Below are 41,136 nucleotides of genomic sequence, written 5' to 3'. Positions count from 1 at the left end.
CTTTTCGCAAGTAGGTTTTTAACAACACGGGTTACTCCAAGCTATGGGGATAAGGTTTTTCGCTACAAATTTTGGCTGTGGTGTTCTGCAAAAATTACGAGGTATCATATGAACTTATATGCATACATCCGCCAAACTTCGCATCAATAGTACTGTGGTGTTTATTAATTTGAAACTTAAGATTTACTTCGATAATCTGGGGCAAGATGCAAGACTTGCCCCCCGTTTCATACAAAAAACCAGCGCTAGGCTGGGTTCATTTCCCCTTGGGTGGAGTTCACCAAGGGGTTGAGAAAAATTAAATGTTTTAACCCTAAAGTCAAACGTAAAATTCAAACTCTATTGCTGGGTAAGCCAGTAACTTTTATGCTTTTCAAAGTAGCGTCTTACTGATTCGTTAAAACCGAACGCCTCAGGTGGCAATCCTATTGCTGATACATTTAACAAACCACCTGCTATAAAACCATCCTCATCAAAAGAAATTCGCTCAAAAAATTTAAATTCTATAAAAATATTTTGGGGAATCACCTGCTGTCCTTTACAAATGATCATAAGCATCAACAGCACATTATCATCAATAGCTAAATCAACATCAGAATAATAAAACAGACTAAAATCACTCCCTGTAGAAGAATGCTGCTTTAAATTAAAAAGTGAATTCAGAGTATAATATAATGAAGAAACAAGCCCCCTAAAAACATCTTTATTATCTAAAACCAACTCAATCAGACCATCAGCACTATCGGATTTAACGATGTAATAACAAGACGAATTATCAGCCCCCACGTGTCCAAATGTAAAATATGAAGATGCGCCTCCAAGGCTCAAATCTTGATTGCTGAAATACCCATCTTTTTTCTTAAAAAGGCTTAAAAAATTATTATAACCAACATAAAAACCCTTTGGGTCTTCTTTCTTAAAATCTTTAAAAACTTCACGCCCTTCGTAAAATCTTCCACTCAAGTCACCGGAGTAATAAAAACTCAATTTGAAGTTTGAGTTTTTTAATTGCGTAATATCGCCATGAAGCCTTTTAAGTGCTTTGCTAAACAATTGTTCAAAATTTTGTTCTTTTAACAGGAAAAATTGCGACTCCATTACTTCACTGGATTTTTGATTTGCTTCTGAGGATTTCGCCAGCTCATGTCGGGTTAGCTTTAACTCTTCCCTAGTCATTCCCAACTCTTCAGATTGAATCCGAATTGTATAAAGCAGCGCCATAAACGAAGCGAAAGCCAGCACAGGATTGAGCAGGCCACCAAAGAAATCTCCCATCTGCCCCCATTGTCCAGGATCATCTGAAAAACCATTAGCACTGAATTTTGAAATGTACGCTACGATTGGAACGATTAAAGTGGCGATCAAAACTGCACCGATAACATGATGATTGCGTTTGATGCAGCGCTTGGTGGGCACTCTCCATTTTCTTCGACGTAGCTTTCCAAACAAAAAAATCAGACATGCAGAGATTATCCCCCAAGCCAAAAGCATGAACGCTACTACTTTCCAATTGTCCACTCACAACTCCTCTGCAAACTCAAAAGCTTTCATATCAATAGGTAGTTCTGATATCGGTAAGCCATACCCAAGCATTGACTTTTCGAGCAACTGCAGGCTTGCAAAAAAGTGATATCTCTCGACTAACTCTCTAAATTCATCTTCAGCATAGTTGGAGCACCAAACAACGATCAGTCTGAGCATGTCTGTAGTCAAAGAATTCAGAACTTGCTCAACATAAAAATGAGGGCTCAACGATAAGTCAGCCTCAGTATGTTTTATAAAACTTAAAGCTGACCTCACCGAGTTAGCCATCAGATAAAAGCCTGAAGTTTCCTTATTTTGCAAGGCAAGCCTAGCATCTTTCCATCGATTGCTACCACTGAAGGACTTAGCCTTAATTTTGAAATCGCGGCCAGTCTCTGTAGGATTAAGTATTTGATTTTTCAGTTCACTAATATTCACTTCGACTTTAACAGTTGAATGCCTGAGGTTTTCTATTAGCTTAAAAAACGTAGCCTCAAATTGCTGAACTTTTAAATTCTGTAGTTGACCATTCAGTGCTTCACTAGATTTTTCCTGAGCTTCTCTTGATGCGGTAAGCTCCTTCCTTGTCTCAATCAGCTCTTCGGTTGAGATAGTTAGTTGCCTGGACTGAATATTGATAGTGTAAAGCAGAGCCATAAACGAACAAAAAGCTAGAAATGGGTTTAATACACCACCGAAGAAATCACCGAATTGTCCCCAATGTTCGATTGTGTCTGACACAGAATGGGTCCTAAAGTTTTGGGTAAATATGAGGGCAACCGAACAGCACGTTAAAACAACGAATAACATCAAAACTATTCCATACCCCCTCGATTCGTCGCTGACTTTTTTGTATCTCTTTAAAGCTAAAAAGATGGCGCCCGCTATTAATGGCACTATTAAAGCGATTGAAAAGGATGTGAATGCAAATTCCTTGAGAGAGTACTCTGAAAACATAGACATAAAACCTCAATTATCTTCCAAATACCCCACAGCCTGAGCAAACTCAGCCTCAGTAACAGCGGAACCTTCAGAAAGCAGATACTGTGTAATTTGCTTCAAAGCATGCAGCTTCTCTGCGTAATGAAACTCGAATTCAACAGCGGGCTTGGCCTTTGGTGTTTCGAATGTGCACAGCGGCCTCTTCCAGTTCTCTGGCTTTTTGCATGCAGAGTAACCTAGCACCGATGCTGAATCGTGGAACTGAGAGGAGTACGTGAATGGATGGGTCCATAGCGGCTTTCTCGTCCTTGAGTTAGTGCTTAGGATGGACCTGATTCAGTGAAAACTCAAGATGTTTGAGGTTGTTTTGTTGGCTTCAGGTGCTATATAGCCACAGATATTGATCAAGGCGTATTGTTTGATTTAGACGGCAAAGCATTAGGTTTTCGAGCATCCTCTTAAAAAGCTTCATTTTTCTGCATAACATTTTGACCGAACAGACAAAATAGATTTTTTACTGAAAAACTATTGCTTCCCATCATAGATATTTAAAAGCCTATTTCGCACGTTAGCGAACACTAACATGCTGATTTTTTAGCCCGCCAGCAGGGGTTGCAATTGCAAATGATCCACTCTATCTTGGTGATTAGTCGCTGATTAACACTATATGTAGTGAAAGTTAGGGATGGGGCCCACCAAGGTCAGTGTCGGTCGGCAAACTTAGCTGACCAGGTGGATTAAAGAAAACATTTCAATGCGAGGTGAACATGCGAAAGCAAAGTTCAAACCTGCTTGAGCTAATGAGGAGAAACTGGATCTTAGACATGATTGTCAAAGAGGGTTTACTTCTCGCTATTCGCTCAGGTATCAGATGGCTTTTTCTCGACTAAGACAAGCCAACTCATATAACGCTACAGTTATAAATTACTACTCCCTTGCATGTTGTGCAAGGGAGTAGCTTAATAAAGTTATTAAGATTGTATTCGAGGGCTCACCGATTTAACTTGTAAGCCCCGCCAAAACCAGCCACTGCACCGCCAATAAAGAGAGCGCTGCTAATAAATTCAAGAAACTTGTTTACCGCCCCTTGAACACCATTCACATTCCGAATGTATCAGTGAATTCATGTAACTATCAAAACCGAATATGGCCAATAGAAAAATAATCGCAGATCTTTACAGTCAGATCTTGCACCGTGCCCGACAAGCTTTCCTGATTTAGTTTCTATGAGTTTAAGGATAAACTCAAATTAGAAAAGTCACAGTAAAAACAAGCAATTAAGGAAGATGACATAAACCTAAAGATCAAACCAACAAAAAACCGGACTAAAAAGTCCGGTTTTCAAAGATAACGCAAAAACCAAAAACCTAAGCGTTAAACGTTAAACAAGAAATGCATTACGTCGCCGTCTTTACAGACGTAGGTTTTACCTTCAACGCGCAGTTTGCCTGCTTCTTTGGCGCCGGCTTCACCTTTGCAGGCGATAAAGTCGTCGTATGACACCACTTGAGCACGGATAAAACCACGCTCGAAGTCGGTGTGGATCACGCCTGCTGCTTGTGGTGCTGTGGCGCCAACTGGAATAGTCCAGGCGCGAACTTCTTTTACACCAGCAGTGAAGTAAGTGTGCAGATTTAACAGCGAGTAACCACCACGAATGACGCGGTTTAAGCCTGGCTCTTCTAAGCCCATAGACTCTAAGAATTCAGCTTTTTCTTCGTCTTCCAGCTCAGCAATTTCAGATTCAATAGCAGCACAGATAGACACCACAATAGCGCCTTCTTTGGCGGCTATGGCTTTTACTACGTCTAAGTGTGGGTTATTTTCAAAACCATCTTCCAGTACGTTAGCGATGTACATAGTAGGTTTGATGGTCAGGAAGTTCATGTACGACACCAGGGCTTTTTCGTCGTCGCTTAAGTCCAGCTGACGTAAAGTTAAGCCTGATTCTAAGTGTTTTTTCACTTTTTCCAGCACTTCCATTTCAGCTTTAGCGTCTTTATCACCAGCTTTGGCTTTTTTGCTGACACGGAATATCGCTTTGTCGGCGCTGTCCATATCTGATAAGACCAATTCCATATTGATGGTATCTATATCGTCAGCCGGATCAATTTTGCCTGCAACGTGGATGATGTTTTCATCATCAAAACAACGTACTACGTGGCCGATGGCGTCGGTTTCACGGATATTGGCCAGGAATTTATTACCTAAACCTTCACCTTTAGAAGCGCCTTTCACCAGGCCTGCAATATCAACGAATTCCATAGTCGTTGGCAGTATACGTTGTGGTTTTACAATGTCGGCCAGTTGCTGTAAACGCAAATCAGGCACAGGCACCACACCGGTATTTGGTTCGATAGTACAAAACGGGAAGTTAGCCGCTTCAATACCAGCTTTTGTCAGTGCGTTGAACAGAGTAGATTTACCTACGTTTGGTAAACCAACGATGCCACATTTAAAACCCATGGGTGTATCCTTTGTGCTTAGACGGCAAAGCCGTGCTGTTTGCGAACCGGACGCGCTTAAACTTTTGCTTAAGCAGCGCTGAAACTATGTAACCTGTGCTGCGCTTTAATTAAGCCATCGCTTAACCAGAGCTCAAAACAACGCATCGATTCATCCAGAGCTTCGTCGATCAGCTTCTGTTCGGATTGCGGTGCTTTGCCCAGCACATAACCTGTGACTAAGTCTTTGTGGCCAGGATGACCAATGCCCAGTCGCAGGCGATAAAAATTGGCATTGTTGCCGAGTTTACTGGTGATGTCTTTTAAACCATTGTGACCGGCATGGCCGCCACCCAGTTTAAATTTAGCTACGCCGGGCGCTATCGCCATTTCGTCGTGAGCCACCAGAATGTTTTCGGGTAAAAGTTTATAGAACTGCGCCATAGCTGCAACGGATTTGCCACTTAAATTCATATACGTAGTGGGAATCAGCAGTTTATATTCCTGACCTTGAGTGACAAATTTACCAGTCAGGCCAAAAAATTTACTATCAGGACGAAGAGAAACGTTATAGCGGCGGGCAAGTTGTTCTACAAACCATTGACCTGCGTTGTGGCGGGTCTGGCTGTATTCTGGGCCTGGATTACCCAGGCCCACAATTAACTGAATTGCTTCAGTCATTACTCAGCTGTGTCTTCGTCTGCTTTGCCAGCAGGCTTGTTCACAGATACAACGGCTTGGTCATGACCAGCGCCTTTGGCTAACTCAGTGATAGTTACGCCAGCAGGAACTTTCAGATCTGACAAGTGCAGAGTTACGCCTACTTCAACGTCTGCTAAATCCACTTCAATGAATTCTGGCAGGTTCTGTGGTAACACAGTGATAGCCAGTTCGTTGATATGGTGAGCAACTACGCCGCCTTTCTTAGTTGCAGCAGCTTCGTTGATGAAGTGTACTGGAACTACAGTGTGTAACTCGTGGCCAGCTTCTACGCGTTGGAAGTCAACGTGCATAACTTTTGGCTTGAACGGGTGACGTTGCATAGCTTTAACGATAGTTTTCACTTCTTCACCGCCAACAACGATAGTCAGGATGTGAGTGTAGAAACCTTCGTTAGCCTGAGCTTGTAACAATTTAGAGTGATCTAAAGTGATAGACAGAGCTTCTTGATGACCACCGTAAATGATAGCTGGTACTTTGTCTGCGTGACGTAGGCGGCGGCTCGCACCTTTCCCTAAATCAGAACGGACTTCTGCATTTAACGTGTAAATGGCGTTTGACATGGTATTCTCCAAAAATTAATAGACCCTGAGTTCCGCGACCTGACCCCAGGAAGAAGCTTTTTCTGTGGGTGAAGTGAACTTCAGCCGACGCAAAAAAGCGCGCTATGGTATCACTGGAGCCTTAAGGCTGCAAATGAAAGCTACAAAAAGACAAGTATAAAAAAAGGCACCGCAGAGGTGCCTTCCTTCATCTTCCACTCGGTATTAATCAAACATTGAAGAGATAGATTCTTCGTTGCTAATACGACGAATACATTCGGCCAGCATATCGCTTAAAGTCAGCTGTTTTACTTTGCTGACTGCGCGCATTTCTGCACTCAGCGGAATAGTGTCGGTGATGATCAGCTCGTCGATCACTGAGTTTCTGATGTTCTCTGCAGCATTGCCTGAGAAAATTGGGTGAGTAGCGTAAGCAAAGACACGTTTGGCGCCTTGTTCTTTTAAGGCTTCAGCGGCTTTGCATAAGGTGCCGCCTGTATCAATCATGTCGTCGACAATAATACAGTCGCGATCTTTGACATCACCAATGATATGCATGACCTGTGACACGTTAGCCTTAGGACGACGTTTATCGATAATGGCCAAGTCAGCATCGTTCAACAGTTTGGCGATAGCGCGGGCACGTACTACACCACCGATATCCGGAGATACCACCACTGGTGCAACAAATTCACGCTTGCGCATATCGTCCAGCAATACCGGGCTACCAAATACGTTATCAACCGGAACGTCGAAGAAACCCTGAATTTGCTCAGCGTGTAAGTCAACCGTTAAAACACGGTCTACGCCTACGCTGGATAAAAAGTCAGCCACTACTTTAGCTGTGATAGGCACACGGGCAGAGCGCACGCGTCTGTCCTGGCGGGCATAACCAAAGTAAGGGATAACAGCAGTAATACGACCGGCAGAGGCGCGGCGCAAGGCGTCTACCATCACAATGAGTTCCATCAGGTTGTCATTGGTTGGCGCACAGGTAGATTGGATAATAAAAACGTCAGATCCCCTGACGTTTTCATTGATTTGAACACAGACTTCACCGTCGCTAAAACGGCCGACTTCGGCATCGCCCAGCTTGATATATAAACGGCTGGCTATCTTCTTGGCGAGTTCTGGTATGGCGTTACCAGCGAAAATCTTCATGTCGGGCACGGTAGGATCCTCAGGGCAGTTTGTGAGTCCGGTTAATAATGCAGCAGGCTTTTTGTGTCGCCTGCTGTGCGTCATACGGCTTGTTCCAATTCAGTCAGGACAGCAGACTGATTGACCCCTTTAGCAACAAAACCACGCCATTGTGGCGGTAGTTTTGCAAGGGTTTGACGGGCACTTAATTCATCCTGGAACTCGGCAAACACACTGGCACCGGTACCTGTCATTCGGGACGGCGCGTATTCTATCAACCAGTTCAGTACCATTGCAACCTCGGGGTAGAGCCGTTTCACCAGAGTTTCGCAGTCATTTTGCCACTCTGAGTCTAGTAGATCTTTGACTGACATGACGGGCGTATTGCGGATTAAATCAGGGTTGCCGAACACTTCAGCCGTGCTGACATGCACATCTGGCGTCACAATCAGGTAATATTTTTCCGGCAAACTAACGGGTTGTAATTTTTCTCCAACCCCCTCTGCAAAGGCTGTTTTTCCGAATACAAAGACAGGAACGTCAGCCCCTAACTTTAAGCCCAGTTCACAAAGCTGTGCGTTTGATAGCTTTAATTGCCATAACTGGTTCAAAGCCAGCAGTGTGGTCGCTGCATCGGACGAGCCGCCGCCTAAGCCGCCACCCATGGGCACTTGTTTATCCAGATAAATACGCACGCCTGCGTTTTCTGTGGCAAAGGGCTGTAATAACTTAGCCGCCCGAACCACCAGATTGCTGTCGTTTTCTATGCTTTTATCTGAACAACTAAAGTTAATTTCACCGTCCCTGGTGAGTGTGAAACTAAGCTGGTCGCCACAATCAAGCATTTGAAACAAGGTTTGTAGATTGTGATAACCATCGGCCCTGCGGCCTGTGATATGTAAAAATAAATTCAGTTTGGCTGGCGCTGAAAAGGTTAAAGTTGCCATTTACGCACCACTAGCTTAATACTGCTGCCATCGGCCTGAGCTTTTAGTCGGATCTCTTTAGGTAAGGCTAAGGCATCGGGGAAAAACGCCACATAACTGACTTGCCAGTCACGCTCTTGGCTATCTTTCAGCGTAAAACTGGTTAAACGACCTTGCGCATCCCATTGATGATTAAAACTTTCTGCGCTTGCCACACCTTTGAGCCACAACGGCATTTCTTCAATAGGTAAACTCCAGCCGGATAAATAATCCAGCAAGGCACTGGCTGACTGAGCTTTATGAGTTTCACCATCGGCTTTTACGGTAGCACCGCGGGCGTCTGTTTCCAACTCAAAAATGCTGATGCCAACAAAATTGGTCATATTGGCCTGAAAATAAGGCCCTTGTTGCTGCCAGTTTAAACTGCCGCTGACGCTCTCTTGAGGTGCTTTTACACCTAAGGCACCGGTTAGAGTAAACTCCTGCAATTGCTCTAATTGCACTTGCCGTTGTTGGGCTGATAGGGGAATAACTGGCTTTAGCTGGCTGCTGTTGCTGGCACAACCTGTCAAAATCAGACTGAAAACTACAAAACAACCAGTTTTTATCGCTGCAAACACACTAATTCCTTCTCTACGCTTTTTTTAGTTTGGGCTTTTTCGTACAATTCGCCCTCTTTTGACTAACGCCGGTTTTTTAGAAACGGGCCAAACAGGTGAATGACCATTTTTGCTTTAGGTATTAATCATAAAACTGCACCTGTCTCTTTACGTGAGCAGGTCGCTTTTGCGCCTGAACAAATTTTGGACGCTTTACGGGATCTGACCACTCAGACCCAGGTGTCCGACGCTGTGATTTTGTCCACCTGTAACAGAACTGAGCTGTATTTTAGCGGCAGCGCCGAGCAATCGAAACAAGTAATTGACTGGCTGAGCAAATTTCATCAGCTGGACCTGGCCGAATTGCAGCATCATTTATACCTGCATCAGGATCAGCAGGCCAGCAGTCATTTAATGCGGGTAGCTTGCGGCCTGGATTCCTTAGTGCTGGGCGAGCCGCAAATTCTCGGCCAAGTGAAACAGGCTTATAGTCATTCACGTCAGGCCGGTACTATTAATCCGGCTTTTGAACGTTTGTTTCAAAAGACATTTTCAGTGGCTAAGCAGGTTCGCACTGAAACGGATATTGGTGCCAGTGCCGTATCTGTGGCTTTTGCTGCGGTAAGCCTTGCACGGCAAATATTTGGCCAGCTCGGCAAAGTCAAAGTGCTGCTGATTGGTGCCGGTGAAACGATAGAGCTGGTGGCGAAACATTTACTGGAGCAGGGCGCGGAAAAAATTACTGTCGCGAATCGCTCTTATGACAAAGCCGCAGCTTTAGCCAGTCAGTTTAACGGTGAAGCAGTCAGCCTGGCCCAAGTGCCACAAGCTTTGGCTAATGCTGATGTCGTTATTAGTTCAACTGCCAGTACCTTGCCTATTGTCGGTAAAGGTATGGTGGAACAGGCGCTGAAAAAACGCCGCCATAAGCCTATGTTTTTTGTCGATTTAGCTGTGCCACGTGATATTGAAGAGCAAGTGGCAGAGCTGGAAGACGCCTATTTGTATACAGTGGATGACTTGCAATCCATAGTGCTGCAAAACCTGCAGAACCGTCAGGAAGCGGCGGCTGAAGCCGAGCAAATGATTTTGCAGGGCGTCAGCGAGTTCAGTCAGTGGCTGAGTTTGCATGGCCAGTTGGACGTAGTGCGCGATTACCGCGACAAAGGCGAAGCCATACGTGACGAATTGCTGGCCAAAGCGGGCAAACAAATTGCAGCAGGGCAGGACCCTGAAAAAGTATTAGCTGAACTTGCGACTAAACTCAGCAACAGGTTGATGCATGCACCAACCAAGGCGCTGAGGCAGTTACTGCAGGATGAGCAACCTCAACAACAATCTTTGATCAACACTTTGTTAGATCTGTAATCAGGTAAATAGAAACAACATGAAAGAATCGGTGTACCGCAAACTCGAAGCTCTGGTCGAACGTTATGAAGAAGTTCAGGCGTTATTAAGTGACGCTGGCGTAATTTCTGACCAAAGTCGTTTTCGCGAGTTGTCTAAAGAGTACAGCCAACTGGAAGAACTGAGCCATGCCTTTGGTTTGTATCGTCAGGCGCAGGATGATTTAGCCAGCGCAGAAGATATGATGAAAGACTCAGATCCGGATATGCGTGATATGGCGCAGGACGAATACAAAGCGGCCAAAGAGCGGATTGAACAGCTGGATCAGGACTTACAAATTCTGTTGTTACCTAAAGACCCCAACGACAGCAACAGCTGCTTTCTTGAAATTCGTGCCGGTGCTGGTGGTGATGAAGCCGCAATTTTTGCCGGTGACGTGTTCCGTATGTACAGCCGTTTTTGCGAACGCAAACGCTGGAAAGTAGAAATTGTCAGCTGCAACGACGGCGAACACGGTGGTTATAAAGAAGTGATCGCCAGCATTCAGGGCGAAGGCGCTTACGGTATTTTGAAATTTGAATCCGGTGGTCACCGCGTACAACGTGTACCAGCCACTGAATCTCAAGGCAGGGTGCATACCTCAGCTTGTACTGTGGCTATTATGCCGGAAGTACCAGAAAGCGAAGCTATCGAAATTAACCCTGCTGATTTAAAAGTAGACACCTACCGTGCCTCTGGTGCCGGTGGTCAGCACGTCAACAGAACTGACTCTGCCATTCGTATCACTCACTTACCGACTGGTATAGTGGTGGAATGTCAGGACGAACGTTCGCAGCATAAAAACCGCGCCCGCGCTATGAGCGTGCTGCAGTCGCGTATTCAGGCCGCTGAAGATGAAAAACGCCGTTTAGTCGAAGAATCACACCGTCGTTCTTTAGTAGGTAGTGGTGATCGTTCAGAACGTATCCGTACTTACAACTTCCCGCAAGGCCGCTTAACGGATCACCGTATTAACCTGACCATCTACCGTTTATTAGATGTGATGGAAGGGGATTTAGACTTGGTGATTGGCCCATTAAGCCATGAACACCAGGCCGACTTGTTAGCTGCTTTGGCTGATGAAAACCGCTAATACTGCTATTGGTAATACGCCAACGTTGACGCAGTGGCTGCAACAAGCCACTGCGTTACTCAGCCCTTTGCTTGAAACTGGCCCTGTGCCTGCGGATGCAAAACAGGAAGCACGGCGTATTCTGCTGGAAGTGCTGGATGTCAACGCCACCACTTTGATGTTGTATCCAGAGCGTGAGCTTACTCAGGCTCAGTTGCTGTTAGTAGAACCTGTGCTGACACGCCGTCTGACCGGCGAGCCTTTGGCGCATATTCTGGGCTACTGGTATTTCTGGGATTTTAAACTCGCTGTAGCCCCTTGCACCTTAATACCAAGACCAGATACCGAACTGTTAGTGGAACAGTCTTTGGCTTTGCCGTTGCCTGCTAACGCCAAAGTGCTGGATTTAGGCACTGGCACAGGAGCTATAGCTTTAGCTTTAGCTAAAGAAAAGCCAAACTGGACTGTGACTGGGGTTGATTTGCAACCCGATGCAGTGGCTTTGGCAAAGCAAAATGTTGAACTGCTGGCGTTAGCTAATTGCCAAATCAAACAAAGCAGCTGGTTTGACGCGTTAGAAGGGCAGCAGTTTGATTTAATCGTCAGCAACCCACCTTATATAGACGCAGAAGATCCACATTTAGTCTTAGGTGATGTACGTTTTGAGCCCGACTCGGCTTTAGTAGCCCCAGAGCAAGGTCTGGCCGATATCCGCCATATCTGTACACAAGCTCCACAATTTTTATCCCCATCAGGTTGGTTATGGCTGGAACACGGCTATCAGCAAAGCGACGCTGTACAGCAGATTTTAACCAACGCAGGTTTTACCTCTGTGCAGTCGGTAAAAGACTACGGCGACCAGTGGCGTATTAGCGGCGGACAACTTCCCAGTTAAGTTTGGTTTTTCCTTTCTTTGAATTACTTCTCTTAAAACCCACTGTGAGGGCGCGGTTTACCCGTGCCCGCTTCTCGTCAAAGGACCCATCCAGCATCGTAAATTTAGTGGTTGCTGAACAATAAAAGCTAAGCTAATTTAGGGACTTAACTAAGTAGGTTTGATAAGTAAAAGATTAATAGTGCTGTCCACTCTACAAGTGTTAGAGACTGGTTTTTGCCTATTTTTTCATCAGTTTGTAGGTGCAGAAGGCTCAGGGATGTATGAACAAGAAATAGAAATTCGGTCAGGTGATTTCGTATTAGCTGGTACATTGACTGTCCCGGATACACACGGGAAATACCCTGCAGTTCTGATGGTTCATGGCAGCGGCCCATTGGATCGCAACCAGAATATGAAAGGCCAACGACTTGATATCTTTAATGTGATAGCTCATGTCTTAGCTGAAAATGGTATCGCCAGTCTGAGGTATGACAAACGTGGATGTGGTGACAGCTCAGGTGATTATATGAAGGCTGGCCACTCGGATTTAGTCACAGATGCTGCACATAGTCTGGAGGCTTTGATTGGATCTGAGTGGATTGCAAAAGACAGTTTATATGTTCTAGGACATAGTGAAGGTTGTATTATCGCTCCTCAAATTAGTCTACACAGTCCTGCACTAGCCGGGCTCATTCTTTTGTGCCCTTTTATAGAAAAACTGGATTCTGTTCTTTTCAGGCAAGCCGCTCAGATTGAAAAAGAGGTTGATTCACTCAGAGGTTTCAGCAGATTTTTTTACAAAGCATTGTTCTGGATTTTTGGTCGCCCCTCAAGTACGCAGCAAAAGCTATTATATAAAGTCAAAGCGACTGATTCGGCTGCTGTACGTGTAGGACTATCGAAGTTTCCTGCAAAATGGTTGCGGGAGATGTTAGCACTGGACTTGAACTCTATTTTTGCCTCTACACACACTCCTATGCTGTTAATTGCCGGTGAAAAAGATCTACAGTGTGATCCTGAAGACATATTTCGGATTGAGAAAACCGCACAAAGCCGTTGTGAAACGTTAGTGGTAGAGGGGATGACACACTTGCTTAGAGTCGATGACAATCCTCCCACGCTGACTGGATATGCCAGCCTGATTGATCAGCCTATAGAGCGAGCTGTGATTGAGAAAATAATTCAGTGGATCAATCAGTGACCCTATTAATTGTTATCCAAAATAAGGGCTTCGAGCCTATACTTGTTCCATAAGTTACAGATTGGAAGTTTTATGAGAACTGTGTCTTTTGCAGAAGCAGAATATAGTTTAAACGCGTTGTTAGATTCTGTGATGAATGATGCTGATACAGTGCTGATCTCTCGTCGAGATGCAGAAGATGCCGTTGTGATGTCCCTCAATTATTACAACAGCCTGATGGAAACAGTGCATTTACTCCGTTCTCCAGCAAATGCTCAGCATTTGAATCGATCAATTTCGCAATTCAAAGCAGGTCACGGCAACCAGAATACTTGATTGACATAAAATTGGATGAAATTAGAAATCAGTTGTAAAGGGATCCAGCTCAAGCTGAGGACGATAAAATGCCAGTTATCAGTCGTTTCTATGGAATACTGATCGCCATGTATTTTAATGATCACAATCCACCCCATTTCCATGCTAAATATTCGGGCTATGAGGCGCTATTCTCATTTGATGGAACCTTGAAAGCGCACGGCTGACTCGAGACTATTATCTGATTATTGCTTTAACATCTGGAATTTGCAGTACAACCAGCAGTCACAGAGTGCCCCATAATCAAGCTACATAACATGATAGTATCTGCTAACCCACAACTAACCACTCAACAACCCCAGCCCCTCAACCCCAAAATATTTATATTTTCAACGACTTTGCTTTGACCCTTCCCTGTTTAGCGCATATAAATAAACACACAGTAGTAAAGCGGGCGGCAAGCTAAGGAGTGTTACATGGCGAATGATTTTTTATTTGCTGAGGAACCCGAGGAAGTAGTGCAGATTTCTCGTGGTAGTTGGAAAGTTCTGATAGTGGACGATGAGCCTGAAGTTCATGCCGTTACTAAGCTGGCATTAAGTGACTTTTCCTTTCAGGGCAAACATCTCGAATTTATCAGCGCTTATTCAGGCCGGGAAGCCCGTGAGATGCTGGCGAAGCATACTGATGCTGCCATTGTGCTTTTGGATGTGGTGATGGAAACCGATGATGCCGGATTACTGGTGGCACGTTATATCCGCGAAGAGCTGCATAACCATTATGTGCGTATTATTTTACGTACCGGCCAGCCTGGGCAGGCGCCAGAGCGTCAGGTGATAGTCAATTACGATATCAACGACTACAAATCCAAAACTGAGCTGACGGCACAAAAACTCTTTACTGTGGTGATGTCGAGCCTGCGTTCCTATCGAGATATTCTGGCTATTGATCACAGTCGCCAGGGCCTTGAGAAAATTATTACCGCCTCTGCTGATTTGTTTTCTGCCCATTCGATGGAGCAGTTTATTGATGGTGTATTGCAGCAACTGACCTCTATTCTGGGCTGTAACGACAATGCCTTACTGGTGACTTCCTCTTTGGTGGCGGGCAATATCAATGAAGATGCTGATCCGGAGCGTTTAGTGGTATTTGCCGGTTTAGGCCAGTTTGAAAAACAGGAGGGAAAACAGATCAGTGATGTGCTGGAGCCTGCCTTGCTGGATGCTTTTCATCAGGCCTTAAATAGCCGCAGCATTGTATACCGGGACAATTATCTGGTGGCCTATTGCACCAGTAAATTTACCTCTGGTTCTTTGCTTTATGTGTCTGGTTTGCCGAACCAGATGACAGACACGCAAAAACGTTTAATAGAGCTGTTTTCACAAAATGTGCAAATTGCTTATGAAAACGTACAGCTGCAAAGCGAAATTGAAGATACGCAGCGAGAAATAGTGTATCGCCTAAGTGAAGCGGTAGAACACCGCTCTATCGAAACTGGTAATCACGTTAAACGAGTGGCATTTATCTGCTACGACTTGGCCAAAGCTTATGGCTTACCGGAAGAAGAAGCTGAAAAGCTGATGTTTGCGTCTCCTTTGCATGATGTCGGCAAAGTCGGTATACCTGATGGCATTTTAAATAAGCCTATGAAGCTGCATGGTCAGGAATGGGAAGTGATGAAAACCCATGCCAGTATAGGCTATGAAATTTTAAAGAACTCAAAACGTACCATTATTCAGGCCGGTGCTGTGATAGCGCAGGATCACCATGAGAAATGGGATGGCTCTGGTTATCCCAGTGGCAAAAAAGGCGAAGAAATTCATATTTACGGCCGTATTGCTGCTTTAGCTGATGTTTATGATGCATTGCGCCACAGACGCTGTTATAAATCGGCCTGGACCTTAGAGCAGGTGCTTGAGAAGATCCGCAGCGAGTCGGGCAAACATTTTGAACCTAAACTGGTCGAAATTTTTAAAACCCGGGTCGACAAACTCGAAGCAATACTGCAAAAATACCCCGACGACGAGTAAGTCGCAGTTATAGCTTATTCCAGGCCACCTGCGGGTGGCCTTATTATTCCGCAGACGTTAAATGATTTTTAAGGACTATTTTTATGTATATGGCACTAAAACATTCTCATATGTTGTTTATCGCGCTCAGCGTTACTTTTTTAGCAGTGCGGTTTTTACTGAGTTTAAAATCCCCGGCTTTGTTGCAGAACAAGTTCTTAAAAATTGCGCCTCATGTGGTGGACACCTTGTTACTGCTGACGGCTATTGGCCTGATGCTGACTATTCAGCAATACCCATTTCAGACGCCATGGCTGACCGATAAACTTTTTGGTTTATTTGCTTATATTGGCTTAGCTGTGATGGCATTAAAAGGCCGTACTCTGCTGATGCGCTGGGTAGGTTTTTTAGGTGCTTTAAGCTGGCTGGCGCTGGTGGGCAAAGTAGCTATTACTAAAACCCCTTTATTGTTTGGTTAAGGGGCTATTTGGCTAAAACAGCCGTATTTTTAAGTATGCTTTTTGTGATGTTGTTTTTTGTCGTAGTGGATAGTAGATGAAGTCTGAGTTAAAGCAGCAGGGCCTGGCCCTGCTTGAGTTATTGTTAGCAATTGAACAGCAGTGGACTGATGCAGAGCAAATTCAGCAAGCAAAAGAGTGCTGGCTGGCAATGGCACCTGCTAAAGCTGAAACAAAGCTGACAATGAATGCGTTAGCCCACCATGTGGACAGCTTTTACCGGGATGCTTTTTTTACCCCTCCAGTTAAACCTTTGCTGATTGAAGAGATGCATCAGCCCACATTGCTTAGTTATGCCATTAATCAGCGTGAAGCCGACCCGCTGGTGCTGATAGTGTTGTTGTTATGCTGGTTGCAACAAGCTGGCTTTCAGAGCGATATAGTGCGCTACAAAGGTGAATATTTAGTGCAGGTGCGCTTATCCAAAGCTGAAAAGGTGTGGGTTGATCCATATACCGGGGCCTGGCAATGTTTGTTAAGCCCTGAAAATGGTCTGGCGTTGAGTATTACTCAGGAGTTGGCGACGCAATCTGTCGACTTTCCGACCTTTTGTGCCGGGTTGTGGCAACTGCAAAAGCAGTTGTTGTTGGCTTTAGGTAAACGTGAGCAAGCGATGGCCGTGGTGCAACATTTGCTGGAGCAAAAGCCGGGAGACCCCTATTTACATCGCGAACGGGGTTTATTATCTGAACTGTTAGATCACTGGTCTTTGGCGATCAGCGATTATCAGTATTTTGTTGATCAAAAACCGGATGACCCATCCAATGATCATATGAAACAACAAATCCGCCAGCTGTCGTCCTACCCACAATGGCTGCATTAAGAGTATCATTGCCACAGTATCCAGTATTTTGTCTGAGGAATTGAAAGTGACAAACCAACATACTATTCAGGTTGGCGCTATTGAAGTTGCCAATAACAAACCTTTTGTGCTTTTTGGTGGCATGAACGTTTTAGAGTCGCGTGATTTAGCCATGCAAGTGGCGGAATACTACGTCAAAGTCACAGAAAAGCTGGGCATTCCTTATGTCTTTAAAGCCTCTTTTGACAAAGCCAACCGCTCTTCTGTGCATTCGTACCGTGGTCCTGGCATGGAAGAAGGTTTAAAGATTTTTGAAGAGATTAAAAAAACCTTTAACGTGCCATTGATCACCGACGTGCACGAGCCTTATCAGGCCGCGATAGTGGCTGAAGTGGTGGATGTGATTCAGTTGCCGGCCTTTTTAGCCCGTCAAACCGATTTAGTCATTGCTATGGCGCAAACCGGTGCTGTGATTAACGTGAAAAAACCACAGTTTTTAGCTCCTCATGAAATGCGTCATATCATCACCAAATTTCAGGAAGCGGGTAACGATAAAATTATCCTTTGCGAACGTGGCTCCAGCTTTGGTTATAACAACCTGGTGGTCGACATGTTGGGCATGGACGATATGAAGCAATACGCGCCGGTGATTTTTGATGCAACCCATGCGTTGCAGCGTCCAGGTGGCCGTGCTGATTCAGCCGATGGCCGTCGTGCTCAGGCTGCTCAATTAGCCCGTTCTGGTATGGCCTTGGGTTTAGCTGGCTTATTTATTGAAGCGCATCCAAATCCAAATGAAGCTAAATGTGACGGCCCTTGTGCTCTGCCATTGAATAAACTGGAAGCGTACCTGCAGCAAATGAAAGAGTTGGATCAGTTAGTCAAATCTTTTGCGCCTTTGGATACTTCAGCAAATTAAAAAACCACTGTAGGGGCGGGTCTTGTACCCGTCCGCTTAAATGCCAATTAAATTTCGTTACTATGAGTAAGAAGGGGATGAAAAACGCGCTCTTTGCTCAAGTATTAAGCTAACGATTCAAGCAGCTAAAAAATAAGTTGACTTGGATCGCCGAAATCCGTTTAATACCCCCCGTTGCCCAGATAGCTCAGTCGGTAGAGCAGCGGATTGAAAATCCGCGTGTCGGTGGTTCGATTCCGCCTCTGGGCACCATAAATTTTTGTGATGTGATTCCTTTCAAATCCTGTCACCCAGTTTAGGTTGCCGCTTTAGCTCAGTTGGTAGAGCAACTGACTTGTAATCAGTAGGTCATCCGTTCGACTCGGATAAGCGGCACCATTCACGTTTTGCCCAGATAGCTCAGTCGGTAGAGCAGCGGATTGAAAATCCGCGTGTCGGTGGTTCGATTCCGCCTCTGGGCACCATAAAAAAACAAAAAGCCCGTCCTTGTGACGGGCTTTTTGTTTTCTGTTATTCAAATGCTTGATCTTGGTTACAAACGGACTGTTGTTCGATTTATTTTACTCAGCCGTGATCTCCTGTTGGATTTGACGCAACAACACAACCCCAAACCACAACTGCCAAACCAATTGAGACAAGCCAAAGGCTTCTTTCAGGTAAGGCAGGGTATGAAAAACGGTTAGTATCGCAAAACTGCCTGTGAGCAGACCAAGCCAATGTAGTTTTGCCTTTTGTGGTTGTTGCTGCAGTCCGGCCAGGCTGAACAGCAGGATCCACAGACCACCCACCAATTCAATACCGCCGCCCAGAGCATGGGTCATCATCCCCATAACAGAAAAGAGGGTTACGGCGAGATCTGGATCTGTATTGACCAAATTGATCACTCGCTCCAAACCTGTCAGGGCTATCATGCCAGACACCATCATTAAGACCACCCAAACCTTGCCAAACAACCCTGAAACTTGCACTAAGGCAGACCGCGGCTGAGGCAACTGCTGAGGGATAGCAATCACCATCACGGCCAGTAAAAAACCAAACAGCAAATAACCTATGACATAACCTGTAGCTACCAAAAACTGATGCTGATCTATGTATTGAATTCTCAGTAAAGGTTCTGTTTGTTCAGGTTGAGATAAAGCAGCAAAAAAGATCAGTGCTACTGTGAAGTAACACAAAGCCATGCCTATGGAGGCTAAACCTCCGCAGCGTTGTAAAGTGAAAAAGGATGCTGAATTGGACGCGCCTTGGTAAAAGGACATGGTGACTCCTGAAAAAAAACGAATTAATGTGGGGTAAGGGTTCGTATAAAATCTTATGCAAAGCCGAAGCTTATGTCGTCCGCGACTATAAGCGCGGACAGTTTTTTATGCCGCAGTTAGCTGTTATTACTTAGACTAATCGGGTTCTTCATCGCAAACGACAAGGTAGGGAAGTCTGTTGATGCTTGAGTTGATTTTTGCCGCTATGGCCTTGGGTATTGTGCTGCTGGTTGTGCCTTACTTTTGCTTGCAACTGCAGCAGAGTCAGCACTTGATGCCGCTGAGCATAGTGCTTTTGTCATTGGCCTTTATTGCCACTGGGCCTGTGGTTTTTACCCTGTGGCCTTCATTGGTTTTTACATACATCGCACTGATGCCGTTGGCTTTTTTTACTTTGAATCCTGCCTTGTGGTTCTACATCAAAGCTTTAACCGCAGAACAGCCCTGGCGCTTCAAAGGTGCAGATGGCTGGCATGTTTTACCTTTGGTTTTTGCCGGGGTAATGGCGGTGCTGATCCAGAGTTTGTCTTATGAGCAGCGGCAGTTGTTATTTTTTTCTGAGGTGTCAGATGTGGCTGGTTACACTTTGCTGGTTGCTATCGTATTTTTAGCTGCTGTGTTGCTATGGTTGGGGCAAAGTTGTTTTTACCTGTGGCTGATACTCAGCAGGGTCAGAAGTTACAGACGAAAGCTGCGTCAGGTCTTTGCCGAAGACAGTGGTAAACGGCTGGCATGGCTGGAAATGCTGGTGCTGTTGCTACTGTTCAGTTGGAGTTATGCAGTGCTGAACCTGATGCTGGCTGAGCGCTTGAATTCTGTATTGTTGTCGGATGCAGTGGTGCTGTTTTGCTTGTTACTGGTAGTGTGGTTAGTTACCTGGTGTGGTGTAACGCAGCAACCGGGCTTTAATGAAACCTATAAACTGCAGACTGTTTCCACTGAAGCGGAAGAGTTAAAGCCTGATCAAACTGAAACCACAGATGCAGCTCAAGGCCTCACAAAATACCAACGCTCAGCCTTGGGCGAGCAACAGTCTGCACGTATTGCTGCCAAGCTTCAGCAAACTATGCAGTCTGAGTTGTTATATCTGGATGAAACACTGACTTTGTATAAGCTGGCCGAACATCTTGCGGTGCCTGCGCACTATTTATCCCAAACGTTAAATCAAAGCCTGCAGATGTCATTTTTTGAGTATGTGAATCAGGCTCGTGTAGAAGCTGCCAAACAAAAGCTCAAACAAAGCGATGATTCAGTGTTAAGCATCGCTATGTCTGTAGGTTTTAATGCCCGCTCGTCTTTTTATACCGCCTTTAAAGCCAACACTGGCCAAAGCCCGGCGCAGTTCAGAGCCGCCCATCGGCAGGATAAACAGCTGTTATAAGCCCGTTAGCTTTGTCTAAATCCCCAGGACTGAAAATGCTCTGGCTGAATGTCGCTAAAACATTTTAAGCGGCTTTCGGCCTGATCGTATTCAGTCCTGTGCCAGTGGTGTTCGGCCGGTAGGGCTACTACTTTCATACCTGCTGCTTTGGCTGCGGTTAAGCCTGTGACTGAGTCTTCAAACACCAGACAATGTTCTGAAGCAACCCCGAGTTTGCTGGCGGCCAGATGATAAATTTCAGGTTTGGGTTTGCCTTGTGTCACCAGCTCGATAGAACAGAGCGCCTGAAAGTACCGGCGAATTTGCAGTTTATCCAGCACAGTGTTCATCAATGAACCCGGTGAATTGGTGGCAAGCGCGACCGGAATTTGCCAGTTTTGCAGTTGTTGCAATAGCTCTAGTACACCTTTTTTTACCACTCCACGCTCAAGCACAGCCGCAGCCACGTAATCAATAACGGCTTGTTCGGTTTGTTCAATGGTTAAATCATGCCAGGGTGAATGCTTAAACCAGAGTTCGGTGACAGCTCTGGTGGTCATGCCGCTGGTTTGTGACGTAATAGCCGGATCCAGAGTTACGCCGAGTTGACGAAACACATGCTGCTCTGCTTCAGCCCAATAAGGTTCAGAATCTATTAGTACCCCATCCATATCAAAAATAACTGCCTGAACCACCTGACTGCCCCTCTTTTGCTGTCTCTAGTCTATTATTCAACAGCACAACACTCTGCACCACAGCTTTATCCGCTTTCGCAGGCTAAATTCTGTGCTTGGCTTTATTTTTGCGGTGAAGTGCAAGAATCCAGATTGGAGTCTGAGTGCAATTGCTCTATGGTAAAGCGTCACTTGTTAAAAAAGGATATTGTAGTGCGCCTGTCTTTTGCCTTGTCTTGCGTATTTTTGTGCAGTTTCAGCCTGTTGGCAGCAGAAACCTCAGTTAAACCAGCGGTTAGCTATCAGTTATCATTTGCTAATGCGGCGCATCATGAAGCCGCCATTCAGGCGCGATTTGACGGAGTCAGTTCGGCCAATCTGTTGCTGAGTATGAGCAGTGCTTCACCAGGCCGTTATGCACCTCATGCTTTCGCCAAAAATATCTACGCTTTAAAAGCCACAGACAGTACTGGCAAAGAATTACCACTGCGGCGCATCAGCCCAAGTCAATGGTCTGTGGGCCAGCATGATGGCACTGTGATTGTGAGTTACCGACTTTATGGTGACAGAGCCGATGGCACGTACAACCAAATCGACCGCTCTCATGCTCATTTAAATATGCCTGCTACTTTGTTGTTTTCGAATGACTATGCAACTTTGCCATCGTCCTTGAGGTTCGACTTGCCTGATCCACGCTGGAAAATAGCCACTCAGCTGCAATTACAGAGCGACGGTAGTTACACCGCGCCAGATTTACAGTATCTGATGGATAGTCCGGTTGAATTAAGTGCTTTTAGCAGCCGTAGCTGGAAAGTCGCGGATCATCAGTCGGAAGCCACTATTCATCTGGTTATGCATCATCAAGGCACAGAGCAACAACTGGATATCTTCACTGAAAAAGCCAAAGCTGTAGTGGCAGAGCAACAAAAGATCTTTGGTGAATACCCAAAGTTTGATTATGGCCAGTATGTCTTTATTGCCGATTACCTGCCTTATGTAGATGGTGACGGCATGGAGCATCGCAACTCTACTATTCTGACCGATGAGCGTTCATTGCTGGAGGCGAACTACGCTCAGATCGAAACCTTGTCGCACGAGTTTTTTCATGCCTGGAATGTGGAGCGGTTACGCCCGGTTGATTTAGAACCTTTTGATTTTCAGCGCGCCAACATGAGCCGCAATTTATGGTTTGCCGAAGGGGTGACCAACTACTATGGCAAACTCACCTTAAGCCGCACTGGTCATTTTGATTTAGCCACTTATCTTGAGAAAACAGTAGCGGCACTGAACAGAGTTCAACTATCACCAGGCCGACAGTTTTTTGCTGCAACAGGTATGAGTGAGCTGGCACCTTTTGTTGATGCTGCTGTATCTGTGGACCCGACTAACTATGCCAATAGTTACATCTCTTATTACACCTATGGTGAGGTGTTGGGCCTGGCGCTGGATTTAACTTTGCGTACTGAGTTTGACGGGCTGAACCTGGATTTGCTGATGCGAAAACTGTGGCAAGACTTTGGCAAAACCGGCCGCTTTTACACTGAGCAGGATTTGCAGCAGGCTTTGGCAACACTGACGGCCAATCCGGATTTTGCAAAGAACTTCTTTAGCCGTTATATCGATGGTCAGCAACTGCCTGATTTCAACACTTTGTTTGCCGCAATGGGTTTAAAGTTAGCACCAGCTCAACCTAAACAGGCTTTTTTAACTGCGGCTACTTTGCTCGAACAAGACAAGCAGCTCAAAGTCGACAGCAACACGCTGATAGGCACGCCTTTGTATCTGGCTGGTGTAGACAAAGGAGATGTGTTGTTGAAACTGGGGCGGTATAAATTAAGCTCTAAAGCTCAATGGGACAAATCCTTGTCCTATTACAAAGTGGGGGATACCGCAGAGCTGAGTTTTAGCAGCCGGGGCAAAAACTACAGCACTCAAGTGACTTTTACTGCGGATCCTAGCTGGGCTTTAACTGAAGACAAAGACGCGACAGCAGAGCAGTTAGCAAAAAGGGCTTTATGGTTAAAAGCCCAGCCTTAGCCTGATTTTACATAACGGCGCAGTCTTTTACTGAAAGAGGCTGCGCTATAAGCAGAAACCGGGCAGAAACTGCTATTTACCAGCTAAAAACTGCGCTAGTTTCACCACGGCCTGAATTTGCTGACCTTTGCGGTTGGCATAATTGGCATCAGTGTAACCCCACCAATCCCAACAGGCTTGTGGGTTCATTGGCATCAGGGCTGAAGCGCGGGTTTGTGGATAAAGCACCACTATGTTGTTGCTGTCGGCATAGCGGTTGAAGCCCGCTTTTTCGACATAAGCCATACCTACCGCATCTGCATGTTGGTTGCAGCCGTGAAAGCTGATATGCAAAGTACAGCTTTGGCCTTGCTCACAACTTTTGGGCACATAGACAAAACCTTGCTCTGCCATAGTGGCGGCCAAATCGCCTGCTATTTTTTGCTGCTCAATCGGATAAACAGTACCGCTGCTGTGATCGACTGGGGCTTTTAAACCAGGCTGGATAAACTTCAGCGCTTCACCTGCGCCGTCGTAATTACATTTGCCTAAAAACGGTGCTTCGGAGCTGTCACATGCGCTGCCCTCGTTTAAGGTTGGCATATGATGAGCAAAGTTTTTATCCTGCACATAACTCAGCTGTGCTGCCGGTAGCCACTCTTGGTACTGCTGATGGAGGGCGTTAGCCACTTCTTTGCTGATTTTTTGATCGGCAGTGCCGTGCAGTAACCAGATTTTGCTTTGTTTAATCTCTGCTTCAGACGCCAGCAAACCTTGAGCTGACCAATCTTTTAGCTGCTTATTGAGATCAGCCAAAGGGATAGGGCTGTCTACTTTATTGATGCAGTGATCCAGAGCTGTCATTAAGTTGTTCTGCGCGCAATACACTGGACCTGCTGCCACTATGGCTGCGCCTTTTACCCAATCGGCATGAGCAAGCTGAAACTGCGCTGCCATATAACCACCGCTGGATAAACCCGACACTGTGGTTTGGTCGACATTCAGTTTTAATGCAGGCAAAGCTGCATAAGCCGTGCTGCTCAGAGCAAAAGCGAAAGAAGATAAAACAAAAGGCAAGGTTTTCATCTGAACTGTCCTTTTAAAGGCTAAAACTTGATGGATCCCATTCTGATTGCTTTAGGCTGATGCCGCTATAGCACTAAGGTACAGTAAGTGGTCAGGACTGCTGTAGTAAAAAGATCCGCTAAAGCAGTGATACAATCTGCAGCAAAAGCCGTACTATAAAGGCACTTTGCTTTGGGTAGAAATAAATGATGTTGTCCAGCTCCAATGAACTGTTAATTCTCGGCTGTGGTCATTCAGAATCCGATACTTTGTTTAATAACAATGCCTTGGTGACAAACGCCAAAGGCAATTTGCTGATTGACTGTGGTTACACCATCAAACCAGCTTTGCAGGCGCAGGGCTTAAAGCTGCAGGATATAGACGCAGTGTTTATCACTCATGTGCATGCCGATCATGTGTTTGGCCTGGAGCGGCTGGCGAATGAGGGCCGTTACAAATACCATAAAAAAGCCCGGCTGATTTTGCATCATGAGTTATATGACGAGTTATGGCATCAGTGTCTAAAGGGCGTGTTGGCGAAAAATGGCGAAGGCGAAAATCAGCTTGCTGATTACTTTGAGCTGGTGCTGTTACAAAACGATGAGTTCGAACTGTTTGGTAATCTGTACCAACTGCATCGGGTGTCTCATACGCCGGGCAAAGTCTGTTTTGGCGTGATGATTAACCAGAGTATCTTCTATTCTGGGGATACGGTGGCTATACCGCAGCTGCTGATGCAGTTAAAACCGGAGCTGATCTTTCACGATGTCACTCTGACTGACTATAACCCTGTGCATGCTTCGGTGCATTCACTGTTGAGCTTGTACCCGGCTGAGCTCTGTAAAAAAACCTATTTAATGAGTTATGAAGACCATTGGCCAGACTATCAGCAGATGGTAGAGCAGCATTTTGCTGGTTTTGCCCGGCAAGGGCAGCGGGTGCTGTTAAGCAAGGAACATCAGACGGATACAGCTGCAGGCTGAGTCACAAGGAGTTTTATGTATTATGTGATTTCGATAGGCTCAAATATTCAGCCTGAACACCATGTGGCCGCTGCTGTCAGCACGCTGGCTAAACGCTTTGGATCCTTGTATCTGTACCGGCGGGTTTATACTCAGGCTGAACTGGTGGAATCTAATCATGTATTTATTAATTCGGTGCTGCTGCTGAGTTCAGACTTGTCTGCGACACAATTAAAAACAGAGCTTTGCCGTATTGAAGAGTTGCTTGGACGGGACAGAAGCGATCCATTACGTAGTGTCAAAGATCGCAGCTGTGATTTAGATATTATCTGGTATCAGCAGGCATGGTCAGAGGTTTGGCAAGCAGAGCTGACAGAGTCCTATATTCAACAGGTGTTTGACCCGGCAAGCAAACAAGCTCCTATCCAATTGGGCTGTCAGTTATTTTCCGAGCGACCTGCCGCCATCTATTTTCAGGCTGAGGCCAGTGACAAATTTATTATCGATCAAAAACCGGACGCCCTGAAAAATTGGCTCAAAGCCGGCTTCTTCAGCAATTAGGGTTTGTTGCATCACCTGTTGTTTTTCGCTGTTGCTGTGTTCTGGCAAAAACATAATAGGACCAGGCTGAATACTGTTCACCCGTATTTTTGGTGCATAAGCTTTGGCCGCCGACTTCATTAAATTCTCAAGCCCGGCTTTGGTGCTGCAATACAGTGAAAAAGCAGGGTTTGGATTTTCGCTGTAAATATCTGTGATATGCACAATCAAACCGCCGCCCTGAGTTGTGGCGATTTGTGGTGTCAAGTGTTGGTTTAAAAGTGCAGGCAGCTGCATATGCACAGCAAACAAAGCCTGATAAAAACTTACCGTATCTTCTGTATGTAACTCATCTTTCTCAAATAAGGATGCGTTATGGATCAACAAGTCAATACTGCTTTGTTGTTGTAACTGATGGATAGCCGACATCACTGAATCGGCCGATTGATAATCCACCACAATTTGAGTTAAATACTGCTGCTCTGGATTCAGTTGCCTGGTAAGGCCGAAGACCTGATAGCCATCCGCGCTAAGTTTTTCTGCCAGATAAGCGCCTAAGCGCCGGCTTGTTCCTGTAATGACTGCGGTTTTCATTGCCAAACTCCATCAATTTATCTGCTGCTTTATACGCTGTTGCCCGGATTCAGTTCAGTACAGTCCTTCAGTTGACTGATTTTACAAAGCTTAAAACTTTTTTGAACGAAATTTGGCAAAAAGTCATTCTGTTATCAATACTTAGTGAAGTATTACACCCTTCTAAGGACTCATTATGAATCTTCACAGTATCAGAGTTAAAAGCAGCTTACCTATGCTTATTCTGGCTTTTACTTTATTGATTGTGGTTTCCATGTTCAGTTATTTATCCGGCTTGCAAAAAAACGCTTTGGCAGTGCAGGCGGAAAATTTTCTGCAAGCTATTTCTGTGGTGTTAAATGCCGATCGCGATTTATATCAGGCTAAACTTGCTTCCACTATGCACTTAAGTAAACAGGGAGATAGCGCCAAGCTTGAAGCCGAAGTCGAAGAAAATGCCCAACAGGTGAAACAGCGTTTTAACGAGTATTTGCAGTTATTAAAAGATTATCCCGATATCAAACAACAGTTTTCTGGCTTTGAGCAGGATTATCAGAAGTGGTATCAAAGTGCTATAGCCTTAGTGAATGCCAGTAAAACCGGCAGCGCGGGGGCTGATTTAATAGCGGAAGAACAAAATCAGTTTACCGCTTTACGTACCGTATTGGATCAAGCGGGCGAGGCGGCGCTGAATAAATCTGTTAGTGAACAACATGATTTGACTGAAGATATCAGTTTTTTTCAAAACACGACTTACACCGTCACCGCTATTATATTGCTGATAGCTGGCTGGTTTAGCTACAGCGTGCCTAAGTCACTGACCACCCAAATTAATGCATTGACCGCTCGTTTATCTGAAATAGCTTCAGGTGACGGTGATTTAACTGCGCGGCTCGATACCAACTCGCAGGATGAGTTTGCCGCTTTAGCCGGGCAGTTTAATGGCTTTGTGGCTAATTTATGCCAGTTGATTGCATCCGTACTGCAGCAAGCTGCACAGCTGAGCAAGCTAACTCAGGTACTGTCTGAATCTGCTATTAAAACCAATGACATCACCCGTTCATTAAATGTGGCCTCCGATTCTATTGTCAGTGCAGTGCATGAAATGACACTGGCGAATAAAGAAATGGCACAGGTGGCCACTGACTCGGCTCATGAAGCAGACGAAGCAAAAATCAGTGCAGAGCGTGGTTTGGTGGTGGTAAACAGCGTCACTCAAAGTATGGCGAGTTTAACTAAAGATGTAGATAAAGCGCTGGCCTGTTCAGGTGAATTGGAGAACAGTTCTGAAAATATAGCCTCAGTGCTGGATGTGATACGAGGTATTGCCGAACAAACCAATCTGCTGGCTTTAAACGCGGCTATTGAAGCCGCTCGGGCTGGTGAACAAGGCCGTGGTTTTGCTGTGGTGGCGGATGAGGTTCGTACTTTAGCTTCCAGAACTCAGCAAAGTACCAACCACATTCAGGAAATGATCCAGGCGCTGCAAAGCAGGGTCAATGAGGCCGCAACTGCCATTAGTAGTGGCAAAACCAATGCGGATTTAACCGTTAGCAGCTTTTCCCAGGCCGAACAAGTATTCCGTGAGTTACAACAATCCTCTATTAAAGTGAATGATATGGCTACCCAAACAGCTGCCGCCACAGAAGAGCAAGCTGTGGTATCTGAGGAAATTACCAAGAACCTGTATGCGCTGCATGATCAGGCCAGTGCTGCCGGAGACATTGCCAAAGACAATGATCGTTTGTCGAATGAAATCAGGCAGCTGTCTGATACCTTGTTTGGCTTAGTGGGGAAATTCAAAATCAGTTAGCAGAATGTAAAAGAGATGATTGCCAAAGGGTACGTTTTTGCATAAGCTTCGTGCCCTTTTTAATTTTTGCCACTTGTGGCTGGCTGTACCGAACCTCATGATCATTACAGATCCTGAAGGTTGATGTAATAGGTAGGTAAGTATGTCAAAGGCAGTAATTTTAGTTATGGATAGCTTTGGGATTGGCAGTGCGCCCGATGCTGATAAGTTCGGTGACGTCGGTGCCAATACTTTTGCCAGTATCAGTAAAGCGTTTTTTCAGGCCAAAGGCCGCCAATTGCAGTTGCCTAACCTGGCCAGTTTAGGTTTGGTCAAAGCAGGTTTTGCTGCCAGTGGTGAAATGGCATTGGTAGAAGACAGTCCAACTCTGCTTGGCAGCTATGGTCATGCCCGCGAATTATCCAGTGGTAAAGATACGCCAAGCGGCCACTGGGAAATTGCTGGTGTGCCTGTATTGTTCGACTGGGGTTATTTTCACGACAAACAAAACAGCTTTCCTGCTGAACTTGTTGACGAATTAGTGCGCCGTACCGGTGTGCCGGGTATTTTGGGTAATTGCCATGCCTCAGGCACCGACATCCTGGTAAAACTGGGCGACGAGCATATCAAAACCGGCAAACCTATTTGTTACACCTCGGCTGACAGCGTATTTCAGGTTGCGGCTCATGAAGAGCATTTTGGTTTAGAAAAGCTTTTACAGTTTTGTGAAATCGCCCGAGAGCTTTTAGACAGTTACAATATAGGCCGTGTGATTGCCCGTCCTTTTCTTGGCACTGATGCCAGTAACTATGCCCGCACTGGTAACAGAAAAGATTATTCAGTCTTGCCTCCGGCGCCAACAGTGCTCGATACCCTGACTCAGTCTGGTGGCACAGTGGTAAGCATTGGTAAAATTGCCGATATTTATGCGCATCAGGGCATCAGCAAAGAAGTGAAAGCCAATGGCTTAGCTGCTTTGGTGGATACAACTTTAGCTGAGATGGCGATAGCGCCAGAGCGTAGTTTGGTCTTTACCAATTTGGTCGACTTTGATCAGAACTACGGTCATCGCCGCGACCCTATAGGTTATGGTGAAGCGCTGGAGTATTTCGACAGCCGCTTGCCGGAAATTATGGCTGCACTGGATGAAGATGCCGTGTTGTTGCTGACGGCCGATCATGGTTGTGACCCAACCTGGGTGGGTACTGAACACACCCGCGAATATGTACCAGTACTGTTTTATGGCAAAAATCGTGTTGCCAAAGATTTAGGCGAAAGAGCAAGTTTCGCTGATATGGGCCAAACCATGGCCGACTATTTTCATTTAGCGGCCATGCCTTATGGCCAGTCCTTTTTAGCTTCTTAATTCAGAGTAAATCATGGCAACTCCTCATATTAATGCGCCAGAAGGCGCTTTTGCAGAAACCGTATTAATGCCAGGCGATCCGCTGCGCGCTAAACATATTGCCGACACCTTTTTGCAGGATGTTGAGTGTGTGAACACAGTACGTAATATGTTTGGTTACACCGGTACTTATCAAGGCAAAAAAGTCAGTGTGTTGGGCTCAGGCATGGGCATTCCTTCCATGTCGATTTATGCCACTGAACTGGTGAAGTTTTATGGTGTAAAAAACATTATCCGTATTGGCTCCTGTGGCGGTTTACCACTGGACGTAAAAGTGCGTGATGTCGTCATCGCTATGGGCGCCAGCACAGATTCTAATGTGAACCGTAACCGTTTAGGCGGTAATCTGGATTTCGCTGCTTTAGCTGATTACGGTTTGCTGGAGCGTGCTGTTGCAGCGGCTCGTGCTAAAAACATTGATGTGAAAGTAGGTAACTTATTTACGTCTGATTTATTCTACAACCCGGATCCAACTCTGTTTGACCGCTTGGAAAAATACGGTGTATTGGGTGTCGAAATGGAAGCCGCTGGTTTATACGGCGTAGCTGCAGAGTTTGGCATTAAAGCGTTGGCGATTATGACGGTCAGCGACCATATCCGTACTGGCGAAGCTTTGAGCGCTGAATTGCGTCAAACCTCGTTTAACGAGATGGTTGAAATCGCGTTAGCTCTGGTTTAAGGAACTGTTATGTCACTGACCACCAACAAAATGTTCTATGTGTCATGGGAAGCCTTTCACAGAGCAACGAAAGAGTTAGCTAAAGGTTTATTAAATCGCGATTTTGATAGCATAGTTGCGGTCAGCCGTGGCGGTTTGGTTCCTGCTGCTATTCTGGCGCGTGAGCTGGATATTCGTGTGGTGGACAGTATTTGTGTCTCCAGCTACGACTATGACCAGCAACGTGAATTAAAAGTGCTGAAAGATGCTACTTTAGCCGACAGCCCACGTTTACTGATAGTAGACGATTTGGTTGATACAGGCGAAACAGCAAAAGCACTGCGGGAACATTTTCCTACAGCTTGTTTTGTCACTGTGTATGCCAAACCTCAGGGCAAACCTTTGGTTGACCATTATGTGACTGACATAGAGCAGGATACCTGGATCCAGCTGCCATGGGATATGGAACTGGCCTACAGCGTGCCACTGGCTGAGCAGAAATCTTAAGTGATGTACTAAGCAAAAAAACGGAGCTGTTAGGCTCCGTTTTTTTATCTGTTTATTATTTAGTTAATTTAAGCTTTACCCAAACCAAACGATGATCTGAACTGGCGGATCTGTCCGCCACTAATTCATAAAATGGCTGACCAGCTGCTGGCCAGAACACACCGCTGGACATTACTTTAAAGCCAGCTTTGGAAGGCAACACATAATCTGCTCTCATTCGCCAGCCTGCTGTGTGAGTCGCACCATAAGGACTGTCAGGGCTATGCATTTTGCCGCCTGCACTTTGTGGAGTGAAGCTGCTGTTTACTCTCGGGTGCATCAGCAAATTACCAATACCTTCTTTATAGGCGTTTCCTTCTACAGGGGATGAGTTTAAATCCCCCAACACCACAAAACGCTTATCTTCGGCCAGGCCACCTTTTTGCCCTCTGTCATCATAGATATACCCCGCTTTTTCAGGGCTCAGATAATCAGTCCAAAATCGTACTTCGTCATGGTTACGTTTGCCATTTCGGTCTTCCTCTCCATCAAACACTGGTGGAGTAGGGTGACTGATCAGCAAATGCACAGCTTTCTTATTAATAATTACAGGTACATCCCAATGCGATTTTGACGACAGGGGCATTAATTGCCAGGCGTCCGGGCTATACCAAGCAGAGCCATCAGCTTTTGTAGTTTGCAAAGCACCAGGCATATCTTTCCATTTGAAGTACTGGAAGGTTTTGACTTTACTGCTGTCTATCGGGAATTTCGATAACAACATCATGCCGTATTGGCCGGGATACTGACCAAAACCCCAGGCATCAGCGCCTTTATTGGTTAGTTGACCATCATTATCCAAATCAAAACCGCTGGGTTGACCTGTGTTGACCGTGCTGTAATAGAAATAGGGGTAATCAATAGTTTTACCATCAGCGCTCTGAGCTTTATTTAGATAATTGCGTATAAATAACTGTACCCCTGCAGCAGGATCTTCGATGTAATCAAACTCATTCAGCAGCAGAATATCCGGCTGTATTTGCTGAATGATGGCCGCTACATTTTTAATTTGTGGATGCTTTCCCTCTGCGAGCAGAGTACTCAAAACCTGTGGGCTTCCTGCAACACTTTTCGCCAGATAGTTTTCAGATTCCATGCTGACATTAAATGTGGCGAACGTCAGTGTTTGCTCTTTAGCCATAGCTATTCCGCTGAGTGATAAAAAAGACGTAACTAAAATAGATGAAAAAATATAATTCATAAGAGACAGGCCAGTTAAATAGTTTCATAAGCATATCCTGAATCCAGGTTAAAACCCAGTTTCCGCGTTGATTTTGCTCGCAAACAAGTTGTTCTGCTTTGAGTTGAGAATGGAGTTGATTAAGTGCAGCAAATGTACGATTTTTAAAGTTGATATGTTACACTTGCGTGACAAATCGGACCTGACAGCCAAAGTTGGTATAAGTTCAACGGCGATCTGATTCGATGTAAGAAAAACGTAATAAAACTTCGTTATAGTTGTCGCCCAAATTGGAAGCAGGAAGTTTTCAGCTTGGCTGAAACAAAATAATTTACAACTACCAGGTGAAAAACGATATGAAAATTAAATATTTGGCTCTAGCTGTCGCATTAGCGATGGGATCAGGCGCTGTATTAGCGAACACATCTTCTGCTATTCGTGGAAAAATAACTACTCCAGAAGGTGCTGCAGCCGCAGGTACTAAAATTATCATTACTCACGTACCGTCAGGTACTACTCGTGAAGTAATCACAAACGAATCAGGTAGTTTTATTGCATCTGGTTTACGTGTAGGTGGTCCTTATACTGTTGTTGTTGATTCAGATACTTACTCTGATGAAACTTTAAACAATATTTTCCTGCAATTAGGCGAAAACTATCAGATTAATGAAGCGCTAAAATCTGAATCTGTTGAGCGTATTGCTGTTACTGGCGCAGCAATTGCGTCTAACAACGGTGGTAGCGACAGTTATTTTGGTGCTGATGATATTCAAAACGCACCTAGTTTCAACCGTGATTTAAAAGACATTATTCGTAACAATCCATTGGCTGTTTTATCATCTAAAGATGGTGAGTTAAGTGTTGCTGGTACTAACCCACGCTTCAACAGCATCAGTGTTGACGGTATAGGTCAGAATGACGACTTTGGTCTGAACGCTAACGGTTATCCAACTACACGCTCTCCTATTTCGTTGGAAGCTATCGAGCAGATATCTATTAGTACTTCTCCATTCAATGCAAAAGACAGCGGCTTTCAGGGCGCGCAAATTAATGCGGTAACTAAGTCTGGTACCAATGATTTCGGTGGCAGCTTTTTCTATGAAACGCAAAACGATGGTATGGCCGGTACACCAAAAGATAACGGCCGTGAAGTGCCATTAGAGTTTGATGAAACAACTTATGGCGGTACTTTGGGTGGCGCTATCGTTGAAGACAAACTGTTCTATTTTATTTCTTATGAATACTACGAAGCCGATACTCCAATTGAATGGGGTCCGGATGGTAGCGGCGCTGCAAACCAAAGTTTAGTCAGTAACGCAGATTACCTGGCTGTGCAACGTATTGCCCAGGAAGTGTATGGCGTGAATGCGGGTGACTGGAATTTGTCTCCTGTAACTGATGATGAAAAGCTGTTGATGAAATTGGATTGGAATATCAATGATCAACACCGTGCAGCTTTTACTTACCAGTTTACCAAAGGTAACCGTACTGCCAACGTCTCAAGTGATGATGATGAGCTGCGTTTGTCCTCTCACTGGTATAACCGTATTGAAGAACTGAATAACTACGCGTTCAAACTATATTCTGACTGGACACCTGATTTCTCTACCCAGTTCAGCTTAACCTACATGGACAATCCAACAACTCAGGCGTCATTTGGCGACTTTGGTGATGTAACTATTGAAACTGCATCTGGTGGACGTATAGCTCTGGGTTCAGATTTCTCTCGCCATTCAAATGAGCTGGAAAAAAGTACTTTCATCATGGCATTGGATGCAGATTATTTGTACGAAGATCACAGCATCAGTTTTGGTTATCAGTATAAGAGTTTAGATATTTTCAACTTGTTCCTGCAAAATACTAAAGGTTCATACACTTTCGAGAGTATCGAAGCTTTTGAAAACCGTCAGGCATCACGTTTAATTTATCAAAACTCAACCAGCTTAAATCCTGCGTTGGCTGCAGCTGACTTTGTTCGTAAAGAACATGCTGTGTATGTTCACGACGAGTGGGCATTTAATGACGAAATCACCTTCGATATGGGTGTTCGGTATGAAATGTTGTCTTCTAGTGATGTGCCTGCTGCAAACCCGAATGTGTTTGGCCGTACAGGTTTTAACAACACTGAAAATCTGGATGGTTTAGGTATTGTGTTACCTCGTTTAGGCTTCAAGTGGGATGCAACTTTAGATACTACAGTTCGTGGTGGTATTGGTCGTTTCTCTGGCGGCCAGCCAACAGTATGGGTATCTAACGCTTACTCAAACACAGGTGTAAACATCGGTTTCCTTGATATTGAAACTGGTGACGGTGGTGCACTAGAAGCAGCATTAGCAGGTGTAAGTATAGCTGACGTTCCTCAGGCGTATAAGGATGCAGTGACAAGCGCCACGACAGTATCTGGTACCAACTTTACTGACCCTAACTTCAAGCTGCCTTCTGACTGGCGTTTACAGTTAGCTGTAGATCACAGCTTTGAGATCCCAGGTTTAGGTGAAGATTATATCTGGACCACCGAGTACTTGTATAAGCGTGAACAAGACACTGCGTTCTGGGTTGATGCCAGCTTAACTGAAGGTGACAAAAATGGTACTACTTCAGACGGTGGTCGTATCATATATAACGATGCAGATGGTTCTACCCGCGATCTGATGCTAACCAACGCAGATGAAGGTGGCCGTGCCCGAGTGATCAGCACTGCTTTGAGTAAAGCTTATGACAACGGTATCCGTTTCACGGCTTCTTACACAAATCAGGATATAACTGATGCTCACACCAGTACCAGTTCAACGGCTTCAAGCAACTATGGTAACAATATGGTGATCAACCGTAATGAAGCTCTGATTGGCCGTTCGACTTTTGAGACTGAGCACCGTTTTGTATTAAACCTGGGTTATGAAACTGAGTTGTTTCCTGGTTACGCAACTAATATCAACCTGTTCTTTGAACGTCGTTCAGGCAAACCAATCACTTACTTCCTGGACGGTAATGACTTAGATGGTTCAAGCGGACCTGGTCGTGACCCATATGGCTTGTTAAGTCCGGGTACTACTAACGACGCGTTCCTGCCGTATATTCCTACAGTGAACGATCCAAATGTAGTATTTGCACCTACCATTGTTAATGGTGCTATCACCAGAACAGCGGCAGAAAATGAAGCCACGTTCTTCAATACCATTAATGAGTTAGGTTTAGATAAGTATGCTGGTGGTTATTTGCCTAAAGGTGTAAGCACTACTCCGTGGGTAAACACTCTTGATCTGAGTATCCGCCAACAAGTGCCGGGTTTCCTGCCTGAGCACAAAGGTACTGTGTATCTGACCGTAGATAATCTGCTGAACTTAATCGACAGCAGCCAAGGTAAAGTGTACGGCAGTGATTTTGGTACTATTGAGTTAGCTGACTTCACTATTGATCCGGTCACTAAGCAATATATCTACGCAGCACCGACTACAAATACTGCTAACTACAGAACTTTCTATACTCAGGATTCAACCTGGCGTTTAAAAGTGGGTGTGAACTACCGCTTCTAATCTGAAGGTTTAAAACCTTAAACTTAAAAATGCCGGTGTAATACCGGCATTTTTTATTTAATCCAAAGCTAAAATCCGCGATAATGCGCTAAGTTAAGTTTTGAAATAGAAGTGACACTGTGCCAAAAAGTACCATTATAGCTATTGCCGGCGCCTCGGCCTCTGGTAAAAGTTTGTTTGCATCTACTGTTTATCAGGAACTTGTCGCTGAACTGGGGGGGGAGCGTATTGCTGTATTGGCTGAAGATGCCTACTATCGCGACCAAGCGCATTTGTCTTTTGATCAACGTACGTTGACCAATTACGACCATCCTGCCGCTTTTGAGCATGAGTTACTGGCTTCACATCTACAGCAGTTAAAAGACGGTCAATCTGTGTCTATGCCACAGTATTGTTATAAAACTCATACCCGCAAAGCTGAAACTATTACTGTGCACCCAGCCAAAGTGGTGTTAGTGGAAGGCATTCTATTACTGACTGACGATAAGTTACGGCAGCAGTTTAATATTACCGTCTTTATGGATACGCCTTTGGATGTCTGTTTATTGCGTCGTATTAAACGCGATATGGAAGACAGAGGCCGTAGTCTGAGTTCTATTACAGAACAATACGAAAACTATGTACGCCCTGCATTTTTTGAGTTTATTAACCCATCCAAACAATACGCCGATTTAGTCGTGACTCGTGGTGGCAAAAACGAAATTGCCATCGACATAATCAAAACAAAAATTCGCCAGTTGTTGCAGGAATAACCTTCCTGCTTACACGCACTAACGACAATCAAAGTGCAGTTTTGGTTGTCGCTTTCATCAATGTTCCTCATGCAACATTTGCTTTGCAAGCTTTTCAATTCTGTTATAATCGCGCGGCAAAACGTCAAGTTTAGACAACCCCTGAACAGCAACTACAAGTGTTTGAAGCCGGCTACGGTGGTTAACACTCCCGCTCGGAAACTGTAACTACTTGATCTTTTGATGCTATTCTAGGATTTGGCATCACAAGAACAAAAAATCTGCGCCCTCTGTGGCCAGACCCTATATCCAAGGAATAACTATGATGAGTTTGGTTGGCATTCTTGCCATCTTAGTAACTGCGTATTTAGCTTCTGCTAACAGAAGTCGCATCAAATGGCGCACTGTTGTAGGTGCTTTTGCTATCCAGCTGGCAATAGGCGCTTTTGTGCTTTATGTGCCTTTTGGTAAAGACGTGCTGTTAAGCATTTCGGCCTTTGTTGGCAATATTATCTCTTACGCTCAAGCTGGCATCATCTTCTTATTTGGTGATGCAGGTGCACAGAAGTACGGTTTTGTTTTTGCCATTCACGTGCTGACGGTCATTATTTTCTTCTCCTCTTTAATAGCTGTGCTGTATCACATTGGTGTGATGCGTATCATCATTACTGTACTAGGTGGGGGTTTGCAAAAGCTATTAGGTACCAGTCGTCCTGAATCTATGAGCGCTGCAGCCAATATCTTTGTTGGGCAAACTGAGGCACCGCTGGTTGTTCGGCCCTTTATCCCCACCATGACTCGTTCTGAGTTATTTGCGGTGATGGTAGGTGGCTTGTCTTCAGTGGCTGGTTCTGTACTGGCAGGTTATGCCGGGATGGGGATTGAACTTAAATATTTAATCGCTGCCAGCTTTATGGCCGCCCCTGGTGGTTTATTGATGGCAAAACTGTTGTTGCCAGAAACCGAAGCACCAAAAAATGATTTAACTGACATTGGTATGATGGAACAAAATACCAACGTGATTGACGCTGCAGCTTCAGGTGCCGCCAGTGGTTTGCAACTTGCATTAAACGTTGGCGCTATGTTGCTGGCTTTTGTTGGTTTGATTGCATTAGTGAACGGTTTAATTGGCTGGGTAGGTACTTTAGTTGGCTTTGAAGGTTTAACTCTGCAGTTGATCTTCGGCTATATTTTCCAACCACTGGCATTCATCTTAGGTGTGTCATGGGAAGAAGCCCGTTTGGCAGGTAGCTTTATCGGCCAAAAATTAGTGATCAACGAGTTTGTGGCTTATCTGGATTTTATCCAGTATGTCAAAGCCGGGCAGCTGAGTGAACACACACAAATTATCGTCACTATAGCGTTATGTGGTTTTGCAAACTTCTCATCGATTGCCATTTTGTTAGGTGGCTTAGGAGTGATGGCTCCGAATCGTCGGTCAGATATTGCAGAGCTGGGTTTGAAAGCTCTATTAGCGGCTACTCTGGCTAACCTGATGAGTGCGGCAATAGCAGGCTTTTTCTTTTCGTTAAGTTAAACAGGTTATATAACTATGACTCAACAACAAGTCCCTACGTTGGACATCAGACGGTTTGCCACCGACAAAGACACCTTTGTTGCCGAGATTGGCAAGGCCTATACTGAGTTTGGTTTCTGTGGCATTAGCGGCCACGGTATCCCGGACGACGTTGTGGACAATACCTACAAAGCAATCAAGAAATTTTTTGCTTTACCGACTGAAGTAAAACAAAAATACCATGTGCCTGGCCAAGGCGGCGCGCGTGGTTATACGGGATTTGGTGTTGAAAAAGCCAAAGACAGTAATCATCCGGATTTAAAAGAATTTTTCCACGTTGGTCGTGAGTTATCAGGCCCGGCGCCACATCCAAGTTTGTATCCAAACCTGTGGCCGTCTGAAGTGGCAGAATTTAAAGAGGCAACTTACGGCTTGTACTCTGCGCTGGAAAACTTAGGTAATACGGTACTGGAAGCTTTGGCTTTATTCTTAAAGCAGGATCAGGCGTATTTTGCAGACAAAGTGAATTACGGCAATTCGATTTTACGTCCTATTCATTATCCGCCAATCAAAGATACTTCGACTCAGTCTATTCGTGCTGGTCAGCATGAAGATATCAATCTGATCACTTTATTGGTTGGCTCACACGAATCAGGTCTGGAAATTTTGCGTCGTGATGGTAGCTGGTTACCTGTCACTACTATTGAAGGCACTATAGTAGTGAATATCGGTGATATGTTGCAGCGCTTGACGAATCACTTGTTGCCGTCTACCACTCACCGTGTGGTGAATCCGGCGGGTGCTGCGGCAGGTCAGCCTCGTTACTCTATTCCGTTTTTTATGCACCCGAATCCAGACTATGTCATCGAAACTTTGGATAGTTGTATCAGCGCTGATCAGCCAAACCGTTACCCTGAGCCTATCAATTCAAACGACTATCTGATGCAGCGTTTGGAAGAAATTGGTTTAATAAAAAAAGCTAAGTACTGATAGCTTCCTGCTAACTTAATAATAAAAGGCGAACTCTAGTTCGCCTTTTATTTTTGTGATGTGCTAGAGCCTGGTCTTTGATGTAAAAGCCAACACTTTGCTGAATATTTCAGCAGTGACGGTGAAAACAACTGAAAATTTGCATCAGACAGTTGACGATTGCCCACTTGACGCATAACATGCACGCCGTCAACGACGCTTTGCGCCGCGGTGGTGGAATTGGTAGACACACTAGCTTCAGGTGTTAGCGCTTCACGGCGTGGGGGTTCGAGTCCCCCCCCCGGCACCAAAACTTCGTTGACAGAGACAAATTGAGTTGCCGCGGTGGTGGAATTGGTAGACACACTAGCTTCAGGTGTTAGCGCTTCACGGCGTGGGGGTTCGAGTCCCCCCCCCGGCACCAACTCTCTTTCTTCATCTTGTTCTTCTGTTTTACCTCAATATTAATTCCGACAAATCACATTGTTTTTATTATTAAGTTACTAACTAAATATTCTTGTTCGTTTTGCCCTTGCTTGCTATTTCCTATCTTCAGCCTATTCTTTACAAAACAAACAGATACGCGTTTTGTACAGGTTGGGCCATGCTAAAAAATTTGAGTATTAAAACCCGTCTTTTTGCCATAGTTGGCGTTGCCGTTCTTGGTCAAATCCTGGTGTGCTGGTTAGTCCTTTCTGGTTTAAAGCAAAGTATTTTGGAAGAGAAACGCCTCTCCACTCTTTATTTGTCTCAGGTCGCAGTTGCTTTAGTTAATAGCTACCACACTAAAGTAGGGACGGGAGAGTTAGACGAAGCCAAAGCTAAACAACTGGCGTTAGCCGAACTGAAATCCCTTCGCTATAAAGAGAACGACTACTACTTTGTTATCGATCAGCAGGTCACTATGCTGATGCATCCATTCAGGCCTGACCTAGATGGTAAAGATGTTGCGAGTTTTAAGGATAAACAAGGCGAGCCTCTGTTTCAGAATATGGCTGATGGGGTTGTCGATGACGGTTCACATTCAGTGTTCTATAACTGGCCTAAACCTGGTGCAACTGAAGAAGTGCCCAAAATCACCCATGTGGAGTTGTTTAAACCCTGGGGTTGGATAGTGGGGACCGGTATCTATATCGATGATGTGGAGGCCTCTTTTTATGAGGTTGTGATGCAACTTGCCATTTTGGTGTTTCTGGTTGTGGGCTTGATGTTGGCATTAAGTTGGTATGTGACACGCTCAGTAGTTAAACCTATGACTGATGTTGTTGCTGCTATGCAGGACATAGCTTCTGGCGATGGCGATTTGACCGTCAAATTGAGTTATGACGGCAAAGATGAATTAGCAGCACTGGCTACAGCTTTTAACCTTTTTGTCGGCAAAATCCGCCAGTTGATTGCTTCAGTAGGTGTCACCGCTTCTGATGTCAGTGAAAGTGCCTTGGATGTTGCTCGAATTTCGCAACAAATCTCCAAAGAGAGTGTGCAGCAACAACAAGAAACCGATATGGTTGCTACTGCTATTACAGAAATGAGTTCGGCTATAGCTGAAGTAGCACAAAGCGCTGAACAAGCCAATCATGAAACTGGTCAGGTTGAAAGCTTGGTTCAGCAGGGCATGAAGCTGATGAAAGCCTCAGTAGAGAGTATTCATACTCAAAGTCAGACAATAGAGCAAAGCTCGGTAGTCGCTTCCTCTTTATATACATCTTCACAAAATATCAGCCATGTATTGAACATCATTAATAAGCTTGCTGATCAAACTAACTTACTTGCTCTCAATGCTGCTATAGAAGCTGCACGGGCAGGTGAGCATGGCAGAGGTTTTTCAGTGGTCGCTGATGAAGTTCGCACCCTGGCGCATCAAACGCAAAAATCGACTCAGGAAATCTCCGGCATTATTGCAGAGTTGCAACAAGGTACTCAGCAAATGACTGCAGCTGTGCAGGAAAGTAAAACTGCAGCAGAACTGAATATCAATCTGGCATCCCAGGTTCAGCAAGCTCTGACGGACATTGCCAATTCAATAGCACAGATTTCCGATATGAATGCGCATATAGCTACTGCAGCAGAACAACAAAGTGCGGTGGCTGGCGAAGTGGATCAGAACGTACATACTATTAGTCAGTTGGTGCATCAGACTGCCGGAGCTATTAAAGGCAGCGATCAGTCGACTCAGCGTCTAACTCAACTAAGCCAGGATTTAAAAGATCTGGTGAAGCAATTTAAGGTGTAATCACTACTTTTCTTTAGTAATCGCCGTTTCTGTTAATAAAACGGGCAAAAAAGTGTCTTTTTTGCCCGTTTTGCTTTTTTTCTGAGCGAACGATCACGGATATCATCAAATTGTCATTTTAGGGGTTGTGCAGGATTTAAAACTCCCTATAATGCGCGCCATGCCAACGGGGTGACGCGAAAGCAGCTCTGGGGTGGTTTTGAAATGAA

Annotated in this window: 36 protein-coding genes and 5 tRNA genes; 28 read left to right on the top strand and 13 right to left on the bottom strand. The window is 45.0% G+C overall.

The genetic code is table 11. The features are described from left to right. Positions 1 to 339: 339 nt before the first annotated feature. The 8 genes from LSG37_RS18905 to lolB form a co-directional block, all read right to left on the bottom strand. On the bottom strand, positions 340 to 1,518 hold the full coding sequence (locus LSG37_RS18905) for a hypothetical protein (protein WP_233081447.1): 1,179 nt from the start codon (positions 1,516 to 1,518) through the stop codon (positions 340 to 342). Further along, on the bottom strand, positions 1,519 to 2,265 hold the full coding sequence (locus tag LSG37_RS18900) for a putative phage abortive infection protein (protein WP_233081446.1): 747 nt from the start codon (positions 2,263 to 2,265) through the stop codon (positions 1,519 to 1,521). A gap of 1,575 nt (positions 2,266 to 3,840) precedes the next feature. Then, positions 3,841 to 4,932, bottom strand: a complete 1,092-nt coding sequence (gene ychF, locus LSG37_RS18895; RefSeq protein ID WP_008899748.1) for a redox-regulated ATPase YchF — start codon at positions 4,930 to 4,932, stop codon at positions 3,841 to 3,843. A 68-nt stretch (positions 4,933 to 5,000) separates the two neighbouring features. Beyond that, positions 5,001 to 5,591 carry an aminoacyl-tRNA hydrolase gene (gene pth / locus LSG37_RS18890; RefSeq protein WP_233081445.1) on the bottom strand — a complete coding sequence of 197 codons (591 nt, stop codon included), beginning with the start codon at positions 5,589 to 5,591 and terminating at the stop codon, positions 5,001 to 5,003. Next, positions 5,591 to 6,193, bottom strand: a complete 603-nt coding sequence (locus tag LSG37_RS18885) for a 50S ribosomal protein L25/general stress protein Ctc (protein WP_127688371.1) — start codon at positions 6,191 to 6,193, stop codon at positions 5,591 to 5,593. Before LSG37_RS18885 ends, pth begins: the two co-directional genes overlap by 1 nt. Positions 6,194 to 6,397: 204 nt before the next feature. Next, positions 6,398 to 7,333: a ribose-phosphate pyrophosphokinase gene (locus LSG37_RS18880; protein ID WP_233081449.1), complete on the bottom strand. Its 936-nt coding sequence runs from the start codon at positions 7,331 to 7,333 to the stop codon at positions 6,398 to 6,400. An 80-nt stretch (positions 7,334 to 7,413) separates the two neighbouring features. Next, a complete protein-coding gene (gene ispE, locus LSG37_RS18875; RefSeq protein WP_233081443.1) occupies positions 7,414 to 8,259 on the bottom strand; it encodes a 4-(cytidine 5'-diphospho)-2-C-methyl-D-erythritol kinase in 846 nt (281 codons plus the stop codon). Continuing rightward, on the bottom strand, positions 8,247 to 8,858 hold the full coding sequence (gene lolB / locus LSG37_RS18870; protein ID WP_233081441.1) for a lipoprotein insertase outer membrane protein LolB: 612 nt from the start codon (positions 8,856 to 8,858) through the stop codon (positions 8,247 to 8,249). The genes ispE and lolB overlap by 13 nt, the downstream gene beginning before the upstream one ends. A gap of 99 nt (positions 8,859 to 8,957) precedes the next feature. Between lolB and hemA the strand changes: the two genes are divergently transcribed. From hemA to LSG37_RS18805, 13 genes are all read left to right on the top strand, one after another. Further along, positions 8,958 to 10,205, top strand: a complete 1,248-nt coding sequence (hemA, locus tag LSG37_RS18865) for a glutamyl-tRNA reductase (RefSeq protein WP_233081439.1) — start codon at positions 8,958 to 8,960, stop codon at positions 10,203 to 10,205. Between the two features lie 19 nt (positions 10,206 to 10,224). Next, a complete protein-coding gene (prfA, locus tag LSG37_RS18860) occupies positions 10,225 to 11,316 on the top strand; it encodes a peptide chain release factor 1 (protein ID WP_233081437.1) in 1,092 nt (363 codons plus the stop codon). Then, positions 11,303 to 12,190 (top strand): peptide chain release factor N(5)-glutamine methyltransferase, encoded by an 888-nt coding sequence (prmC, locus tag LSG37_RS18855; RefSeq protein ID WP_233081435.1) that lies wholly within the window; start codon positions 11,303 to 11,305, stop codon positions 12,188 to 12,190. The genes prfA and prmC overlap by 14 nt, the downstream gene beginning before the upstream one ends. Before the next feature lie 259 nt (positions 12,191 to 12,449). After that, a complete protein-coding gene (locus LSG37_RS18850; RefSeq protein ID WP_233081433.1) occupies positions 12,450 to 13,373 on the top strand; it encodes an alpha/beta hydrolase family protein in 924 nt (307 codons plus the stop codon). A gap of 72 nt (positions 13,374 to 13,445) precedes the next feature. Then, positions 13,446 to 13,688 (top strand): type II toxin-antitoxin system Phd/YefM family antitoxin, encoded by a 243-nt coding sequence (locus LSG37_RS18845; RefSeq protein ID WP_233081431.1) that lies wholly within the window; start codon positions 13,446 to 13,448, stop codon positions 13,686 to 13,688. Positions 13,689 to 13,756: 68 nt separating this feature from the next. Next, complete coding sequence (locus LSG37_RS18840; protein ID WP_233081429.1) at positions 13,757 to 13,894, top strand: DUF4160 domain-containing protein; 138 nt, start codon at positions 13,757 to 13,759, stop codon at positions 13,892 to 13,894. 249 nt (positions 13,895 to 14,143) lie between these two features. Then, on the top strand, positions 14,144 to 15,697 hold the full coding sequence (locus tag LSG37_RS18835; protein WP_233081428.1) for a response regulator: 1,554 nt from the start codon (positions 14,144 to 14,146) through the stop codon (positions 15,695 to 15,697). An 83-nt stretch (positions 15,698 to 15,780) separates the two neighbouring features. Then, a complete protein-coding gene (locus tag LSG37_RS18830; protein WP_233081426.1) occupies positions 15,781 to 16,155 on the top strand; it encodes a SirB2 family protein in 375 nt (124 codons plus the stop codon). 76 nt (positions 16,156 to 16,231) lie between these two features. Continuing rightward, positions 16,232 to 17,017 (top strand): tetratricopeptide repeat protein, encoded by a 786-nt coding sequence (locus LSG37_RS18825; protein WP_233081424.1) that lies wholly within the window; start codon positions 16,232 to 16,234, stop codon positions 17,015 to 17,017. 46 nt (positions 17,018 to 17,063) lie between these two features. Continuing rightward, complete coding sequence (kdsA, locus tag LSG37_RS18820) at positions 17,064 to 17,915, top strand: 3-deoxy-8-phosphooctulonate synthase (protein ID WP_233010775.1); 852 nt, start codon at positions 17,064 to 17,066, stop codon at positions 17,913 to 17,915. Positions 17,916 to 18,091: 176 nt separating this feature from the next. After that, a tRNA-Phe gene (locus LSG37_RS18815) sits at positions 18,092 to 18,167 on the top strand. Positions 18,168 to 18,217: 50 nt separating this feature from the next. Beyond that, positions 18,218 to 18,293: transfer RNA gene (locus LSG37_RS18810), tRNA-Thr, on the top strand. 10 nt (positions 18,294 to 18,303) lie between these two features. Next, positions 18,304 to 18,379: transfer RNA gene (locus tag LSG37_RS18805), tRNA-Phe, on the top strand. Between the two features lie 96 nt (positions 18,380 to 18,475). Here LSG37_RS18805 and LSG37_RS18800 read toward each other — a convergent pair. Continuing rightward, complete coding sequence (locus LSG37_RS18800) at positions 18,476 to 19,174, bottom strand: hypothetical protein (protein ID WP_233081422.1); 699 nt, start codon at positions 19,172 to 19,174, stop codon at positions 18,476 to 18,478. 181 nt (positions 19,175 to 19,355) lie between these two features. On the opposite strand from LSG37_RS18800, the gene LSG37_RS18795 reads away from it, so the two are divergent. Next, a complete protein-coding gene (locus LSG37_RS18795) occupies positions 19,356 to 20,555 on the top strand; it encodes a helix-turn-helix domain-containing protein (RefSeq protein WP_233081421.1) in 1,200 nt (399 codons plus the stop codon). 5 nt (positions 20,556 to 20,560) lie between these two features. Here the strand turns inward: LSG37_RS18795 and hxpB are convergent, their stop codons facing one another. Beyond that, complete coding sequence (gene hxpB, locus LSG37_RS18790; protein WP_233081420.1) at positions 20,561 to 21,229, bottom strand: hexitol phosphatase HxpB; 669 nt, start codon at positions 21,227 to 21,229, stop codon at positions 20,561 to 20,563. Positions 21,230 to 21,421: 192 nt separating this feature from the next. On the opposite strand from hxpB, the gene LSG37_RS18785 reads away from it, so the two are divergent. Then, positions 21,422 to 23,245, top strand: a complete 1,824-nt coding sequence (locus LSG37_RS18785) for a M61 family metallopeptidase (protein ID WP_233081419.1) — start codon at positions 21,422 to 21,424, stop codon at positions 23,243 to 23,245. A 72-nt stretch (positions 23,246 to 23,317) separates the two neighbouring features. On the opposite strand, the gene LSG37_RS18780 is transcribed toward LSG37_RS18785, so the two are convergent. Next, positions 23,318 to 24,310: an extracellular catalytic domain type 2 short-chain-length polyhydroxyalkanoate depolymerase gene (locus LSG37_RS18780; RefSeq protein ID WP_233081418.1), complete on the bottom strand. Its 993-nt coding sequence runs from the start codon at positions 24,308 to 24,310 to the stop codon at positions 23,318 to 23,320. 185 nt (positions 24,311 to 24,495) lie between these two features. Between LSG37_RS18780 and LSG37_RS18775 the strand changes: the two genes are divergently transcribed. Both LSG37_RS18775 and LSG37_RS18770 read left to right on the top strand, forming a co-directional pair. Further along, the gene (locus LSG37_RS18775) at positions 24,496 to 25,272 is read left to right on the top strand and encodes an MBL fold metallo-hydrolase (RefSeq protein WP_233081417.1); all 777 of its coding nucleotides are present in this window, start codon (positions 24,496 to 24,498) and stop codon (positions 25,270 to 25,272) included. A 15-nt stretch (positions 25,273 to 25,287) separates the two neighbouring features. After that, positions 25,288 to 25,812, top strand: coding sequence for a 2-amino-4-hydroxy-6-hydroxymethyldihydropteridine diphosphokinase (locus LSG37_RS18770; protein ID WP_233081415.1), 525 nt, complete (start codon positions 25,288 to 25,290; stop codon positions 25,810 to 25,812). Here the strand turns inward: LSG37_RS18770 and LSG37_RS18765 are convergent. Continuing rightward, positions 25,693 to 26,385 (bottom strand): SDR family NAD(P)-dependent oxidoreductase, encoded by a 693-nt coding sequence (locus LSG37_RS18765; RefSeq protein WP_233081413.1) that lies wholly within the window; start codon positions 26,383 to 26,385, stop codon positions 25,693 to 25,695. The genes LSG37_RS18770 and LSG37_RS18765 overlap by 120 nt on opposite strands. Before the next feature lie 175 nt (positions 26,386 to 26,560). Between LSG37_RS18765 and LSG37_RS18760 the strand changes: the two genes are divergently transcribed. The 4 genes from LSG37_RS18760 to gpt all read left to right on the top strand — a co-directional run bounded on the left by LSG37_RS18760 (position 26,561) and on the right by gpt (position 30,726). Next, complete coding sequence (locus tag LSG37_RS18760) at positions 26,561 to 28,177, top strand: methyl-accepting chemotaxis protein (RefSeq protein WP_233081411.1); 1,617 nt, start codon at positions 26,561 to 26,563, stop codon at positions 28,175 to 28,177. A gap of 142 nt (positions 28,178 to 28,319) precedes the next feature. Further along, on the top strand, positions 28,320 to 29,522 hold the full coding sequence (locus tag LSG37_RS18755; protein WP_233081409.1) for a phosphopentomutase: 1,203 nt from the start codon (positions 28,320 to 28,322) through the stop codon (positions 29,520 to 29,522). A 13-nt stretch (positions 29,523 to 29,535) separates the two neighbouring features. Next, the gene (gene deoD, locus LSG37_RS18750) at positions 29,536 to 30,240 is read left to right on the top strand and encodes a purine-nucleoside phosphorylase (RefSeq protein WP_233010793.1); all 705 of its coding nucleotides are present in this window, start codon (positions 29,536 to 29,538) and stop codon (positions 30,238 to 30,240) included. A 9-nt stretch (positions 30,241 to 30,249) separates the two neighbouring features. Continuing rightward, entirely contained in the window at positions 30,250 to 30,726 is a 477-nt protein-coding gene (gene gpt, locus LSG37_RS18745) for a xanthine phosphoribosyltransferase (protein ID WP_366515575.1), read from the top strand. A gap of 55 nt (positions 30,727 to 30,781) precedes the next feature. Here the strand turns inward: gpt and LSG37_RS18740 are convergent, their stop codons facing one another. Next, the gene (locus LSG37_RS18740; RefSeq protein ID WP_233081407.1) at positions 30,782 to 31,906 is read right to left on the bottom strand and encodes an endonuclease/exonuclease/phosphatase family protein; all 1,125 of its coding nucleotides are present in this window, start codon (positions 31,904 to 31,906) and stop codon (positions 30,782 to 30,784) included. 395 nt (positions 31,907 to 32,301) lie between these two features. Here LSG37_RS18740 and LSG37_RS18735 point away from each other — a divergent pair, with 395 nt between their 5' ends. The 7 genes from LSG37_RS18735 to LSG37_RS18705 all read left to right on the top strand — a co-directional run bounded on the left by LSG37_RS18735 (position 32,302) and on the right by LSG37_RS18705 (position 40,927). Then, entirely contained in the window at positions 32,302 to 35,478 is a 3,177-nt protein-coding gene (locus tag LSG37_RS18735; RefSeq protein ID WP_233081405.1) for a TonB-dependent receptor, read from the top strand. A 119-nt stretch (positions 35,479 to 35,597) separates the two neighbouring features. Further along, complete coding sequence (gene udk, locus LSG37_RS18730; protein ID WP_233081403.1) at positions 35,598 to 36,230, top strand: uridine kinase; 633 nt, start codon at positions 35,598 to 35,600, stop codon at positions 36,228 to 36,230. Between the two features lie 301 nt (positions 36,231 to 36,531). Further along, positions 36,532 to 37,746: a NupC/NupG family nucleoside CNT transporter gene (locus LSG37_RS18725; protein WP_233081401.1), complete on the top strand. Its 1,215-nt coding sequence runs from the start codon at positions 36,532 to 36,534 to the stop codon at positions 37,744 to 37,746. 15 nt (positions 37,747 to 37,761) lie between these two features. Further along, positions 37,762 to 38,715: an isopenicillin N synthase family dioxygenase gene (locus LSG37_RS18720; protein ID WP_233081399.1), complete on the top strand. Its 954-nt coding sequence runs from the start codon at positions 37,762 to 37,764 to the stop codon at positions 38,713 to 38,715. Positions 38,716 to 38,919: 204 nt separating this feature from the next. Continuing rightward, positions 38,920 to 39,004: transfer RNA gene (locus LSG37_RS18715), tRNA-Leu, on the top strand. A 29-nt stretch (positions 39,005 to 39,033) separates the two neighbouring features. Beyond that, positions 39,034 to 39,118 (top strand) — tRNA-Leu (locus tag LSG37_RS18710). 180 nt (positions 39,119 to 39,298) lie between these two features. After that, the gene (locus tag LSG37_RS18705) at positions 39,299 to 40,927 is read left to right on the top strand and encodes a methyl-accepting chemotaxis protein (protein ID WP_233081398.1); all 1,629 of its coding nucleotides are present in this window, start codon (positions 39,299 to 39,301) and stop codon (positions 40,925 to 40,927) included. Positions 40,928 to 41,136: the final 209 nt, after the last annotated feature.

Origin of the sequence: Rheinheimera soli, assembly GCF_021290985.1 — a bacterium.
In the GTDB taxonomy this organism is placed as follows: Bacteria; Pseudomonadota; Gammaproteobacteria; order Enterobacterales; family Alteromonadaceae; genus Pararheinheimera; species Pararheinheimera soli.
The sequence above is the reverse complement of the archived record's forward strand: the minus strand, read 5'-3'. Positions and strand labels throughout refer to the sequence as shown.

Excerpts from the sequence above, each read along its gene's own strand:
- LSG37_RS18880 (WP_233081449.1), bottom strand. The coding sequence starts at position 7,333 with ATGAAGATTTTCGCTGGTAACGCCATACCAGAACTCGCCAAGAAGATA.
- hemA (WP_233081439.1), top strand. The coding sequence starts at position 8,958 with ATGACCATTTTTGCTTTAGGTATTAATCATAAAACTGCACCTGTCTCT.
- LSG37_RS18835 (WP_233081428.1), top strand. The coding sequence starts at position 14,144 with ATGGCGAATGATTTTTTATTTGCTGAGGAACCCGAGGAAGTAGTGCAG.
- LSG37_RS18770 (WP_233081415.1), top strand. The coding sequence starts at position 25,288 with ATGTATTATGTGATTTCGATAGGCTCAAATATTCAGCCTGAACACCAT.
- LSG37_RS18760 (WP_233081411.1), top strand. The coding sequence starts at position 26,561 with ATGAATCTTCACAGTATCAGAGTTAAAAGCAGCTTACCTATGCTTATT.
- LSG37_RS18780 (WP_233081418.1), bottom strand. The coding sequence starts at position 24,310 with ATGAAAACCTTGCCTTTTGTTTTATCTTCTTTCGCTTTTGCTCTGAGC.
- LSG37_RS18735 (WP_233081405.1), top strand. The coding sequence starts at position 32,302 with ATGAAAATTAAATATTTGGCTCTAGCTGTCGCATTAGCGATGGGATCA.
- prmC (WP_233081435.1), top strand. The coding sequence starts at position 11,303 with ATGAAAACCGCTAATACTGCTATTGGTAATACGCCAACGTTGACGCAG.
- LSG37_RS18755 (WP_233081409.1), top strand. The coding sequence starts at position 28,320 with ATGTCAAAGGCAGTAATTTTAGTTATGGATAGCTTTGGGATTGGCAGT.
- LSG37_RS18795 (WP_233081421.1), top strand. The coding sequence starts at position 19,356 with ATGCTTGAGTTGATTTTTGCCGCTATGGCCTTGGGTATTGTGCTGCTG.
- LSG37_RS18840 (WP_233081429.1), top strand. The coding sequence starts at position 13,757 with ATGCCAGTTATCAGTCGTTTCTATGGAATACTGATCGCCATGTATTTT.
- gpt (WP_366515575.1), top strand. The coding sequence starts at position 30,250 with ATGTCACTGACCACCAACAAAATGTTCTATGTGTCATGGGAAGCCTTT.
- LSG37_RS18765 (WP_233081413.1), bottom strand. The coding sequence starts at position 26,385 with ATGAAAACCGCAGTCATTACAGGAACAAGCCGGCGCTTAGGCGCTTAT.
- LSG37_RS18850 (WP_233081433.1), top strand. The coding sequence starts at position 12,450 with ATGTATGAACAAGAAATAGAAATTCGGTCAGGTGATTTCGTATTAGCT.
- LSG37_RS18800 (WP_233081422.1), bottom strand. The coding sequence starts at position 19,174 with ATGTCCTTTTACCAAGGCGCGTCCAATTCAGCATCCTTTTTCACTTTA.
- LSG37_RS18725 (WP_233081401.1), top strand. The coding sequence starts at position 36,532 with ATGATGAGTTTGGTTGGCATTCTTGCCATCTTAGTAACTGCGTATTTA.
- LSG37_RS18830 (WP_233081426.1), top strand. The coding sequence starts at position 15,781 with ATGTATATGGCACTAAAACATTCTCATATGTTGTTTATCGCGCTCAGC.
- LSG37_RS18720 (WP_233081399.1), top strand. The coding sequence starts at position 37,762 with ATGACTCAACAACAAGTCCCTACGTTGGACATCAGACGGTTTGCCACC.
- LSG37_RS18775 (WP_233081417.1), top strand. The coding sequence starts at position 24,496 with ATGATGTTGTCCAGCTCCAATGAACTGTTAATTCTCGGCTGTGGTCAT.
- LSG37_RS18845 (WP_233081431.1), top strand. The coding sequence starts at position 13,446 with ATGAGAACTGTGTCTTTTGCAGAAGCAGAATATAGTTTAAACGCGTTG.
- deoD (WP_233010793.1), top strand. The coding sequence starts at position 29,536 with ATGGCAACTCCTCATATTAATGCGCCAGAAGGCGCTTTTGCAGAAACC.
- LSG37_RS18885 (WP_127688371.1), bottom strand. The coding sequence starts at position 6,193 with ATGTCAAACGCCATTTACACGTTAAATGCAGAAGTCCGTTCTGATTTA.
- ychF (WP_008899748.1), bottom strand. The coding sequence starts at position 4,932 with ATGGGTTTTAAATGTGGCATCGTTGGTTTACCAAACGTAGGTAAATCT.
- ispE (WP_233081443.1), bottom strand. The coding sequence starts at position 8,259 with ATGGCAACTTTAACCTTTTCAGCGCCAGCCAAACTGAATTTATTTTTA.
- pth (WP_233081445.1), bottom strand. The coding sequence starts at position 5,591 with ATGACTGAAGCAATTCAGTTAATTGTGGGCCTGGGTAATCCAGGCCCA.
- LSG37_RS18825 (WP_233081424.1), top strand. The coding sequence starts at position 16,232 with ATGAAGTCTGAGTTAAAGCAGCAGGGCCTGGCCCTGCTTGAGTTATTG.
- prfA (WP_233081437.1), top strand. The coding sequence starts at position 10,225 with ATGAAAGAATCGGTGTACCGCAAACTCGAAGCTCTGGTCGAACGTTAT.
- LSG37_RS18705 (WP_233081398.1), top strand. The coding sequence starts at position 39,299 with ATGCTAAAAAATTTGAGTATTAAAACCCGTCTTTTTGCCATAGTTGGC.
- LSG37_RS18740 (WP_233081407.1), bottom strand. The coding sequence starts at position 31,906 with ATGGCTAAAGAGCAAACACTGACGTTCGCCACATTTAATGTCAGCATG.